The 53,734-nt window shown below is 64.9% G+C and carries 54 protein-coding genes; 34 read left to right on the plus strand and 20 right to left on the minus strand.

Features of this window, described 5'->3' with window-relative positions; translation table 11 throughout:
• Positions 1–53 precede the first annotated feature (53 nt).
• From DOM57_RS17570 to cysZ, 4 genes are all read left to right on the plus strand, one after another.
• A complete protein-coding gene (locus DOM57_RS17570; protein ID WP_110650486.1) occupies positions 54–653 on the plus strand; it encodes a ZapG family protein in 600 nt (199 codons plus the stop codon).
• A 94-nt stretch (positions 654–747) separates the two neighbouring features.
• Positions 748–2,979: a DNA helicase II gene (gene uvrD / locus DOM57_RS17575; protein ID WP_110650487.1), complete on the plus strand. Its 2,232-nt coding sequence runs from the start codon at positions 748–750 to the stop codon at positions 2,977–2,979.
• Between the two features lie 125 nt (positions 2,980–3,104).
• Positions 3,105–3,839: a phosphate signaling complex protein PhoU gene (gene phoU / locus DOM57_RS17580; RefSeq protein WP_110650488.1), complete on the plus strand. Its 735-nt coding sequence runs from the start codon at positions 3,105–3,107 to the stop codon at positions 3,837–3,839.
• An 86-nt stretch (positions 3,840–3,925) separates the two neighbouring features.
• Positions 3,926–4,654 carry a sulfate transporter CysZ gene (gene cysZ, locus DOM57_RS17585; RefSeq protein ID WP_110650489.1) on the plus strand — a complete coding sequence of 243 codons (729 nt, stop codon included), beginning with the start codon at positions 3,926–3,928 and terminating at the stop codon, positions 4,652–4,654.
• Here cysZ and DOM57_RS21860 read toward each other — a convergent pair.
• Complete coding sequence (locus DOM57_RS21860; RefSeq protein WP_162619582.1) at positions 4,605–4,973, minus strand: hypothetical protein; 369 nt, start codon at positions 4,971–4,973, stop codon at positions 4,605–4,607. The two genes, cysZ and DOM57_RS21860, sit on opposite strands and share 50 nt — an antisense overlap.
• Between DOM57_RS21860 and DOM57_RS17590 the strand changes: the two genes are divergently transcribed.
• A complete protein-coding gene (locus DOM57_RS17590) occupies positions 4,972–5,583 on the plus strand; it encodes a superoxide dismutase (protein ID WP_110650490.1) in 612 nt (203 codons plus the stop codon). The genes DOM57_RS21860 and DOM57_RS17590 overlap by 2 nt on opposite strands.
• A 140-nt stretch (positions 5,584–5,723) precedes the next feature.
• Positions 5,724–6,782, plus strand: coding sequence for a siderophore-interacting protein (locus DOM57_RS17595; RefSeq protein WP_162619583.1), 1,059 nt, complete (start codon positions 5,724–5,726; stop codon positions 6,780–6,782).
• A 75-nt stretch (positions 6,783–6,857) separates the two neighbouring features.
• Here DOM57_RS17595 and phoR read toward each other — a convergent pair whose 3' ends face one another.
• The 4 genes from phoR to DOM57_RS17615 form a co-directional block, all read right to left on the minus strand.
• Complete coding sequence (phoR, locus tag DOM57_RS17600) at positions 6,858–8,180, minus strand: phosphate regulon sensor histidine kinase PhoR (RefSeq protein ID WP_110650492.1); 1,323 nt, start codon at positions 8,178–8,180, stop codon at positions 6,858–6,860.
• A gap of 8 nt (positions 8,181–8,188) precedes the next feature.
• The gene (gene phoB / locus DOM57_RS17605) at positions 8,189–8,878 is read right to left on the minus strand and encodes a phosphate regulon transcriptional regulator PhoB (protein WP_110650493.1); all 690 of its coding nucleotides are present in this window, start codon (positions 8,876–8,878) and stop codon (positions 8,189–8,191) included.
• Between the two features lie 139 nt (positions 8,879–9,017).
• Positions 9,018–9,893 (minus strand): 4-hydroxybenzoate octaprenyltransferase, encoded by an 876-nt coding sequence (gene ubiA, locus DOM57_RS17610; RefSeq protein ID WP_110650494.1) that lies wholly within the window; start codon positions 9,891–9,893, stop codon positions 9,018–9,020.
• A 224-nt stretch (positions 9,894–10,117) separates the two neighbouring features.
• Entirely contained in the window at positions 10,118–10,687 is a 570-nt protein-coding gene (locus tag DOM57_RS17615) for a chorismate--pyruvate lyase family protein (RefSeq protein WP_239496305.1), read from the minus strand.
• Between the two features lie 100 nt (positions 10,688–10,787).
• Here DOM57_RS17615 and DOM57_RS17620 point away from each other — a divergent pair, with 100 nt between their 5' ends.
• From DOM57_RS17620 to DOM57_RS17630, 3 genes are all read left to right on the plus strand, one after another.
• Positions 10,788–11,990: an NAD(P)/FAD-dependent oxidoreductase gene (locus DOM57_RS17620; protein WP_110650495.1), complete on the plus strand. Its 1,203-nt coding sequence runs from the start codon at positions 10,788–10,790 to the stop codon at positions 11,988–11,990.
• 155 nt (positions 11,991–12,145) lie between these two features.
• Positions 12,146–12,421 (plus strand): HU family DNA-binding protein, encoded by a 276-nt coding sequence (locus tag DOM57_RS17625; protein WP_110650496.1) that lies wholly within the window; start codon positions 12,146–12,148, stop codon positions 12,419–12,421.
• A gap of 108 nt (positions 12,422–12,529) precedes the next feature.
• Positions 12,530–12,886 carry a hypothetical protein gene (locus DOM57_RS17630; protein ID WP_110650497.1) on the plus strand — a complete coding sequence of 119 codons (357 nt, stop codon included), beginning with the start codon at positions 12,530–12,532 and terminating at the stop codon, positions 12,884–12,886.
• Between the two features lie 117 nt (positions 12,887–13,003).
• Here the strand turns inward: DOM57_RS17630 and DOM57_RS17635 are convergent, their stop codons facing one another.
• From DOM57_RS17635 to trpB, 4 genes are all read right to left on the minus strand, one after another.
• Positions 13,004–13,588 (minus strand): YceI family protein, encoded by a 585-nt coding sequence (locus DOM57_RS17635; RefSeq protein WP_110650498.1) that lies wholly within the window; start codon positions 13,586–13,588, stop codon positions 13,004–13,006.
• Between the two features lie 108 nt (positions 13,589–13,696).
• Positions 13,697–14,410 carry a pirin family protein gene (locus tag DOM57_RS17640; RefSeq protein ID WP_110650499.1) on the minus strand — a complete coding sequence of 238 codons (714 nt, stop codon included), beginning with the start codon at positions 14,408–14,410 and terminating at the stop codon, positions 13,697–13,699.
• A gap of 188 nt (positions 14,411–14,598) precedes the next feature.
• Positions 14,599–15,417: a tryptophan synthase subunit alpha gene (gene trpA, locus DOM57_RS17645; protein WP_110650500.1), complete on the minus strand. Its 819-nt coding sequence runs from the start codon at positions 15,415–15,417 to the stop codon at positions 14,599–14,601.
• Complete coding sequence (trpB, locus tag DOM57_RS17650; RefSeq protein WP_110650501.1) at positions 15,414–16,634, minus strand: tryptophan synthase subunit beta; 1,221 nt, start codon at positions 16,632–16,634, stop codon at positions 15,414–15,416. The genes trpA and trpB overlap by 4 nt, the downstream gene beginning before the upstream one ends.
• Positions 16,635–16,845: 211 nt before the next feature.
• Here trpB and DOM57_RS17655 point away from each other — a divergent pair, with 211 nt between their 5' ends.
• Complete coding sequence (locus DOM57_RS17655; protein WP_110650502.1) at positions 16,846–17,790, plus strand: LysR family transcriptional regulator; 945 nt, start codon at positions 16,846–16,848, stop codon at positions 17,788–17,790.
• Here DOM57_RS17655 and nanR read toward each other — a convergent pair.
• Positions 17,784–18,521, minus strand: a complete 738-nt coding sequence (gene nanR, locus DOM57_RS17660; RefSeq protein WP_110650503.1) for a transcriptional regulator NanR — start codon at positions 18,519–18,521, stop codon at positions 17,784–17,786. The genes DOM57_RS17655 and nanR overlap by 7 nt on opposite strands.
• 86 nt (positions 18,522–18,607) lie before the next feature.
• A complete protein-coding gene (locus tag DOM57_RS17665; protein WP_110650504.1) occupies positions 18,608–19,669 on the minus strand; it encodes a Gfo/Idh/MocA family protein in 1,062 nt (353 codons plus the stop codon).
• 196 nt (positions 19,670–19,865) lie between these two features.
• On the opposite strand from DOM57_RS17665, the gene DOM57_RS17670 reads away from it, so the two are divergent.
• From DOM57_RS17670 to DOM57_RS17690, 5 genes are all read left to right on the plus strand, one after another.
• Positions 19,866–20,597 (plus strand): D-apionate lactonase family protein, encoded by a 732-nt coding sequence (locus DOM57_RS17670; RefSeq protein ID WP_162619584.1) that lies wholly within the window; start codon positions 19,866–19,868, stop codon positions 20,595–20,597.
• Complete coding sequence (locus DOM57_RS17675; RefSeq protein WP_110650506.1) at positions 20,587–21,834, plus strand: D-apionate lactonase family protein; 1,248 nt, start codon at positions 20,587–20,589, stop codon at positions 21,832–21,834. Before DOM57_RS17670 ends, DOM57_RS17675 begins: the two co-directional genes overlap by 11 nt.
• A gap of 172 nt (positions 21,835–22,006) precedes the next feature.
• Positions 22,007–23,359 (plus strand): MFS transporter, encoded by a 1,353-nt coding sequence (locus DOM57_RS17680; protein ID WP_110650507.1) that lies wholly within the window; start codon positions 22,007–22,009, stop codon positions 23,357–23,359.
• A gap of 34 nt (positions 23,360–23,393) precedes the next feature.
• On the plus strand, positions 23,394–24,194 hold the full coding sequence (locus DOM57_RS17685) for a sugar phosphate isomerase/epimerase family protein (protein WP_110650508.1): 801 nt from the start codon (positions 23,394–23,396) through the stop codon (positions 24,192–24,194).
• Positions 24,191–25,075, plus strand: a complete 885-nt coding sequence (locus DOM57_RS17690; protein ID WP_110650509.1) for a phosphogluconate dehydrogenase C-terminal domain-containing protein — start codon at positions 24,191–24,193, stop codon at positions 25,073–25,075. Before DOM57_RS17685 ends, DOM57_RS17690 begins: the two co-directional genes overlap by 4 nt.
• A 9-nt stretch (positions 25,076–25,084) precedes the next feature.
• On the opposite strand, the gene DOM57_RS17695 is transcribed toward DOM57_RS17690, so the two are convergent.
• Both DOM57_RS17695 and DOM57_RS17700 read right to left on the minus strand, forming a co-directional pair.
• Positions 25,085–25,978: an oxygenase MpaB family protein gene (locus DOM57_RS17695; RefSeq protein WP_204353020.1), complete on the minus strand. Its 894-nt coding sequence runs from the start codon at positions 25,976–25,978 to the stop codon at positions 25,085–25,087.
• Between the two features lie 6 nt (positions 25,979–25,984).
• Entirely contained in the window at positions 25,985–27,055 is a 1,071-nt protein-coding gene (locus tag DOM57_RS17700) for an Lnb N-terminal periplasmic domain-containing protein (RefSeq protein WP_110650510.1), read from the minus strand.
• A 218-nt stretch (positions 27,056–27,273) separates the two neighbouring features.
• On the opposite strand from DOM57_RS17700, the gene yccS reads away from it, so the two are divergent.
• The gene (yccS, locus tag DOM57_RS17705) at positions 27,274–29,520 is read left to right on the plus strand and encodes a YccS family putative transporter (protein ID WP_110650535.1); all 2,247 of its coding nucleotides are present in this window, start codon (positions 27,274–27,276) and stop codon (positions 29,518–29,520) included.
• A 24-nt stretch (positions 29,521–29,544) separates the two neighbouring features.
• Here the strand turns inward: yccS and recG are convergent, their stop codons facing one another.
• Both recG and DOM57_RS17715 read right to left on the minus strand, forming a co-directional pair.
• Positions 29,545–31,623 carry an ATP-dependent DNA helicase RecG gene (gene recG / locus DOM57_RS17710; protein ID WP_110650511.1) on the minus strand — a complete coding sequence of 693 codons (2,079 nt, stop codon included), beginning with the start codon at positions 31,621–31,623 and terminating at the stop codon, positions 29,545–29,547.
• Positions 31,620–32,540 carry a hydrogen peroxide-inducible genes activator gene (locus DOM57_RS17715; protein WP_110650512.1) on the minus strand — a complete coding sequence of 307 codons (921 nt, stop codon included), beginning with the start codon at positions 32,538–32,540 and terminating at the stop codon, positions 31,620–31,622. Before DOM57_RS17715 ends, recG begins: the two co-directional genes overlap by 4 nt.
• Before the next feature lie 113 nt (positions 32,541–32,653).
• On the opposite strand from DOM57_RS17715, the gene DOM57_RS17720 reads away from it, so the two are divergent.
• The 17 genes from DOM57_RS17720 (at position 32,654) to DOM57_RS17800 (ending at position 46,623) form a co-directional block, all read left to right on the plus strand.
• On the plus strand, positions 32,654–33,532 hold the full coding sequence (locus DOM57_RS17720; RefSeq protein ID WP_110650513.1) for an SDR family oxidoreductase: 879 nt from the start codon (positions 32,654–32,656) through the stop codon (positions 33,530–33,532).
• Between the two features lie 500 nt (positions 33,533–34,032).
• A complete protein-coding gene (phnC, locus tag DOM57_RS17725; RefSeq protein ID WP_110650514.1) occupies positions 34,033–34,857 on the plus strand; it encodes a phosphonate ABC transporter ATP-binding protein in 825 nt (274 codons plus the stop codon).
• A gap of 54 nt (positions 34,858–34,911) precedes the next feature.
• A complete protein-coding gene (gene phnD, locus DOM57_RS17730) occupies positions 34,912–35,943 on the plus strand; it encodes a phosphonate ABC transporter substrate-binding protein (RefSeq protein ID WP_110650515.1) in 1,032 nt (343 codons plus the stop codon).
• Between the two features lie 58 nt (positions 35,944–36,001).
• Positions 36,002–36,796, plus strand: a complete 795-nt coding sequence (gene phnE, locus DOM57_RS17735) for a phosphonate ABC transporter, permease protein PhnE (RefSeq protein ID WP_110650516.1) — start codon at positions 36,002–36,004, stop codon at positions 36,794–36,796.
• A gap of 234 nt (positions 36,797–37,030) precedes the next feature.
• A complete protein-coding gene (gene phnF, locus DOM57_RS17740) occupies positions 37,031–37,789 on the plus strand; it encodes a phosphonate metabolism transcriptional regulator PhnF (RefSeq protein ID WP_162619585.1) in 759 nt (252 codons plus the stop codon).
• Positions 37,786–38,226: a phosphonate C-P lyase system protein PhnG gene (phnG, locus tag DOM57_RS17745; RefSeq protein ID WP_110650518.1), complete on the plus strand. Its 441-nt coding sequence runs from the start codon at positions 37,786–37,788 to the stop codon at positions 38,224–38,226. Before phnF ends, phnG begins: the two co-directional genes overlap by 4 nt.
• 29 nt (positions 38,227–38,255) lie before the next feature.
• Positions 38,256–38,900 (plus strand): phosphonate C-P lyase system protein PhnH, encoded by a 645-nt coding sequence (gene phnH, locus DOM57_RS17750; protein WP_239496306.1) that lies wholly within the window; start codon positions 38,256–38,258, stop codon positions 38,898–38,900.
• On the plus strand, positions 38,900–40,081 hold the full coding sequence (locus DOM57_RS17755; protein ID WP_110650520.1) for a carbon-phosphorus lyase complex subunit: 1,182 nt from the start codon (positions 38,900–38,902) through the stop codon (positions 40,079–40,081). Before phnH ends, DOM57_RS17755 begins: the two co-directional genes overlap by 1 nt.
• Positions 40,082–40,145: 64 nt before the next feature.
• Positions 40,146–40,979 (plus strand): alpha-D-ribose 1-methylphosphonate 5-phosphate C-P-lyase PhnJ, encoded by an 834-nt coding sequence (locus tag DOM57_RS17760; protein ID WP_110650521.1) that lies wholly within the window; start codon positions 40,146–40,148, stop codon positions 40,977–40,979.
• Complete coding sequence (locus DOM57_RS17765; protein ID WP_275425985.1) at positions 40,976–41,908, plus strand: phosphonate C-P lyase system protein PhnK; 933 nt, start codon at positions 40,976–40,978, stop codon at positions 41,906–41,908. The genes DOM57_RS17760 and DOM57_RS17765 overlap by 4 nt, the downstream gene beginning before the upstream one ends.
• Before the next feature lie 13 nt (positions 41,909–41,921).
• On the plus strand, positions 41,922–42,665 hold the full coding sequence (gene phnL / locus DOM57_RS17770; protein ID WP_110650522.1) for a phosphonate C-P lyase system protein PhnL: 744 nt from the start codon (positions 41,922–41,924) through the stop codon (positions 42,663–42,665).
• Complete coding sequence (locus DOM57_RS17775; RefSeq protein ID WP_110650523.1) at positions 42,662–43,810, plus strand: alpha-D-ribose 1-methylphosphonate 5-triphosphate diphosphatase; 1,149 nt, start codon at positions 42,662–42,664, stop codon at positions 43,808–43,810. The genes phnL and DOM57_RS17775 overlap by 4 nt, the downstream gene beginning before the upstream one ends.
• A gap of 10 nt (positions 43,811–43,820) precedes the next feature.
• The gene (gene phnN / locus DOM57_RS17780; protein ID WP_110650524.1) at positions 43,821–44,360 is read left to right on the plus strand and encodes a ribose 1,5-bisphosphokinase; all 540 of its coding nucleotides are present in this window, start codon (positions 43,821–43,823) and stop codon (positions 44,358–44,360) included.
• Positions 44,357–45,112: a phosphonate metabolism protein PhnP gene (gene phnP / locus DOM57_RS17785; RefSeq protein WP_110650525.1), complete on the plus strand. Its 756-nt coding sequence runs from the start codon at positions 44,357–44,359 to the stop codon at positions 45,110–45,112. Before phnN ends, phnP begins: the two co-directional genes overlap by 4 nt.
• A gap of 10 nt (positions 45,113–45,122) precedes the next feature.
• Positions 45,123–45,782 (plus strand): DapH/DapD/GlmU-related protein, encoded by a 660-nt coding sequence (locus tag DOM57_RS17790; protein ID WP_110650526.1) that lies wholly within the window; start codon positions 45,123–45,125, stop codon positions 45,780–45,782.
• Between the two features lie 143 nt (positions 45,783–45,925).
• Positions 45,926–46,225, plus strand: a complete 300-nt coding sequence (locus tag DOM57_RS17795; RefSeq protein WP_239496307.1) for a type II toxin-antitoxin system Phd/YefM family antitoxin — start codon at positions 45,926–45,928, stop codon at positions 46,223–46,225.
• A complete protein-coding gene (locus DOM57_RS17800; RefSeq protein WP_110650527.1) occupies positions 46,222–46,623 on the plus strand; it encodes a type II toxin-antitoxin system VapC family toxin in 402 nt (133 codons plus the stop codon). Before DOM57_RS17795 ends, DOM57_RS17800 begins: the two co-directional genes overlap by 4 nt.
• A gap of 32 nt (positions 46,624–46,655) precedes the next feature.
• On the opposite strand, the gene thpR is transcribed toward DOM57_RS17800, so the two are convergent.
• The 4 genes from thpR to DOM57_RS21865 form a co-directional block, all read right to left on the minus strand.
• Positions 46,656–47,180, minus strand: a complete 525-nt coding sequence (gene thpR / locus DOM57_RS17805) for an RNA 2',3'-cyclic phosphodiesterase (protein WP_162619586.1) — start codon at positions 47,178–47,180, stop codon at positions 46,656–46,658.
• 69 nt (positions 47,181–47,249) lie between these two features.
• The gene (locus DOM57_RS17810; protein ID WP_110650529.1) at positions 47,250–50,435 is read right to left on the minus strand and encodes an efflux RND transporter permease subunit; all 3,186 of its coding nucleotides are present in this window, start codon (positions 50,433–50,435) and stop codon (positions 47,250–47,252) included.
• 66 nt (positions 50,436–50,501) lie between these two features.
• A complete protein-coding gene (locus tag DOM57_RS17815) occupies positions 50,502–51,668 on the minus strand; it encodes an efflux RND transporter periplasmic adaptor subunit (RefSeq protein WP_110650530.1) in 1,167 nt (388 codons plus the stop codon).
• A 134-nt stretch (positions 51,669–51,802) separates the two neighbouring features.
• Positions 51,803–52,015 (minus strand): hypothetical protein, encoded by a 213-nt coding sequence (locus DOM57_RS21865; protein ID WP_162619587.1) that lies wholly within the window; start codon positions 52,013–52,015, stop codon positions 51,803–51,805.
• On the opposite strand from DOM57_RS21865, the gene DOM57_RS17820 reads away from it, so the two are divergent.
• Positions 52,005–52,970, plus strand: coding sequence for an AraC family transcriptional regulator (locus DOM57_RS17820; protein ID WP_110650531.1), 966 nt, complete (start codon positions 52,005–52,007; stop codon positions 52,968–52,970). The two genes, DOM57_RS21865 and DOM57_RS17820, sit on opposite strands and share 11 nt — an antisense overlap.
• A gap of 196 nt (positions 52,971–53,166) precedes the next feature.
• Here the strand turns inward: DOM57_RS17820 and DOM57_RS17825 are convergent, their stop codons facing one another.
• Positions 53,167–53,556 carry a RidA family protein gene (locus tag DOM57_RS17825; protein WP_110650532.1) on the minus strand — a complete coding sequence of 130 codons (390 nt, stop codon included), beginning with the start codon at positions 53,554–53,556 and terminating at the stop codon, positions 53,167–53,169.
• Positions 53,557–53,734: the final 178 nt, after the last annotated feature.

A 53,734-nucleotide genomic window follows, 5' to 3' on the forward strand; every position in this document is an offset into this window, starting at 1 on the left:
CTGAATAGTTACGATTTAATTTACTTTTCATTAATTTAAGAGGCGGCTGATTTATGGAGAGCATTGGCGTAGGGCCCTGGATCGCCATCGTGGTGGCGGTGGGCGCCGTCGGCGTACTGGTCGGTTACTGGCTGGGCACCCGGTTGGGCGGGCACAACACCGAACCGATGCGCGAACTCACGCGTGAGCACAAAGCCTACAAGGACGAAGTGCGCGAGCATTTCCAGCAGGTTTCCGCGACCATGACGCGCATGGTCGAGGATTATCGCGAGATGTATCAGCATGTCGCCAAGGGCGCCGAGAAGCTCGCCGACATGCACCACGAAACCGTGATCGAGCCGCCGCCCAAGCCGGAAGCGATCACCCAGGATGCGCGCGCTTCCAGCGACGAATCCCCCCGGAGCGCTGACCCGGCGAAGCCGGCGGCCAAGACGCCGGATAGCGCCGCCGCATCGTCCAAGAGCGATGAGCCGCGTACGACTGGCGAGGCTTCCCGGGCGCAGCAGACCGACACCGCCGACGAGGCACAGACGACGGCCCCGACGCCCGACTCGACCCGTCAGGCTGCCGGTTCTCAAGCGACATCCGCCAAGCAGCGTCCGCAGGATGCCGCCATCCGCGCTGCCGCCGAGGACGCGGCGACCAGACGATGACCAAGCGGTAACCAGGAACGCCGATCGAAGCGGGGGTTGCCGGCTATGGTAGACTGCGACGTCACCTTTACTCAGCAGGCCCCGCTCGATCTCCATGGATGACGTTTCGGCACTAATCGACTCTCTCAACGCCGCCCAGCGGGAAGCCGTTGCCGCGCCTCCCGGCAACATGCTGGTACTGGCCGGCGCCGGTTCGGGCAAGACCCGGGTGCTGGTGCATCGCATCGCCTGGCTGATGCAGGCCGAGGGCGTCTCCCCCTATGCCATTCTGGCGGTGACCTTCACCAACAAGGCCGCCCGCGAGATGCGCACGCGCCTCGAGGCGCTGCAGGGTGTCTCCCTGCGCAACATGTGGGTGGGCACCTTTCATTCCATCGCCCACCGCCTGCTGCGTACCCACTGGCACGATGCCCGCCTGCCGCAGCATTTCCAGATCATCGACAGCGACGATCAGCTGCGCCTGATCAAGCGCCTGCTGCGCGATCACAACGTCGACGACGAACGCTATCCGCCCAAGCAGGTGCAGTACTTCATCGGCGGCTGCAAGGAAGAGGGCCTGCGTCCGCAGCAGGTGCCGGCCCACGGCGACGCCTACCTGGCCAGGATGGTCGAGCTCTACGAGCTCTATCAGCTGACCTGCGAGCGCGGCGGGCTGGTCGATTTCGGCGAGCTGCTGCTGCGCAGCCTGGAGCTGCTGCGCGATACCCCGGCACTGCTCAAGCACTATCGCGAGCGCTTCGGCCATATCCTGGTCGACGAGTTCCAGGATACCAATACGCTGCAGTACGCCTGGCTCAAGCTGCTGGCGGGCGCTGATGGCAATGGAAGGAGCGATGACAATCGCGCCTGCATGACGGTGGTCGGCGACGACGACCAGTCGATCTACGGCTGGCGTGGCGCCCGGGTCGAGAACATCCGCCGCTTCGAGAGCGAGTTCCCGAACACCCGGACCGTGCGGCTGGAGCAGAACTATCGCTCCACCAGCGCCATTCTGGATGCCGCCAACGCGCTGATCAGCCATAACAGCGGACGCATGGGTAAGGAGCTGTGGACCGCGGGCGAGGCCGGCGACAAGATTTCGGTCTATGCCGGCTTCAACGATCTCGACGAGGCGCGCTTCATCGTCGACACCATCGGCGAGCAGGTGCGCAACGGTTTTGCCCGGCGCGAGATGGCGATTCTCTACCGCTCCAACGCCCAGTCGCGGGTGATCGAGGAGGCGCTGATCCGCAGCGGCGTGCCCTATCGCATCTATGGCGGCCAGCGCTTCTACGAGCGTCTCGAGATCAAGAATGCCCTGGCCTATCTGCGCCTGCTGCTCAATCGCGAGGACGACGCTTCGCTGGAGCGGGTGATCAACGTGCCGGCGCGTGGAATCGGTACGCGCACGGTGGAGATCCTGCGCGCGCGGGCGCGCGACGCCAGCGTGTCGCTGTGGCAGGCACTGCACGACAGCATCAGCGACGGCACGCTCAAGGGCCGCGCGGGCAACGCCGTCAACGCCTTCGCCGAGCTGATCGAGCGGCTCGACAACGACACCGCCGGCATGGCGCTGCACGAGATCGTCGATCATGTGATCCAGACCTCCGGACTGGTCGAGCATCACCGCAGCGAAAAGGGCGAGAAGGGCCAGGCGCGGGTCGAGAACCTCGAGGAGCTGGTCAACGCCGCGCGGGCTTTCCAGCAGGGCGAGCCGTTCGATCTGCAGGAAGCCGGCGAAGGCGCGGCGGCGCTGGAGCCGTTCCTCGCGGAAGCGGCGCTCAACGCCGGCGATCACGAAGCCGACGAGTTCGAGGACTGCGTGCAGATGATGACGCTGCACTCGGCCAAGGGGCTGGAGTTTCCGGTGGTGTTCATCGCCGGTGCCGAGGAAGGGCTGTTCCCGCACAAGATGTCGCTGGAAGAGCCCGGTCGCCTCGAGGAGGAGCGCCGGCTGTGTTACGTCGGCATGACCCGCGCGATGCGCAAGCTCTACCTGACCTACGCCGAGATCCGCCGCCTGCACGGTCGCGAGACGCTGGCGCGGCCGTCGCGTTTCCTGCGCGAGATACCCGAGGAGCTGCTCGAGGAGGTGCGCCTGCGCGGCCAGGTCTCGCGACCGCTCACTTCGCGTCCGGAAGTCGGCCTGTCGCACCAGCAGGGCGTGGCGGCGAGCGGCGACCTGCCGTCGTTGTCGCTGGGCCAGCGGGTCAGTCACCCGATGTTCGGCGAAGGCGTGATTCTCGACGCCGAGGGCGAAGGCGCGCGGGCGCGCGTCCATGTCAGTTTCGAAGGCGAAGGCGACAAGTGGCTGGTGTTGGGTTTCGCCAAATTGACGCCGCTCTGACGCCACGCTAGAGCGGCTCACGATACCGTCATCGAATTGACATACTTTTGTGCCAAGATGATGCGATAGGTCGTAATACGTCCAGTATCCGTCGCGCTGCCGTTTCGCCACCCCTGGAGTCATGCATGGATATCACCAGCGATACCCACAGCCAGCACATCTCTCAGCAGTTCAATCAGGATCTCGAGACGCTCAAGACCCAGCTGATGGCCATGGGCGGGCTGGTCGAGAAGCAGCTGCAGGAAGCCGTGACGGCGCTGCTCGAGGGCGACAGCCAGCTGGCGACCCGGGTGCGAGACAACGACACCAGTGTCAACGACATGCAGCTCAAGATCGACGAGGAGTGCACGCGAATCCTGGCGCGTCGCCAGCCGGCGGCCTCCGATCTGCGCCTGGTCATCGCGGTCATCCGCGCCACCAACGATCTCGAGCGCATGGGCGACGAGGCCAACAAGATCGCGCGTAACGCCATCGACCTGATCGACGCCGGACGGATACCCCAGGGCAGCATCGAGATTCGCCACATCAGCGAGCACGTACGCAACATGCTGCGCGATGCGCTGACCGCCTTTGCGCGTTTCGATACCGAACTGGCGCTCAAGGTGGTTCACGAGGATGCCTCGGTGGACAGCGAATACACCACCGCCATGCGCTCGCTGGCGACCTTCATGATGGAGGATTCGCGCTCGATCGGTAGCGTACTGAACGTGATGACCGTGCTGCGGGCGCTGGAGCGCATCGGCGATCACGCCGACAACCTGGCCGAACACGTCATCTATCTGGTCAAGGGGCGCGACATTCGCCATACCCCGATCGACGATCTCGACCAGGAAGCGCTGGGCAAGTCCGGCAAGCGTTGAGTTTGGGTCCGTGTTCGCACACGACGCCGGCCAGACTATGGTAGCTTGTTGATCACGCAACGCATTGTCTGGTTGACGGAAACTGCATGATCTACTCCCTTCAAGCGATTGGCCGCGGCACGCGGTTGGTTCTCGAGCCCGGATTGCGACGTTTCGTCATCGGGCCGATCGTGGTCAACCTGCTGCTCTACGGCGGCACCATCTTCTATCTGATCGAGAACTTCGGCGGCTGGCTCGATTACGGCATGCGCCAGATACCCGACTGGCTCACCTGGCTGGAGTGGCTGATCTGGCCGCTGCTGGTGATTGCGCTGGTGCTGATCGTGTTCTTCACCTTCACCCTGGTCTCGAATTTGATCGCGGCACCGTTCTACGGTTTTCTCGCCGAGAAGGTCGAGACCCGGCTCACCGGGCGGCCACCCAGCGATGAGCGTGGCCTGATCAAGGCCGGCATCGATGCACTGGGCCGGGAACTGGTCAAGCTGGGCTACCTGCTGCCGCGCATGGCGGTGCTGTTCCTGCTCGGTTTCGTGCCGGGACTGAATCTGGTCACGCCGTTTCTGTGGGCGGCATTCTCCGCCTGGATGATGGCGATCCAGTATCTCGACTATCCGATGGACAACAACCAGGTCGGCTTCACCGACATGCGCCGCCGCCTGCGCGCGCGCTGGTGGCCGACGCTGACCTATGGCGCCTGCATGTCGGTGGCAACCTGGGTGCCGCTACTCAATCTGGTATTGTTGCCCGGCGGGGTCGCCGGCGCGGTCATGCTGTGGGATCGCTATTACCGATCCCTGCCCGTCGTCGCTCGTTGAGGATCATCCATGCGTAGCGATCACCACGGATTTCTGGTCTGGTGGTTGGCAGCCAGGGGTTGAAAGCCAAGCCGTAACACGCCATATAATGAAAATAATGACGACGAGGTTTATCGAAGCCGCCGGATGCAACGAAAGCCTTCGAACCGGAATGCAAGTCTTCGAAAAACCTCTTCGATTTCAGGGCGATGAGTTGTACCGGCAACGCCATGCAGGGTTGAGGCCCGCTTGACACAGCAACGCGTTGATCACTATTTTTAATCACCTGCGAGGCGCCCACATCGGGTAACGCCTCCCCACGAAAGGGAGTTTTGATCATGGCTCATAGCTTACCGTCGCTACCGTACGCCTACGACGCGCTGGAACCCAAAATCGATGCAATGACGATGGAGATTCACCACACGCGTCACCATCAGACTTACGTCAACAACCTCAACGCCGCGCTGGAAGGGACCGGTCTCGAGGACGTGCCGGTCGACAAGCTGATGGCCGATATCGAAAAAGTCCCGCAGGACAAGCGCCAGGCCGTCATCAACAACGGCGGCGGTCATGCCAACCACTCACTGTTCTGGACCGTGCTGTCCAAGGACGGCGGCGGTGCGCCGACCGGCAAGGTGGCCGAGGCGATCGACAGCGAGCTGGGTGGCTACGAGAACTTCAAGGAGGAGTTCAAGAAAGCCGCCGCCGGCCGTTTCGGCAGTGGCTGGGCCTGGCTGGTGGTGACTCCCGAGAAGAAGCTCAAGATCACCAGCACGCTGAACCAGGATAGCCCGCTGATGGATGGCCTGACGCCGATCCTCGGCCTGGACGTGTGGGAACACGCCTACTACCTGAAGTATCAGAACAAGCGTCCGGATTACATCGCGGCCTTCTTCGACGTGATCAACTGGGACGAAGTCAACCGTCGCTACGCCGAAGCCACCGCCTAAACGGCAACCGCGGCTTCGGGATGCCTCCGCCCCTCGGCGGGGGCATCTTGCGTTACCTTCCCTCCACCGGCTTTTCTGTTAGGCTGGCGCTCTCGGCGACTCGCCGTTCTCCGGTCCATCCCGCAAGACGATTCGACATCATGACTGCACTTCGCTGCGACGCCACATTGACGTTCACCGATGCAAATAATTTTCAATCGCGCCTGAAAGCGTTTCTGGATGAGTACGATGTGGCCTATCGATGCGACGACCGCCAAGTCGCCGTCGAATTGCCGGGCGGCGAAGCACGCTTTTCGGTCGTCCGGGCCGGCTTGCATCTCGAGGCCGAGGCCGGCGCCCGTGACGGTCTCGAGACGTTGCGTAGCATCATCGAGCACTACGTGGCGCTGTTCGCCGGAGACAATGCGCTGCCGCTGCATTGGCATGGCGACGTCGTCGCGGCGCCGACCTTCGCCAATTTTCGCGAGATGCGGGTGACGCAGGTCGAGGATCTCACGCCGAGCATGCGCCGGCTGACGCTTGCCGGCGAAGACCTGGCCCGCTTCGACCATGCCGAGGAGTGGCACGTGAGGCTGCACTTCCCGCCCGAGGGCATCGCGCGGCCCCAATGGCCGCGTCCCACGGCGGAAGGCGGCATCCAGTGGCCGCCGGAAGATCAGCGTGCCGAGATCCGCTACTACACCATTCGCCGGCTGGACGTCGCCAAGGGCGAAGTCGAGATCGACTTCCTGCTGCATGCCGCACCCGGCCCGGGTGGCGATTTCGCCCGCCGCGCCAGACCCGGCGACGTCTGCGGCATGGCGGGCCCCTACGGACGCGGCGTGGCCGAGGCCTCCCACTATCTGCTGGCCGGCGATGAAACCGCGCTGCCGGCCATCTCGCGGCTGCTGGAGACGCTGCCGGCCAGTGCCCGGGTCGAGGCCTGGCTGGAGGTGGAATCACCGCTCGACGAGCTGGCACTGCCGCTACCCGATCACTGCCATGTCAGTTGGCGCCACCGCTGCCGCGGCCGTGCGCCCAGCGAGCAACTGGCCACGGCGATCGTCGAGGCGATGCCGGACGAACGCGACGACCTGTTCGTGTGGTTCGCCGGCGAAGCGGAGGTCAGCCAGCGCCTGCGCAAACGGCTCAAGCAGGAGTTCGGGCTGAGGAAGGGACAGCATCTGGTGACGGGCTACTGGAAGCGTGAAGCTCACTGAGTCCGCTCCAGTGTGATGCCGAACCGATATTGCATCTTGAATCGGTTGCGTACCGTCGCAGTGCAGCCGCTGCCTTCACGATGCCGATGCCGCGACCAGGCGCGAGGCGGGGAAGACGCAGCGAAAGCGAGCGCCCTTGCCTGGGCGGCTGACGATATCGAGGCGGGCATCGTGGCGCAGCAGCACGTGCTTGACGATCGCCAGGCCCAGGCCGGTTCCGCCGGTGGCGGCGCTACGGCCCTTGTCGATGCGATAGAAGCGTTCGGTGAGGCGTGGGATGTGTACCGGGTCGAAGCCCTCGCCATTGTCCTCGACCTCGACCGCGGCACCGTCGTGCCATGGCTTCCAGCGCAGAATGATGGTGCTGCCTTCCGGCGTGTAGCGCACGGCGTTGAATACCAGATTGGAGACCGCGCTGCGCAGCTCCTGGGCATTGCCGAGCAGCCGGCGTGGCTCGCCCACTTGCAGTTCGAGAGTCTGGCGACCGCCGCTGAGCCCGCGGGCGTCCTCGATGATGCTGGTGAGCAGGGCCGCGACATCGAGTGTGCCGCGATCGTCATCGGGGCTGTCGATCTCCAGACGCGACAGCAGCAGCAGATCCTCGACCAGATTCTGCATGCGCGTGGTTTGGCTCTGCATCTGGTTGAAGCCGCGCTGCCAGCGAGCCGGCAGCTGGTCGGCATGGTCGGCATAGGTTTCCAGATAGCCGGCCAGTACCGTCAGCGGTGTGCGCAGCTCATGCGAGACGTTGGCGACGAAGTCGCGGCGCATCATTTCCAGCTGATGCAGGCGCGTGACGTCGCGCACCATCAGCAGCCGCTCATCGTCGCCAAATAGCGTGATATGAAACTGCAGCGTGCGGTTGTCGTGGATCGGCGACGGCATCAGCAGCGGTTCGCGGTAGTCGCGGCCATTGAAGTAGTCGATGAAGCGCGGGTCGCGTATCAGGTTGGTGACCGGTTGGCCGCGATCGTGATCGGGTTTCAGGCCGAGCATTTGGGAGGCGGCACTGTTCCACCACTCCAGATCGCCGTGGGGATCGAGCATCACTACGCTGTCGCGCATCGCCTCGCAGGAATCCTGGATGCGGCGGAGGATGTCGCGCAGCCGTTGCTGTAGCTGACTCTGCGCCTTCTGATAGGTATACAGCCGGTCGAACAGATCGCCCCATACGCCGGTGCCGGGCGGGGGTTCCTCGCGCGGATGGCGCAACAGCCAGACATAGAGCAGACGCACGTGGCGCAGATGCAAAAAGACGTAGAGTCCGAGCCCGGCGGCCAAGCCCCAACCCAGGCCGGCGGCCAGATTGCCACCCAGTTCGCCGAACAACAGGCCCAGCGCACCGAGCCCGAAGAGCATGTAGCCGAGGCGCCACAGTTCGTTGATCCAGTAGCGCACGCCGTGACTTACTCCCTGGTCGAAAAGCGGTAGCCGGTGCCGCGTACGGTCTGGATCAGGTGCTGATGCGCCTCACCCAGGGACTTGCGCAGCCGGCGGATATGCACGTCGACGGTGCGTTCCTCCACGTACACATTGCCGCCCCAGACCTGATCGAGCAACTGGCTGCGCGTATAGGCGCGTTCCTGGTGCGTCATGAAGAACTGCAGCAAACGGTATTCGGTGGGACCGATTTCCAGCGCGCCGCCGTTCGAGGTCACCCGATGGCTGGTGGGGTCGAGTCGCAGGCCGTCGACTTCGACCGCCTCTTCGATGCCGGGCGGCGTGGCGCGGCGTAGCACGGCCTTGAGCCGTGCCACCAGCTCACGCGGCGAGAACGGCTTGGTGATGTAATCATCGGCGCCGGCTTCCAGACCTTGGACCTTGTTGTCCTCCTCGCCCTTGGCGGTGAGCAGGATGATCGGCATCTCGGCGGTGGCTTCCTCGCGCTTCAGACGGCGGGCCAGCTCGATGCCGCTGGTGCCGGGCATCATCCAGTCGAGCAGGATCAGGTCGGGCTTGTGATCCAGCGCCATGGCGTGAGCGGTCTGGGCGTCTTCCGCTTCGATGACACGGTAGTCGGCCATCTCCAGCGCCACGGCGATCATCTCGCGGATGGCGTCTTCGTCGTCAACGATGAGTACGGTCTTGGAGCTCATGCACATGCCTCGAGTGAGCCGCCGGTTGGCTTCCCGCATGGCGCGAATAGCGCAATGGGGTGCCTCCGGCCGTGACAGAACGGTGACGATTACATCGTGAAAAGATGACAATCATATGACAGGCGTGCCAGCGAACCGCCTAAACGACCGGCCAGAGGGTCAGCACCAGGCCGGTAAACAGCAGTAGCCCCGACCAGAAATTGTTGAGAAAGGCGCGGAAGCAGAGTTCGCGCTCGCGCTCACGGATCAACCACTGCTGGTAGACGAAGGTTGCCGCCATCGCCGCCAGGCCGAGCCAGAAGAAGCCGCCCAGCCCCATCCGGCCGCCGACCCAGGCAAGCAGCGCCAGGGTGGCGAGCTGCAGCAGGCCGATGATCGTTTTGTCCCAGCGTCCGAATAGCCGGGCGGTGGACTTGACTCCGATCTTGATGTCGTCGTCGCGGTCGACCATGGCGTATTGGGTATCGTAGGCGACCGTCCAGGCGACGTTGGCGATCAGCAGCAGCCAGGCCTCCAGCGGCACCTGGCGCGCGACCGCCATGAACGCCATCGGAATGCCCCACGAGAACGCCATGCCCAGCACCACCTGGGGCAGATGCGTGTAGCGCTTCATGAACGGATAGATCGCCGCCAGCGCCGCTCCGGCGAAGGAGAGCAGCACGGTAGGCAGATTGGTGAAGCAGACCAGCACGAAGGCCAGGATCACCAGGCCGACGAACAGGATCTTGGCCTCGCGCTCGCTGATGCGCCCGGTGGCCAGTGGGCGTTCGCGGGTACGTTTGACGTGGCCGTCGAAGTGGCGATCGGCATAGTCGTTGACCACGCAGCCGGCGGCGCGCATCAGATAGACCCCGAGCACGAAGATGATCAGGATACGCCGCTCGGGCAGGCCTCCGGCCGCCAGCCACAATGCCCACAGCGTCGGCCACATCAACAGCCAGGTGCCGATCGGCTTGTCCAGCCGGGTCAGTCGCAGAAAATCGGGCAGGCGGGCGAGGCCGCGAGGGCTGGGCATGGCATTCTCCGAAACGGCAGGGCCTGAGAACCTGTCTACGATCTGCTGCGCGTCGGCCAAACATTGTTGAAAACACTTTCGGAATGCTCATTTAGCCCCATGTAAACTCTGCTTCCTCAAGTGTTTTCGCCTCGTTTGGCTCTAGCTCGCGAGATCGTAAACAGATCCTGAAATCAGTCACTGACTGTACTGCAGACTGATTTTGCTGCAAATAACAGGGACAGTTAAGGAAGCGCTGAATAAAGTGGCAACCCCAGATCCTCGGCCATCTCGCGCCGGAAGCACTCCTGCACCAGCAAGCGGACGTCGCCGTGGCGAAAACGCGAACGACGCAGCCAGAGTCCGTCGGCAGCCGGCGAGACCCGGGCCAGCTCGATCGGGCCGCGTTCGAGATCGGGCTGGGCGAACAGCCAACTGCCCAGGGAGCGCTCGCCCAGCGTGCGCAGTCGTCGGCAGCCGGCGCGATCCAGCGGCGCGATCGAACGCGCGGCGACCCAGGCGCGGTCCCCGCTCATCAGCATCACTTCGCGAATCCAGGCGACGCGGCCGGGCGCCAGGCCCAACGCCCGCGCCTCGTCATGGCGTGGCGCCTCGACGCCCTGGTGCAGCAGCTTGACCCGGAACGGTCGCCGCGAGGCGGCGATCAGGCGCGCGGTCAGCGAATCGGTCGAAGCGATCCAGCGCCACCAGGCAGCTTCCATGCGCGGGCGCTGCACGGCGGCGGGTGTCCAGCGCATCCAGCGCCAGGACTGCTCGGAGGGTGAAAAGGGATGACAATGGCAGGCTGGGGGCACGCGAGACTCCAAAACCGAACAACGCCGTCGCGCCGCGGGGAACGATGGATGGCACGCCCTAGTGTACCATGGGTGCCTGTCTTGACCGACCGATCCCGCTATGAACGCTCGAACCCGCACACCCGAATCACTAACGATCATCGGCACCGGCATGGCCGGCCTGGGACTGGCCCGTGCGGTGCGAAGCCGCGACGCCGAATGCCCGATCACGTTGATCACCGCCGACAGCGGCGACGACTATGCCAAGCCGCTGCTCTCCAGCGCCTTCGCCAAGCGGCAGACGCCGGATGCGCTGGTGATGCGCGATGCGGTGGGCGTTGCCGAAGCGCTGCGGGCCCAGGTTCGCATACACACCCCGGTGGAGGCGATCGACACGCTCAACCGCCGGCTCAGGATCGGCGCCGAGCAGTTGCCTTATGACCAGCTGGTGCTGGCGACCGGCGCGGCCCCGTGGCAGCCGTTCGCCATCGATTCTCTCCTGCGGGACCGGGTATTCCAGATCAACGATCTCGACGATTACCGCCGTTTTCGGGCCACGCTGGATCGTCATCCCGGGCAACAGGCCCGCATCGCCATCATCGGCGCCGGCCTGGTGGGTTGCGAGTTCGCCAACGATCTGCACAGCGGCGGCCACCGGATCGCGCTCATTGCCCCGGAGGCAACACCGTTGCCGCGGCTGTTGCCGCCCCCGCTGGGACAGGCGCTGGCCGAGGCCTTCGACGGCGCCGGCATTCGCGGTTACTTCGAGCGCAGCGTGGCAGCGCTCGGCGACAACGACGGAGAGGTGGTTATCACCCTCGACGACGGTGATCGGCTCGAGGCCGATCTGGTATTGATCGCCACGGGGCTGCAGCCGCGCACGGCGCTGGCGGAAGCGGCAGGGCTGGCGGTGTCGCCGGCCGGCATTCTCACCGACCGTTATCTTGCCACCAGCGAGGCGAATATCCACGCGCTCGGGGACGTTGCCTGTGTCGACGGGCTCAATGCTCCGGGCAACGGCCTGAGTGCGATGTACGTGCAGCCGCTGCAGGCGAGCGCCAAGGCGCTGGCGGCCACGCTCACCGGCACGCCGACTCCGGTGCGTTACGGCGCCTGGCCGGTCATGGTCAAGACACCGCTGTTGCCGGTCGCCGCACTGCCGCCGCGTCAGACGCCGGCACGCTGGCGCATCGAGGGAGAAGCGGGTGATTTCAGCGCTTTCGCCGAGGACGAAACGGGGCGCCTGCTCGGATTTGCACTGACTGGGCGCTGCGTTCGGCGTAAAGTCGAACTGGCGCGAGCGGCCCCCCCATTGCTAGGCTAGCCACGGTGGCTGCCGGGCGCATGAGTCATGAATCGTTACATAAGGCTGGACAAACCGCGCCCCGGACGGCCTATTATGCGCTCGGAGGGCATCTTCCCTCATCGAGAACAACAATGCGTGTCAGGTGACGCCATTGCCAAACCAGGAGGGGCTTTATGCGTAAGCCAGAACTCGCTGCGGCGATTGCCGAGCGTGCGGATCTTTCGAAGGACAAGGCCAGTCAGGTGCTCAATGTCATCATCGACGAGATCACCGAGACAGTTTCCAAGGGTAACGATGTGACATTGATCGGCTTCGGCTCGTTCACGGTTCGTGAGCGTGCCGCGCGTACGGGCAAGAACCCGCAGACCGGCAAGCCACTGGATATTCCCGCCAGCAAGACCGTGGCCTTCAAGCCCGGCAAGGCACTCAAGGACGCCGTCAGCAAGTAAAGGCAGCTTTGGTTCCTGTCACTCATTCGATAGTGAGTGAAACCATCGCCGATCCGCCCGCCGGCGGGTCGGCATTCTCCGATTCCGATAGGGTTCGCGCAAAATAGCATGAAGCTCAAGTTGATGCTGTGGTGGCTCGGCGTGATGCTCAAGCGAGCCCGCTCCCGCAAGGCGGCGTTCCGCGAAGCGCTCGAACGCCTGCAGCGTTTCGATTGGGGCGTGGCAACAGAAGATCTGTCGATCGCACGCCACTACCGCATGACCCCGCAGACGATCGAAAGCCACAAAGGCTTACCGCTGGATCTGGCCCTCGAACTGCGCTTTCGCGACGCCGATAGCGCCGTGCAGTTCCTGCGCAAGCCGTCCCAGCGCGCCTTCCGTGAAGGCCTGTTCGACGGCCGCTTGCGGTTGGTCGGCGACTCCCGCGATCTGGAGCGACTGCAAGGTTTGCTCAAGCATTTGTAAACCTCCTCCCAAGCGGTACCGAAAGAGATGACGAAAACCGCCCATCGAAACCGGAACGGTCTCGATGGGCGGTTCTGCATGGTCGAGCCGAGAGCCGGCCCGGCTCGGATGGCGTCGTTATTCTGCCGCTTCGGCCTCGCTCGAAATCTCGATACGGACATCGTCACCGACGTTGGGGACATACTGGTCCAGGCCGAAATCGCTGCGCTGAATGACCGTTTCGGCATCGAAGCCGATGGCCGGTACCTTGGCCATGGGATGCGTGCCCGCCTTGTTCAGGGTGGCGTGCAGTACCACGGGCTTGGTAATGCCCTTGATGGTCAGGTCGCCATGGACGTCATACTGCTGATCGCCTGTCGCTTCGATCCGCGTGCTCTTGAAGGTGGCCTCGGGGAATTTCTCGACATCGAAGTAGGACGCCTCGAGGAACTCCTCGGTCAGCGCCGGGACGCGGGTATCCACCGTTTTCACCGGGATACTGACCTCGACGCTGGATTGTTCCACGTTCTGGTCATCGAACTGGATGGTGCCCTTCACGTCGCTAAAGCTTGCGGTCGGGTTGGAAAACCCGAAGTGGTTCCAGGACACCACCACACTGGTATGGGCGGGGTCCATCTGATAGGTCGTGGTATCGGCCATGGCGTTGGCACTCAGGGTGCCGGTGAGCAGGGCCAGGGTCAAAGCCGCCTTTTTCAACATCATCGATCGCTTCCTCAAGGGTTGTCTTGATATCACGTACGGGTTTGCTTGCAACAGTCGTGGCCGCCCCGCTGCCGGGGCAGCCACGATAGACATGACGGTCCTTACCGCCTATTGAATAGTGACCGTCGGCAGATCGAACACCAGCACTTCCGCGTCCTCGCCTTTTTCCAGCGTCACGCCGGGCTCGTTGTCGAGCATCAGCGCATCGCCGCCTTCGAGCGCCTGGCCATTGACCGTGAGCTTGCCGCGCACCACATGCACGTAGGATTGACGGCCGGAGGCCAGCGGCAGCTCGGCGCGTTCATCGCCGTCGATCAGCGACGCATAGATGAAGGCGTCCTGCTGCAACTGGAGCGAGCCGTCGCGGCCGTCCGGCGACAGGATCAGACACAGGCGGCCGCGTTTGTCCGCTTCGCTGAAGTCCTTCTCGTCATAGCGTGGCGTGAGATTGGCTTCCCGCGGGAACAGCCAGATCTGCAGGAAGTGCACCGGCTCGCTCGCCGAGTGGTTGAACTCGCTGTGCTGGACGCCGCTGCCCGTGGTCATGATCTGCACCCGGCCCGGCCCGATCGACGACCCGTTGCCGAGGGTGTCTCGGTGTGCCAGTTCGCCGCTCAGCACGTAGGAGAAGATCTCCATGTCGCGATGACCGTGCTGGCCGAAGCCCTGACCGGGGGCGACGCGATCCTCGTTGATCACCCGCAGTACGCTGAAGTGCACGTGCTTGGGGTCGTGGTAACCGGCAAACGAGAACGAGTGATAGCTCTTGAGCCAGCCGTGATCAGCGTAGCCGCGTTCCCCGCCGGGGCGAATCGTCAACATGGCATGTCTCCTTTCGGTGGCGCCGGGAAACCAACATCGGGTTGGTGGCGCGATGGAGATAGCTTATGCATCGAAATAATCGCATACCATCGCCTTTTTACGCATGAATCAATGCATAAAAACGAAAGGTCGAGAAAGCCCCAAGCGTCACGGCGCAGTCGTTTGTCGGTCTCCTCGAGATATCTCGGTCAACGCACTATCGTGATAGCTTCGGCCAGTTCACGCGTCAGCGCCAATGCTGCCTCGGTGCCCTGCGTAGCGAGCGTTTCGACCAGCGCGCTGCCGACGACCACCGCATCCGCCGTTCTGGCTACCGCTGCCGCCGTTTGTCCATCGCGAATCCCGAAGCCGACGGCGATGGGCAGGGTCGTGTGGCGCTTGAGTTCGCCGACTGCGGTCTCCAGTCGATCTTCCATGGCCATATGTCGGCCGCCGGTGATGCCGTTGTAGGCGATGCGGTAGACGAAGCCGTCGCCCTGGGCGAGAAGTCCTGGCAGCCGTTCGGCGGGAGTCGTCGGCGCCACCAGCGGAATACGCGCCAGGCCCAGATCCCGCGCCTTGGCCGTCAGGGCGGCACCATGTTCTGGTGGCAGGTCGACCAGAATCAGGCCGTCCACGCCGGCATCGGCGGCCGCTTGCAGAAAGCGGGATTCGCCGAAGCGTTGGATTGGGTTGAGGTAGCCCATCAGCACGATTGGCGTATCGTCATCTACCTGGCGAAAATCGCGCACCATCTCCAGTGTGCGAATCAGGGTATGGCCGTTCGCCAGCGCCCGCTGACCGGCACGCTGGATCGCCACGCCGTCGGCCATCGGATCGCTGAACGGCATGCCCAGTTCGATGATGTCGGCACCCGCCGCTGGCAGGCGTTCGAGCAGGCGGCGGCTGGTGTCGGCATCGGGATCGCCGGCCATGACATAGGTCACCAGCGCGGCGCGATCGACTTCGCGCAACGTCGCGAAGCAGCGCGCCAGGCGGGTATTCGAAAGCGCTGAAGCCGTATTCATTGCGGATTCTCCCCGAGATGGCGAGTGATGGTTTCCATGTCCTTGTCGCCGCGACCGCTCAGGCAGACCACGACGATCTGGTCCGGGCCCTGCGTCGCCGCCAGGCGCCCGGCGTGGTACAGCGCGTGCGCCGATTCCAGCGCCGGCAGAATGCCCTCCAGGCGGCAACAGAGACCGACGGCTTCCAGCGCCTCGTCGTCGGTCACCGCCACGTAGCTCGCCCGGCCGCTATCGTGCAGCCAGGCGTGCTCGGGGCCGATGCCGGGATAGTCGAGCCCGGCCGAGATCGAGTGGGCGTCACGGATCTGGCCGTCGTCGTCCTGCAGCAGATAGGTGCGATTGCCGTGCAGGATGCCGGGCGCACCGCCGTTGAGACTGGCAGCGTGGCGACCGCTCTCCAGTCCTTCTCCGGCCGCTTCGACGCCGACCATGGCGACCGTCTCGTCATCGAGGAAGGCGTGAAACAGCCCCATGGCGTTGGAGCCGCCACCGACGCAGGCGATGAGCGTGTCCGGCAGGCGGCCCTGCGTCGCCAGCAGTTGCTCGCGGGTCTCGCGGCCGATCACCGCCTGGAAATCCCGCACCATGCGCGGGTAGGGCGCCGGCCCGGCCACCGTGCCGATGATGTAGAAGGTGTCGTCGACGTTGGCGACCCAGTCGCGCAGGGCCTCGTTCATGGCGTCCTTGAGCGTCGCCGTACCGGCATGGACGGGCACGATCTCGGCGCCCAGCAGGCGCATGCGCTGCACGTTGGGCTGCTGGCGCTCGATATCGGTGGCGCCCATGTAGATCACGCAGGTCATGCCGAGACGTGCCGCCACCGTGGCCACCGCGACGCCGTGCATGCCGGCGCCGGTCTCGGCGATCAGCCGCCGGCGCCCCATGCGTTGCGCCAGCAGCGCCTGGCCCAGGGCGTTGTTGATCTTGTGCGCGCCGGTGTGATTGAGATCCTCGCGCTTGAGATAGATTCGGGCGCCGCCGAAGTGTTCGCTCAGGCGCTCGGCAAAATAGAGCGGCGTGGCACGCCCGACATAGTCGCGTCCGAGTTCGGCCAGTCGGGACTGAAATTCGGGGTCGGCACGGGCCGTGTCATAGGCGGCCTCGATCTCACCGATCAGCGGCATCAGGGTCTCGGCGACGTAGCGCCCGCCATAGCCCTTGATGTCGCCGCCGAAAAAGCCGTCGGCGTCGGGAAATGCGTCTGTGTACGTTGTCATGGCGGTTTCCGGTCGATGCGATGATGACAGCCTAGGCTGGCCGCGCGCCGGAAAAAATCGATAAACTCTCCCTGATCTGTGAGAAAAATTCACATGAAAGAGAAGTGTTAAGAGGAAAGTAGTAAAAAGAAGTAAGAAGTAAGAAGTAAGAAGTAAGAGGTAAGGAGTAAGTAAGAGACGGGAAAGACAGAAAACAGGGAGATTCATCGGTATGCCGACACTGCCTTCGCTCAATGCGTTGCGCGCCTTTGAAGCGGTCGCCCGTCTCGGTAGCGTCACCGCCGCCGCCCGGGAGCTGCACGTCACCCACGGCGCGGTCAGCCGCCAACTGCGTTCATTGGAGTGCCACTTCGACACCGCGCTGTTCGACAAGGCCGGTCGTGGACTGGCATTGACCGCTCATGGTCGCGAACTGCAGCGCACCGTGGGCGAAGCCTTCCTGCGTCTGAACGAAGGCTGCGCGGCGCTCAAGCGGCGTCTCGACGAGGCGCCGTTCACCCTGGCCTGCCCCGGCAGCCTGCTGGCGCGCTGGTTGATCCCGCGCCTCGATCGGCTCAATGCCGACCTGCCCGAGCTGCGCCTGCGGGTGGTTTCCAGCGAGAACGAGCTCGATCCGCGTCGCGAAGATGTGGATGCCACGCTGCGCTTCGCCGCCCCGCCCTGGCCCGATGACATGGTGGTGATTCCGCTGATCCCGGAACGCATCGTCGCCGTGGCGGCGCCGGCGGTCTGGACGACGGCCTCGAAGGGTTCGGCCAGGGCGATGCTCGAACGGCTCACGCTGCTGGATACGGCCTCGCGCCCAGAAGCCTGGCCCGAATGGGCGGCGGCCATGGGCGTCGATGACGAGGCGCTGGCCGCGGCCCGATCGGGGGGACGCACGTTCGAACATCTCTACTATCTGCTGGAAGCGGCATTGGCGGGGTTGGGCGTGGCGATCGCTCCGGAGCTGCTGGTGGCGACGGAGATCGAACAGGGACGGTTGGTCGCGCCCTGGCCGGCGGTGGAGACCGCCGCCTCGCTGGGGCTGTGGCTGGCGCCCGGCGTCGATGGTCGGCGTAGCGAGCGGCTTGCCGAATGGCTGCGACGCGAGCTTGCACTCACCTGGATGGGGAGTGACTCGGTGGAGAGTGAGCAGCCGTCGAACGCTCAGTGACCGTCGCTCTCATCGAGAGAGGCGGCGCGCTGACGGTAGAGCTCGCTGGCGCGGGTGAGATGATCGTGCATCGCCTGCTCCGCGGCGTCGGGATCGTTATCGGCGAGACAGTCGACGATTCGACAGTGCTCGCGGACGGAGACGTCCTCCGCCCCGCGGAAGCTGACGATGCCCAGATGGTAGTCCTTGAGCCAGTGCAGCATGGCGCGCGCCGTCGCCGAAAAGATCGGGTTGCCGGTCATGTCGGCGATGGCGCAATGAAACGCCATGTCACGTTCGATGAAGGCGTCGCCGTGCTGGCTCTGCTGCATTTCGTCGATCAACTTGCGCAGTTCGTCGATATCCTCGGGCATTGCCCGTTCCGCGGCCATGCGGACCATGCCGGCTTCGAAGAACACGCGGGCCTGCTTGAGGTGGTCGATATTCTCGGCATCGTCGTCTAGCAGAAAGCGGGCGGTGGTATCGAACTGGGAGATCATCGAGTGCACGGTGACTTCGCTGACCCTGGCACGCTCACCGTGATTGATGGTGATCCTGCCCATCGAGGCCAGTTGCTGCATGGCTTCACGAATCGCCGGCCGACCCACGCCGTAGAGGGCCATCAGTTCCCGTTCGGGGGGCAACTGATCGCCGGGTTGCAGCTTCTGTGTACGAATCAGCGTCAGCAGGCGTTCCAGGACTTCATCCGATAGCTTGCGTCGGCGGATCGGTCCCGTCGCGGTGTCGTTCATGAAATATCCTATCTTCGAAGGCAAATGGCCGTCGGTCGAGCCAATATCGGGAGCCAAGGATAGCCGCTTCGACGATCGGGATCATCTCAGCGACCCCAGCGTTCGGGAACGACGATCTGATGTGTCGCCGCCGCACGATAGGCCGCGTCGACCAGCGCCAGGGTATTGAAATTGTCATCGCCCCGGGTCTCGACCGAACGCCCCAGTCGCTGCGCCTCGAGCCAGTCGGCCTGAAAGGCGAGAACGCTCTGCTGGATCGGAAACCACGGCGATTCGCTCCACGCGGGCGGCTCGGGCCGAACGTCCCGTACCGCGCATCGACCCTCGGCGTCGTGAATTTCCAGCTTGAAGTCCTGACGCAATCGCAGCGAGCCGCGATCGCCGTCGACCTCGATCAGACTCTGAGGGAAGGGATCGTCGGCAAGCCGGGTAGCGTAGCTGCAGTCTACCACGGCGGTCACGCCATCTTCGTGGCGCAACATCAGCGTGGCGACGTCCTCGCCGTTGATCTCGGGATTGACCCGCGTGGTCTCGCAGCCGAGCCGTTCTACCTCGCCGAAAAGCGCGCGAGCGATATCCAGCACGTGAATGCCCAGGTCCTCGATGATGAAGCGCTCTACCTCGGCCAGATAGGGCTGGGCTCGGTAGACGTCGAAACCGCTGCGGTAGCTGATTCGGCCAAAGAACGGGCGGCCGATTTCACCGCTGCGCAGAGCCTCGATCGTCTGACGAATCGCCCGTTGCCAGCGGAAGTTCTCGTGAATACCGAGGCTTACGCCGCGATCGGCGCATAGCTCGATCAGCCGACGTGCCGTCTCCAGCGAGCCGGCAAAGGGTTTCTGGCAGATGATGGCGGCGCCGTGACGGGCCGCCAGCGGCACCAGCGTTGCATGGGCCTGCGTGGTCGTCGCGATATCCACGAAATCCAGCGTTCCGCTGAGCGCCGCGAACATCGTCTCGGCGTCGGTGAACGTATCTTCGATACCGAACAGCGCCTGAAAGCGGGCCAGCCGCTGCGGATCGCGGTCGCACAGCGCCACGATCTCCACGCCGGCGAGATCCTGCCATGCGCGCATCTGATTCTCGGCGAAGAAGCCGCAGCCGATCAGCGCACCTTGAAGCGTCTTCCCTGGCTGTTCATTGCTCATTCGCATGGCTCCGCTGAACGTGTCGCTTTATGCCGGTATCGAGCAAGCGAATTGCTCGGATGAGTGACAGAGGGTATTTAATCGCTCTGATGTGGTCATGTCATCATACCAAAGGTCGAATGACGCTCCGCGCGAAACCCGCCATCATCGCTTCAGGAAGCCCCAGCGGCGGGCCGACGGGAGCGGGCGAATGACGATGAGCGATCCACTGGCGACAGGCCGTTACGGCACGGCGACCGTCGAACCGGCCTTGCAGCCTATCGCGCTGGGCGAGCTGTCGTTTGCCTGGCAGGCCGGGGCGCTGCGCTGGCTGCGCTATGGAGATGTCGAGCTCGTCCGCGGTATTGCGGCGGTGCTGCGGGATCCGCAGTGGGGTACGTTCACACCGCTCGTCGATGATGAGCGGATGGTGCTTTCCGATAACGTCGCTACGCTGATCCAGGCATTCCATCTGCCGCGGGAGGGCGGCGGCGATCCGCCGCTTCACGGACGGCTGAAGGTCGCGGCCACCCGGCGTCGGATCGCGGTCACGCTGGCACTCGAAGCGTGCGCCGCGTTCACCACCGCGCGCAGCGGCCTGAGCGTGCTGTTGCCGCTGCAGGGCTTTGCCGGCGCGCCGGTCGAGGTCACGCACGCCGATGGCCATTGCGAAGCGGCCAGACTACCTCGCCTGATCAGCCCATCGCAGCCGCTGTTCGATATTCGCCGGCTGCGTCTGGCGCCGGCTCCTGGGCTCGAGGTGCAGCTCGATTTCGAGGGCGACGTTTTCGAGATGGAGGATCAGCGCAACTGGTCGGACGCCTCGTTCAAGATCTACAACCGGCCGCTGGCCTGGCCGACCCCCTACGTGCTGGAAGCGGGGGCCGAGGTCACGCAGACGGTTACGGTCTCTCTGATCGATCCCGAGGAGTCGGGCCATGAGCGATGACTGCCAGACGATCCGGCTCGGCGATCCTCTGGCGCTGACTCTACCCTCGATCGGCTGCGGCGTATGGCTTAATCGTCTTCTCGACCTGGAACCGGACCTCGCACGCCTGGCGTGGCAGCTCGATAGCGTGGCACCACGCCATCTGGACGTGCTGCTCGACCTGCGCGATTCACAGGCGCTGGAGAGACTGCCCGGTGTGATGGCTCTCGCCGCCGAGCGGGGCGTGGCGGTTTGGCTCTACGTGGTCTGCGAGGATCGGGATCCCGCGCGGTCGCTCTCATCGTTGGCCAGGCGGCTGGAGAGCGTGCCAGGCGTCCCGGCGGGCATGCTGGTGACGCCGGCGGCGTATCTGAAGAGTTACCAACCGGATGGCGTCTGGCCATCGGGGGCGTCGCCACGCGAGGCGCTGGCCGCGGCGCGCACGCTCTGGCCGGGGCTGGCGCTGGGCGGCGGCGTGCCGACCTACTTCACCGAACTCAACCGCTGCCGCCCGGACCCGGCGGCGATCGATTTCATTACCCATGCCGTCTCGCCCATCGTGCACGCCGCGGATGATCGCTCGGTGATGGAAACCCTGGAGAGCGTGCCGGATATCGTCGCGTCCTGTCGTGCGCTGGCGCCAGCGGCGACCTATCGCATCACCACCACCGCCATCGGCGCCTGGACCAACCCCTACGGCGAGCGGCTCACGCCCAACGACGGCACGCAACGCGTGACACTCAGCGACAACGATCCTCGACAACGAGGGCAGTTCGCCGCCGCCTGGAGCCTCGGTTTCCTGGCTCGAGCGGCGCTTGCCGGCGTCGATTCGCTCACGCTGTCATCGCTCGGCCCGCCGTTCGATATCGGCGACTCACCGCTGCATCCGGTGGGACACGTGATCACGGGGCTGGCCCGGATGTCTGGCCAGACGCTATGCGAAAGCCCTTTCGAGATTGGTCCTCTCGAGATTGACCCTGTCGAAATTAGCAAGGTCAGAAAGCGCAGCGAAATCAGCGCATTGGCGACGTTGGCCTGGCAGACCGCGTTGCCGGCGATCAATGAAGCCTGGATCACGAATTTGACTGCTGAACCATTGGCGCTGGGCCTGAAGCGCATCGAAATCGTCGACGTCACGCTGCTCGAGTCGGAGCGCGACGGATTTCAGCCGACCCCCGAGTTGCGGCGCCGGCTGGAGGAGGGCTGCAGGATCGCCCTGCCGCCGTTGGCGATTCTCAGCGTCCGCTGGCGGGAGTGACCGCAGGCGGACCGCCGCCGGCCGAAGCGATCGCTTTAGACATGCTTCCAGATCTATCCGTCGTGTTCGAGTCGCCAATGTCACCGGCTCTACGACGTTTGCCGTATTGTCGCAGTGGTATGATGACATGATGATCGCATGACGACGCTAACGAACAGCGAGGGAAGCGATCATGAATCAAACAACAGTATCGGCGGTGGAGTCGTCGGCCATACGTAAGGTCGCGTGGCGCCTCGTGCCTTTCGTGGCACTGATGTTCTTCGTCAACTATCTCGATCGTACGGCGATCTCTTTCGCCGCGCCCAACGGTATGAATGTCGACTTGGCCTTGAGTGCGGCGCAATTCGGTTTCGCTTCGGGAATCTTCTTCCTTGGCTACATTCTGCTGGAAGTGCCCAGCAACCTGGCTTTGCACCGCTTCGGCGCGCGCAAATGGCTGGCCCGCATCATGGTTAGCTGGGGTGTGGTGGCGCTGTTGTTCACCTGGGTGGATAGCGCCGGTGGCCTTTACTTTCTGCGCTTCATGCTTGGTGTGGCCGAGGCGGGTTTCTTCCCCGGAGCCATCCTGTTTCTGAGCCTATGGGTACCGGCTCGCTACCGCAGCCGGATTCTAGCGCTGTTCTATCTGGCCCAGCCCTTGACCACGGTGATCGGTGCGCCGCTGGCGGCGGCATTGATTCAGCATGACGGCGCTTTCTTCGGATTGGCGGGGTGGCGCTTCATGTTCTTCGGTGTGGCGGTGCCGGCTATCGTGCTTGGCGTTATCGCTTGGTTCTATCTGGTCGATCGCCCGGCGGATGCGCGTTGGCTGGCGGCCGAGGAAAAGGCCTGGCTGACCGCCGAACTCGAAGGGGAATCCCGCAAGAAGATTGGCGCCAGTCATGAGAAGAAAGGTCTAAAACAGGCATTCTTTAGCGGTCGAGTATGGGCGCTATGCCTGATCTATTTCGGCTTCATCTACGGGCTCTACGCGCTGGCGTTCTTTCTGCCTACGATTATCGGCGGCTTCGAAGCGCAGTTCGGTACTTCGTTCGACCTGATGCAGAAGGGGCTGATCACGGCCATTCCCTACCTGCCGGCCGCCATCGTGCTCTATTTCTGGTCCCGCGATGCCACGCGCCGTGGGGTTCGCCGCTGGCATATCGCCCTGCCTGCCTTCACCGGTGCTGTCAGTGTGCCGCTAGCGCTTTTCATGGACTCGCCGGCCGCCACGGTGGCGATGATCACTATCACGGCGTGTTCGATCTTCGCCGCGCTACCCAACTTCTGGACGTTGCCTACTCGTTTTCTCGACGGTGCCGCGGCGGCAGCGGGCGTGGCACTGATCAACACCATCGGCAATATCGCGGGTTTTTCGTCCGGCTATCTGACCGGTGCGCTGCATGATCTGACCGGGAGCTACACGCTGCCGATGTTCGTGGTCGGCGGCTTCATGGCGATGGCGGGGGTATTGATGTTGCTGATCAGCCGTCAGCCGCGATCCGATATCTCGGCGGTTCGACAGACGGCGGCGACTCGGCATTGATGCACTTCAACCGACTGATCAGCAGGTGGCCAATATGACACTGGGACTGAGCACCTACGCATTCTTCTGGCGCGGATCGGACCGAGTCGAGGCGCCGATGTCGCTGGAAGCGATGCTCGAGGAGACGGCGGCACTGGGTGGAGACGTCTTCCAGATCTGCGACTATCCGGCGATCGAGACCTTCGACGAGGTGCGCCTGGCACAGCTGCGCGCGCAGGCCGAGCGTCTCGGTATCCGGCTTGAGCTCGGTACCAGGGGGATCGCGGCCGATTATCTCGGGCGCTATCTCGATATCGCCGAGTATCTCGATGTCTCGCTGCTGCGCAGCATGCTCTACGCGGGCGATGATCGACCGACCCTCGAGGGAGCGATTCGGCGGCTGGAATCGATTCTGCCGCGACTTCGCCGACAGTCGGTGACGCTGGCACTGGAAACCTATGAGCAAGTCGCCGTCGCCGAGCTGATGGGCGTGATCGAGCGCTTCGACGATCCGCTCGTCGGCGTCTGTCTCGACCCGGCCAACTGCGTCGCCGCGCTGGAGAGCCCCGAATCGGTGATTGCACGTACCGCCGAGCGAGTCGTCAACCTTCACGTCAAGGACTTCCATTTTACCCGCGCGGCCGGCTGGGTCGGCTTTCAGCTCACCGGCTGCCCGCTGGGAGAAGGACAACTGCCGTTCGACGCCATGATTCAGCAAGTCGACCCGGTGCCCCGCGGTATTTCTCAGGTCATCGAGCACTGGCTGCCCTGGCAGTCGGATGCGGCGACGACCTGCCGTCTGGAGTCCGAATGGACCCGGCATAACCTAGACTTTCTAAGGAGCTACACAGCATGACGCAGACATATCGATCGATCGCGCTAGTCGGCGCCGGCGGCAAAATGGGTATGCGCATTTCCGAGAACCTGCAGCGCAGCGATTTCAACGTGTACTACTGCGAGAACGCCCCGGAGGGCCAGCAGCGCGTGCGCGACGCGGGGAGAAACTTGTCGACCATCGATGACGTCATCGCCGACTGCGATCTGCTGATCCTGGCGGTGCCGGACATCGTGCTCGGCAAGGTCTCCGAGGCGCTGGTACCCAGGATGAAAGCCGGCGCGACGCTGCTGACGCTGGACCCGGCCGCGGCCTACGCCAACCTGCTTCACCAACGGGATGACGTTCGCTACGCGGTGGCGCATCCCTGTCATCCGTCGGTCTTCCTCGAGCGTTACACGCAGGAAGAGCATGCCGATGCTTTCGGTGGCGTCGCCGCGACCCAGTCGGTGGCGGCGGCCTTCGAAAGCGGCAGCGATGGGGAAAGGGCGGCGTTGGAGGCGGTGATCCGGGTGATGTACGCCCCGGTCGACGACGTGCACTGGATCACCGTCACCCAGCTGGCCTATCTCGAGCCGACGCTGGTGGAAACGGTGACCTGCATGCTCGGCACCTTCATGAAGGAGGCGCTGGACGAGACCGTCGCGCGTACCGGCGTGCCGCAGAAAGCCGCCGAGGCGATGCTCTTCGGCCATATCCAGATCGCGCTGGCGGTGGCGTTTCGCAGTACCAATCCGTTTTCGGACGCCTGCATGATCGCCATCGACTACGGACGGGAAAATATTCTGCGCGACGACTGGAAGAAGATCTTCGATCAAGCGGAACTCGACAAGGTGATCGCCCGCATGCTCAAGATCGACCGCGTCCGGCGCGACGAGGTGGCGCCGGAGACAAGTTCATGACATGAGGCTTCACGGCTGATTCGCCTGCTCCCGGGCCTGCATGCGCTCCATGGCGCGCCGATAGGAGCCGTTGCGCACCGACCAGCGCACCACCGGAGCGATGGTGCGAATGCCACTGCGCACGGCGTGACGCTCGAGTTGCGACATCTCCAGGCTCAGCAGCGTCGCCGCCCAGGGCGGTAGCAGATCGATGCCGGCACGCATGAACAGCGCGCCGACCGGGCGGATGACCGGACTCGGCGGCAGCGCATGCAGCAGCACGTCGATGACGTCGCGGGTGCGGGCGTCGCAGACCAGGTATCGCCGCTGACGTTCCAGATAGGCATCGATCGCCGCCCGCTTACGCGGAACGTCGCGTGCGCCCAGCGCCTCGGCCACGCGGGCGGTCTCGTCGAAGTAGCGGTCCTGCGCCTCGAGGCTCAACCGAGGGTTGCGGTAGCGCAGATGCGCGGCCAGGAAGCGGCTCATTTCGGCGACATGAACCCACACCAGCAGTTCAGGGTCGCTGGCCGCGTAGGGCGTGCCGTCGGCGGCGTGGCCGTGGACGCTGTCGTGAACCCGGCGCACCCGCTCGAGGATGCGTTCGGCGTCGTCGCGGGAGCCGAAAGTCGTCACGGCGATGAACTGACTGGTGCGGCGCAGGCGGCCGATCATGTCCTGGCGGAAATTGGAGTGATCCCACACCCCGGCCAACGCCAACGGATGCAGCATCTGCAATAGCAGCGCGCTGATGCCGCCGCACATCATCGAGGTGAAGTCGCCATGGACACGCCAGGCCACCGTGTCCGGCCCGAACAGGCCGGGATCGCCCTTGGGCTGGGTATAGTCGACGCCGCCGAGCGTGCGCCCGGTCAGATGGCTGATGCGATTCTCGATGGCGTCGCGCAGAGAGGTCAGGGGCATGGAGCGTCAGGAGGCATCGGGGTGGAGGATCTCGCCATCCGCGGCGGGCACGCCTTCACGGATGGCGCGGGAAAACGCCTGGCTACCCGCATTGTACGGCACCGCCTGGGCGCGTGGGTTGATATAGCCGCGCTGGCGCAGGAAATCGAGCGGATGGCTGGTGTCCAGGCCGCCCACGTCGTAGACGTATTCCGGCAGGTAGCCGGAGAGGATCAGGCGGATGTCCTTGGGCAGCCCCGGCACGATCTTGTCGACCATGTCGAACACGATGGTGGTGCAGTTGCTGGTCAGGGTGTTGTAGAACGCGGGCTCGCGGCGCAACCGCTCGGCCTCGTCCAGATAGGCCAGGAACAGCTCGCGGCGTGCCGCTGGCGTCAGCCCCACGCGATAGAGATAGACGTCCTCGCCTCTGATATTGCTGCGCAGGCGCAGGATGTCGTTCTCGTCGGCGGCGATCAGGTTGATCTCGAACTGCTTGAAGAAACCGCCGCTGATCGAGAACGCCTCGTTGCGTTCGCGCCGGATCTCCACCGAAAAGGTCAAATGATCGCCATCGTCAAAGCCGAAGCTGACCAGGGTGTGGGCGATCGCCGGGCCCATCCAGTAGGAAACCACCATGTCCACCGAATCGAGCCGCGCCAGATCGTATTCGCGAGTCTCCCAATGCGGCGTGGCGGTGTCGGGCGTTCGCCATTCGAAGTCGCGCACGTTGTGCAGCCGGATGCGGTCGCCGTCACGTTCGTAAGCAAGCTGGCGCGCCACGTCCGGCGCCCAGTTACGGTCGTTGCTGGGTTCGAGGCTCTGCCACCAGCTCACGGCCGCGATCAGTGCCAGCACGAAGACGAAGCGTGTCGCTACCGAGGCACGATGTCGCCACCAGGGCGCAACCAGCGCCGCTAGGCCAAGCAATGTCCAGAAGATAATTGCGGCGATGATCAGCGCCTGCGGGCCGGGCAGCTGGAAATGCAGCGCCAGCACGCCCCAGGCAGTGACCGCCAACAGCGACAAGGCTCGCACGACATGGCCCAGCACGCGAAGCGGCTGGCGCCAGCGAGGTCGAAGCGTGGAAGCAGTCATGGCGATCCTTTGCCCGAAAATCGTCGATGGCCCGATGTTGCCGGAGTCGGGGTGGGGAATAAAGGCGCGGGCGTTGCGGTCGATAACGGCAATGGCGTTATACTAAAGTCTAATGCGCCTGGACCGACGTGGTGGCGACTCGGGGATGTTGGGGTGCTGTCGCCGCCCGCGCCGACGGGCTATCGTGTGATCAGTGTCGCGACCCTGGAGAAACCGAGATTTCCGCTTCGCTTTCCCACTCCCTGCGCCGTCTGTGGACGCTCGACAAGTTCGCCTACAGCTTTCGTGTCTTTGTGGCGTTCAGCGGTGCCATCGCGCTGAGCTGGTATCAGGACCAGATCGCGCTGGCCATACCGCTGTTTCTGGGCATCATCGCCAGTGCGCTCTCCGAGACCGACGACAACTGGGAAGGACGCGTGCGGGCGCTGCTGGTCACGCTGATCTGTTTTGCCGTCGCCTCCCTCTCGGTGGAGTTGCTGTTTCCCTGGCCCTGGCTGTTCGCGCCCGGCCTTGCGCTTTCTGCCTTCACTTTCATCATGCTCGGCGCGGTCGAGCAGCGTTATGCCACCATCGCCTCGGCCACCCTGATCCTGTCGGTCTATTCGATGATCAACATCGAACAGCACGGCGGCACGACGGACGGGGATTTCTGGCACCAACCGCTGCTGCTGGTCGGCGGCGCGGCCTGGTACGGCGCGATCTCGGTGATCTGGTGCGCGCTGTTTTCGCGCCAGCCGGTCAAGCAGAGCATGGCGCAGCTCTACCGGGAGCTGGGTGAGTATCTGATCATCAAGGCGACGCTGTTCGAGCCGCTCAGAGGTGTCGACGTCGAAAGTCGTCGAGTGGCGCTGGCGCGTCAGAACGGGCGTGTAGTCACCGCGCTCAACCAGGCCAAGGAGATGATCTTCCGACGTCTGGAAGGGCAGCGTGGTAGCCGCAAGCTCAATCGCTATCTGCGCCTCTACTTCATCGCTCAGGACATTCACGAGCGGGTCAGCGCCTCGCACTATCCCTACTCGGCGCTGGCGGAAACCTTCTTCCATCATGACGTGCTGTTCCGCTGTCAGCGCCTGCTCGACCAGCAGGGCCGCGCCTGCAAGCGGTTGGCCAAGGCGCTGTTGCTGCGCCAGCCGTTCGAACACGGCCAGAGCGAACAGGCGCTGGAGGATCTACGCGCCTCGATCGTCTACCTGCGTGCTCAGCGCAACCCGGAATGGACGCCGTTGCTGCGCTCGCTGCAGGCGCTGGGGCGCAATCTGGCGACGCTGGAGGACCAGCTTTCCAGCGCCCACAATCCGGATGCGGTCGCCGACCAGAAGGACGCTAGCCTGTTCGATCGCTCACCGCGCAGCTTCAAGGACGCCTGGGAGCGGGTCCGGCTCAATCTGACACCGGGCTCGCCGACCTTTCGCCATGCGCTGCGCCTGTCGACGGCGTTGCTGGTCGGCTACGGCGTGCTGCACCTGGTACATCCGACGCAAGGTTACTGGATCCTGCTGACCACGCTGTTCGTCTGTCGGCCCAACTTCGGCGCCACCCGCCGCTTCCTGTATCAGCGTATCGTCGGCACGGTGCTCGGACTGGTGCTGGGCTGGGCGCTGATCAGCCTGTTTCCCGATCCGCTGGTCCAGTCGCTGATCTCCGTGGTGGCGGGCGTCATCTTCTTCGCCAATCGCGAAAAGCACTACGTCATCGCCACCGCGGCGATCACCACGCTGGTGCTGACCAGTTTCAATCAGGTCGGCGACGGCTTCGACCTGATCCTGCCGCGCCTGATCGATACCCTGATCGGGGCGCTGATCGCGGGCCTGGCGGTGTTCTTCATCCTGCCCGACTGGCAGGGGCGGCGGCTGCATCGCGTCGCCGCGTCGGCACTGGCCAACAGCAGCCGCTACCTGCGCGAGATCGTTCATCAGTACGAGACCGGCAAGCAGGACGATCTGGCCTACCGGCTGGCGCGGCGCAACGCGCATAATGCCGATGCCGCGCTTTCCACCGTGCTCGCCAACATGCTTCAGGAGCCGGGCCACTACCGCAAGAAGGATGCCGACGAGGGGTTCCGTTTCCTGGTCGTCTCGCACACCCTGCTGGGCTATCTCTCCGCCCTGGGTGCCCAGCGCGGCACCCTGACCGCCAGCGAAGCCGATGCCGAGCTCTATGCCGCTGCCCGGCGCATCGCCGATCGCTTCGACGAACTGGCGGACCATCTCGCCACGCGCCAACCGATCGCCGACCTCAAGGCCGAACAGAGCGCGCTGATGGCGATCTTCGAGCAGGAACCGACCAGCGCGCAGGATGACGCCGACGACGAACGGCGCCTGGTCCAGACCCAGCTGCTGCATATCAGCCGTCAGTTGGTGCCGATCAGCGAGGCCGCCGCGCGGTTGGCGGCGCGGCCGGTGGAGGCGCCGGGCGAGGGGAAGGGTAGCGAGGAGGTTGATGGAATAGCCGCCAAGAGCGCTTGAAACATCGGGCGCTGCGGCCAGGCCTCAAACCTGCCCGTAGCGCCCCGCCTCATCCCCCAGCCAACGCTGGATCAGCGGGTCGGCGGCGTCCGGGGCTTCCTCGAGCAGCGCCTGGGCCAGTGCGGTGACGGTGTCGAGCAGGTCGCGGTCGCGTTCGAGATCGGCGATCTTCATCTGCGCCAGGCCGGTCTGGCGAGTGCCGAGCACTTCGCCGGGACCGCGCAGTTCGAGGTCCTTTTCCGCCACCTTGAAGCCGTCGGTGGTGTCGCGCAGGATGCCGAGGCGCTGTCGCGAGTGATTCGACAGCGGCGGGTGATAGAGCAGCACGCAGTAGCTGTCGACGCGTCCGCGCCCGACCCGGCCGCGTAGCTGGTGCAGTTGGGAGAGCCCCAGGCGCTCCGGATTCTCGATGATCATCAGGCTGGCGTTGGGCACGTCGACGCCGACCTCGATCACCGTGGTCGCCACCAGCAGGTCCAGTTCGCCGCGCTTGAACGCGTCCATGACGTCGGCTTTTTCCTGGGCCTTCATGCGCCCGTGGACCAGCCCGACATTGAGTTCGGGTAGCGCTTCCACAAGCGTATCGCGAGTCACTTCCGCTGCCTGGCAGGTGAGCGCTTCCGACTCCTCGATCAGGGTACAGACCCAATAGGCCTGGCGGCCTTCGGCACAGGCGTTGCGGATGCGCTGGATCACCTCCGGGCGGCGCTCGTCGGGCACCGCGACGGTGTGTACCGGCGTGCGCCCCGGAGGGAGTTCGTCGATCACCGACAGGTCGAGGTCGGCGTAAGCACTCATTGCCAGCGTGCGCGGAATCGGCGTGGCGGTCATGATCAGCTGGTGCGGGGTCAGCCCGCCGGCTTCGCCTTTCTGGCGCAGGGCGAGGCGCTGGTGGACGCCGAAGCGGTGCTGCTCGTCGATCACCGCCAGGCCCAGGCGCTGGAAATGCACGTCGTCCTGAAACAACGCATGAGTACCGACGACCACCTGCGCGCGACCATCGGCGATCGCCGCCTTGGTGTCCAGCCGCGCCTTGCCCTTGAGCTTGCCGGCCAGCCAGCCGACCTCGATGCCGAGCGGTTCGAGCCAGGTGCGGAACTGGCGGAAGTGCTGTTCGGCCAGAATCTCGGTGGGTGCCATCACCGCCGCCTGGCAACCGCCGGCGATGGCGGAGAGCACCGCCATCGCCGCGACCACTGTCTTGCCTGAGCCGACATCGCCCTGTACCAGCCGCAGCATCGGCACTTCGCGCTCGAGATCGCGACCGATCTCGTCGAGCACGCGCTGCTGGGCCCGGGTCAGCGAGAAGGGCAGTTGCGTCAGGAAGCGAGCCCGCAGATGGCCGCCGCCGGTGAGCGCGGGGGCACCATCGGTCTGAATGCGCAGGCGTACCTGGCGCAGGCTCAACTGATGCGCCAGCAGCTCTTCCAGCGCCAGGCGGCGTTGCGCGGGATGGCGGCCCTCGCTCAGGCGCTCCTGCGGTGCGTCCGGCGGCGGCTCGTGGAGATAACGCAGCGATTCGACCAGCCCCGGCAGGCGGAAACGTTCGCGCAGCGTCGGCGGCAACCAGTCGGGCAACTCCTCGGGGGCGGCGGTCAGCCGCTTCAGCGCCTGCTGGATCAGCGCGCGCAGACGCGGCTGGGCAAGGCCCTCGGTGGCCGGATAGATCGGCGTCAGATGCTCGTCGACCGGTGCCGAATCGGCCTGGATCAGGCGGTATTCCGGATGATAGATCTCCAGCCCGGTGCTGCCGGCGCGGGCCTCGCCGAAGCAGCGCACCTTGGCGCCCCTGACGAACTGCTGCTGCTGGGCCGGCGAGAAATGGAAAAAACGCAGGCTGAGAATGCCGGAGCCATCCTTGAGCCTGACCAGCAGGCTGCGCCGGCGGCCGCGAACCACCTCGGCGGCGCCGACCTCGCCCTCGACCACTGCCTCGGTGCCGGCGCGCAGGGTGCCGATCGGCGTGATGCGGGTGCGATCCTGATAGCGCAGCGGAAGATGAAACAGCAGGTCGACGACACGTTCGATGCCCAGTCGCGACAGTTTCCCGGCCAGGGCTTCGCCGACGCCGGCGAGCGTGGTGACAGCGGCATCGAGGCTCATGCAGCCTCGACGTCGCTACCTTGGACCCGGTCGATCGCCTCGATCAACGCATCGATCGCCTTGGGACGCGGAAAGCTGGCGCGCCAGGCCAGCGCAACGCTGCGTGTCGGCGCATCGCCCTTGAACGGGCGGCTCTCCAGCAGGCCGCCTTCGTAGTGGTTTGTGCCGATCGCCAGCTTGGGCAGCACCGTGATGCCCAGTCCGGAGGCGACCATATGGCGAATGGTCTCCAGCGAGCCGCCTTCGGCGATCAGCGTGTTGGAAGGGTTGTTGAGCTGCGCGCTGATCGCGGGGCAGGCTTCCAGAATCTGGTCGCGGAAGCAGTGGCCCTCGCCGAGCAACAGCAAACGCTCCTTGAGCAGATCTTCCTTGTCGATCGCCGCCCTTCCGGTCCATGGATGCCCGGCCGGCAACAGCACCTCGAATGGCTCCTTGTAGAGCGTCTTGGTGACCACGTCGGGCTCGTTGAACGGCAGCGCGACGAAGATGGCGTCGAGTTCGCCGCCGCGCAGCTTGCGCCGCAGCACGCCGGTGAGATTCTCTTCGATGTAGAGCGGCATCTGCGGCGCGATGCGTGACAGCGCCGGGACCAGGTGCGGAAAAAGATAAGGGCCGATGGTATAGATGGCGCCGATGCGCAGCGGACTGATCAACTGGTCCTTGCCTTCGCTGGCCATTTCCCGGATCAGCGTGGCCTGTTCCAATACGCGATGTGCCTGCTCGACGATGCGCTCGCCCAGCGGCGTGACCTGGACGGTGGACTTGGAGCGCTCGAACAGGGCGATGCCGAGCTCTTCTTCCAGCTTCTTGACCGCCACCGAGAGCGTCGGCTGTGACACGAAGCAGCGCTCGGCGGCACGCCCGAAATGGCGCTCCTGAGCCAAGGTTACGATATAACGGAGTTCTGTTAGAGTCATGAGGTGGGACCGAAAGGCTCCCTGTCGCACGAAATTGGGTACGTAATACTCGTGGTTATTCGCGTCTTCACGGACGAGTCAACAAGGACGTTTTACCAAGAGGCTAGGGAAAGGTGAAGAAAACAACGTTAATTCTTGGCTGCGGCGATATCGGCACCCAGCTCGGGAAGCAATTGATCGAGGCCGGTCACCGTGTCGTCGGCGCGCGTCGCCATGCCGACGCGCTCGACGGCACCGGGATCGAGCCGGTGGCGCTGGACGTGACCGACGAAGCCGCACTGGCGGCGTTGCCCGATGCCGATATCGTAGTCTATGCGGTGACCGCCGACCGTTTCGAGGAGTCCGCCTACGAGGCGGCCTATCCGCAAGGCCTGAAGGCGATACTTCGGGAGTTCGCCGGGCGCGACAGGACACCGCAACGGCTGTTCTTCGTCTCTTCCACCAGCGTCTATGCCCAGCACGAAGGCGAAGAAGTCGACGAAGCTTCGCCCACCGAGCCCAGCGGCTTCTCCGGTAGCTTGATGCGCGAGGCCGAGCAGATACTGCTCGAGCACGAGCTGCCGGGTACCGTGGTGCGCTTCTCCGGCATCTACGGCCCGGGCCGCGACCGGCTGATTCGCCAGGTCGGCGAAGGCCGTATCGCCGCCGCCAATCCGCCGCTGTACTCCAATCGCATCCACCGCGACGACTGCGCCGGCGTTCTGGCCCATCTGATCCAGATGGCGCTGGAGGGCAAGCCGCTGGAGCCGATCTACCTCGCCAGCGACTGCGATTCCGCGCCGTTGCACGAGGTGATGGCCTGGATCGCCAAGCGTCTCAAGGTGGAAACGCCCGATGTCATTCAGTCGCCGCTGCGCCGTCGCTCGAGCAAGCGTTGCAACAATCGGCGCCTGCTCGACACCGGCTACACCTTTCGCTACCCCTCCTTTCGTGAAGGCTACGCCGACGTGCTCAAGCGGGGGGGTTACCTGCCGGAGGCCGAGAAGGCCTGAGAATTTGACAAACTACTGCGCTCGCCCATGCGGCGTTGAGTCGGAGCGCAGCGGAGACAACAGCCAAAGGCTGGCCCGAAGGGCGAGCGAAGCGAGTCAATCCGCCTCAGAATGCTCATTTACTACTTGTAAACTGCGCTTGTTTGACGCGCGACATCCTTGTCGCTCGCTCTGCGAGCAGCGGAGCTGCCCAAATCGTCAATCCTGACGATTTGTCGGCGGATTTCGCCTTGCCTGACCATCGCTCGTGACGTTTGTCAGCATCCTCGTCTGATTCGCACCGGCAACGGCCGTGCCGAAGATGACGGATCGATGGCAAAGCGATGTCATGAAAATGACGGCTTTGGCTAACTGCCTGATGTCGTGAAGAAAGCGCCCGAGAGCGCTTTCTTTGCGTCGGGGCCCGCGCCCGATCCTGTCATCAATTCTTAATTGTCTAGATAAATAACCGTCATCCGACGTCGCCAGACTGTGTCCAACACTTTCTGGGGACGATTCGTATGACCGCCATCATTCGCGTCGAACGACTCGACAAATCCTTCGGCTTCCACGCCGCGCTGAGACAGGTCGATTTCGCCATCGAGGCCGGCGAGATGGTCACGCTGATCGGTCCCTCCGGTTCCGGCAAGTCGACCCTGCTGCGCCATCTCGTCGGTCTGACCCGCGCCGACCGCCACTCGCACAGCCGCGTCGAGGTGTTGGGCCGCGACGTGCAGCGACAGGGGCGCCTGGTTGGCGCCGGTCGCGATCAGCGTCGGCGCACCGGCTACATCTTCCAGCAGTTCAATCTGGTCGGGCGCCTGAGCGTATTGACCAACGTGCTGATCGGCCGTCTCGGCGCGATGCCGCGCTGGCGCGCCCTCATCGGGCGTTTCATCCAGCACGAGCGCGACCTGGCGCTGCGGGCATTGGAGCGCGTGGGCATCGTCGGCCTGGCACATCAGCGCGCCAACACGCTTTCCGGCGGGCAGATGCAGCGCGTCGCCATTGCCCGCGCGCTGGTGCAGGACGCCGAAGTCATTCTCGCCGACGAGCCGATCGCTTCGCTCGACCCGCGCAGTGCCCGCGAGGTGATGGAGATCCTCCAGCGCATCAATCGCGAGGACGGACGCACCGTGGTCGTCACCTTGCACCAGGTCGAGATCGCGCGCCGCTATTGCCGCCGTGCCATCGCCCTCAAGCAGGGCCGGCTCTATTACGACGGCCCCATCGAGGGGCTGACCGATGCCCGCCTTCAGGCGCTTTACGAGAACGCCGGCCTCGATGAACTCGCCGCGCGGCCCGCCGACACACGAATCGCGCCACCGCTGCACGCGGTCGGGTGAAGCGAGCGACCGAATGACCCATGACACAACCACCGATCCTTCGAGGAATCCGACATGATCGCATCACGTCTTCGCCGTGCGGCCCTGCCGCTGATCGCCGGTCTCGGCCTGCTCGGTAGCGGGTTGACCCAGGCCGACGACGCCCTGCGCTTCGGCATCATCTCCACCGAATCGAGCCAGAACCAGGCTGGCCAGTGGCAACCGTTCCTCGACGACATGTCCCAGGAACTGGGTGTCAAGGTCGAGCCGTTCTTCGCCACCGACTATGCCGCAGTGATCCAGGCGATGCGCTTCGACAAGATCGATCTCGCCTGGTACGGCAACAAGTCGGCGATGGAAGCGGTGGATCGCGCCGGCGGCGAGATCTTCGCCCAGACCGTTGCCGCCAACGGCGCGCCGGGCTACTGGAGCCTGATGATCGTCAACAAGAATAGCCCCTACGATTCGGTCGACGACGTCCTCGCCCACGCCAGCGAGCTGACCTTCGGCAACGGCGATCCCAACTCCACCTCGGGTTACCTGGTGCCGGGCTACTACGTCTTCGCCAAGAATCATGTCGATCCGAACACCGCGTTCAAGCGCACGCTGAACGCCAATCACGAAACCAACGCGCTGACCGTGGCCAACGGCCAGGTCGATGTCGCCACCTTCAACACCGAGAGCATGGAGCGCCTGGAAGTCACCCATCCGGACAAGGCCAAGCAGCTCAAGGTGATCTGGAAGTCGCCGCTGATTCCGTCCGATCCGCTGGTCTGGCGCACCAACCTGCCCCAGCAGACCAAGGACAAGCTGCGCCAGTTCTTCCTCAGCTACGGCGACACGTCGGCGCAGAAGCAGATTCTGGAACCGCTGCAGTGGTCCGGCTTCGCCGCCTCGGACAACGATCAACTGCTGCCGATCCGCCAGCTCGAACTGTTCAAGCAGCGCGCCCAGGTTGCCGCCGACGATTCGCTGGATGCCGCCGACAAGCAGCAGAAGCTGGCCGATTTCGACGCCAAGCTCGAAGCGCTGAACCAGCGCATGGAAGCGCGTGAAGCGGCGCAGAGCCAGCAGGCCGACAACACCACCGCCATGGCGACACCGTAAGCGACATGACGATCCGGGGGCGCGCTGTCGCCCCCATCGATCTACCCGGAGTCCCTGCATGATCCCGACCTCCACTCTCGATTCTCGCGCCCAAGCCGGCAAGCGCAGCTGGCGCCAGTTGCTCGGCTGGGCGATTGCCTTGGCCGTCCTGGCCTGGGCCTGGCAGGGCGCCGAAATGGCGCCAAGCCTGCTCATCGCCAACGCCGGCAACATGGCCACGCTGGCGGCCGACTTCGTGCCGCCGACCTTCGGCAATCTGCAGCACTACATCGATCAGATGCTGGTGACTATCCAGATCGCTATCTGGGGCACGCTGCTGGCGGTGCTGTTCGCGATCCCGTTCGGGCTGCTCTCCTCCGACAACCTGGCGCCGTGGTGGATCAACCAGCCGGTGCGAAGGCTGATGGACGCCTGTCGGGCGATCAACGAGCTGGTGTTCGCGATGCTGTTCGTGGTCGCCGTCGGCCTGGGGCCGTTCGCCGGGACCCTGGCACTGTTCGTCCACACCACCGGCGTGCTCGCCAAGCTGTTCTCGGAAGCGGTGGAAGCCACCGACGCCGGGCCGATGGAGGGCGTTCGCGTCACCGGCGCCGGACGACTGGAAGAGGTCATCTTCGGCCTGATCCCGCAGGTTCTGCCGCTGTGGATCTCGGTCAGCCTCTATCGCTTCGAGTCCAACATCCGCTCGGCCACGGTGCTCGGCATGGTCGGCGGCGGCGGCATTGGCGTCTCGCTGTGGGAGACCATGCGCGGATTTCAGTACACCGAAACCGCCACGATCATGCTGGTGATCATCGTCGCGGTGACGCTGCTGGATATGGCGTCGCAGCGTGTGCGCAAACGCTTCATCTAGGCCGTGACGAAAACTGCCTGCGCTCGCCCATACCGCGTTAAAAATCGGCTCACTGAACGTCAGTTCAGAACGTCCGAAGGACGGCCCAGAGGGTGAACGAAGTGAATCAAATGCTCATTTACACATACGTAAACTCCGCTTTTTCGCCAATTTTTGCCTTGTCTGGGCTTCGCTCGGCGACTTTTCGTAGACGGCCTAAGGGATCTTTCAATCCAGGTTTTAGCGGATCCGATGATGTCTAGACAAATTTCGACGATACCGCGCTACCGCGAGCTGGCCGAAGTGCTGGTGCGCGAAGTGCGCACCGGTTACGCCCCCGGCGATCTGCTGCCGACCGAGGCGCAGCTGGCCAAGCGCTTCGCGGTCAATCGCCACACCGTGCGCCGGGCGCTGGACGAACTGGTCGCCGCCGGCATGGTCACTCGCCATCAGGGGCGCGGTACCCAGGTCGTCGACCGCCGGCTCGACTACGCCGTCAGCGCCGGCAGCAAGGTGACCCAGAACCTGGCCGGGCTGGGCCTGCCGTCGACCACCTGCTGTCTCGATCAGGGACTCGAGCGCCCGCCGGAAGCGATCGCCCAGCGTTTCGGGCTACACGACGAGCAGTCACGACTGCTACGGGTCGATACCGTGCGCCACGTCGACGATGCGCCGCTGATGCGCCTGCGCCACTGGTTCGATCCCGAGCGCGTGCCGGGCTGGCTGGAGCGCTATCGCGGCGGCTCCACCCGTGCGCTGCTCGATCAGCACTACGGCCTGCGCCTGCACCGTCGCCGCGTGCGCATCGACGCCGTCAATGCCGACCGCGACGACACCCGCTGGCTGCAGTGTCGGCTCAACGCGCCGTTGCTGCTGCTGACCAGCGACAACACCGACGCCGCGGGCACGCTGGTCGAGGTCTCGATCGGCCGGTCGCGCGCCGATCGGCTCTCCTACCACATCGATTTCGACAACGACCCCATGGATTTCGACACCGACGAGGCTGCGTCATGAGCGACACATCACGAGGCGCGCGTCAGCGATTGCTGGCGCTCTCCACTCGCGAGCGAATCGAGGCGTGCTGGAGCACGCTCGGTGAACTGCCCCGGCATCGCTGCGTCCGCGGCCCCGAAACCGGCATGGCAATGCTGCGCGGGCGCATGGGCGGCACCGGCCGCGCCTTCCATCTCGGCGAAATGACGCTGACCCGCGCCAGCGTGGCGCTCGACGACGGCACCCTCGGCCACGGCTGGGTGCGCGGACGCGATCACCGTCACGCCGAACTGATCGCGCTCTGCGACGCGCTGGCCCAGCACACCGAGTGGCAGCCGCGGCTGGAGCGGGACGTACTCGCGCCACTGGCCGAGGAACTCACCGCGCGCCAGCGCCGTGACGCCGCCACCGCCGCCGCCACCCGCGTCGACTTCTTCACCCTGGTACGTGGCGAATGAGCACGAGGGGAATGACGATGGAGAGAGGAATGACAGTAAAGCCTGAAATGACGACGGGCCTCGTCTGGTCGGCGCTGGCCGACCCCGCCCACGACAGCCAGCGTCTGTTCCGCCAGATTCTCGCCGCGCTGTCCGAGCCCGGCACGCTGCACGCGATCGCCGTGGCCGAACCGCCGCAGGCGCGGTTGGGTGCAGCGCTGTGGGGTGCGCTGCTGACGCTCTGCGACCTGGAGACCAAAATCTGGATCGCCGCCGATCTCGACTCGCCGCCACTGCGCGAGGCGTTGACGTTCCACACCGGCGCGCGAATCACCAATGACCCGGCAAACGCCGATTTCGCGCTGCTGACGCCCGAATCGTTCGACCCGGATATCCCCTTCGCCCTGGGCAGCGACAGCTATCCGGACCGCAGCACCACGCTGCTGGTCGCCGTCGAGCGGCTGGAAAACATCGAAGGCTGGCGGCTGAGTGGCCCCGGTATCGCCGAATCGCGGATGCTCGATATCGGTGATGGAAGCCGGGCGCTGATGACTCGGCTGGCGGCCAACCGCGCGAGTTTTCCCTGCGGTCTCGATGCCATCTTCGGCTGCGGCGGGCAGCTGGCGGCGATTCCCCGCAGTACCCGTATCGATAGCACCCGGATCGACGGCGCGAACGCCGGGGAGGTGAACTGATGTACGTTGCCGTCAAAGGGGGCGAGCAGGCGATCGCCAACGCCCATCGCTGGCTCGCCGACCGCCGGCGGGGCAATCGCGAGCGTGCCGAGCTGGAAGTCGAGCAGATCGGCGACCAGCTGCGCCTGGCCGTCGACCGGGTGATGAGCGAGGCCTCGCTGTATGACCCCGAACTCGCCGCGCTGGCGTTCAAGCAGGCCAGCGGCGATCTCACCGAAGCCGTGTTCCTGCTGCGCGCCTACCGCACCACGCTGCCGCGCCTGGCGGTCAGCGAGCCGCTCGACACCGCCAACATGCGCATCGAGCGGCGCATCAGCGCCACCTACAAAGACATCCCCGGCGGCCAGATTCTAGGGCCGACCTACGACTACACCCACCGCCTGCTCGATTTCCTGCAACTGGCCGGTGCCGAAGTGCCGCCCGCCGAGAGTCGCGACGACGTGACCGAGGCCGAGCCATGCCCGCAGATTCTCGAACTGCTCAACGACGAAGGACTGGTCGAGCAGGAACTCGACGATGGCAGTGAGCCGGCCGACATCACCCGCGATCCGCCCGACTACCCGATGGATCGTGCCGCCCGGCTGCAGATGCTGGCGCGTGGCGACGAGGGCTACCTGCTGGCATTGGGTTACTCCACCCAGCGCGGCTACGGCCGCAACCATCCCTTCGCCGGCGAGATCCGCCTCGGTCAGGTGGAAGTGGAGATCCACGTCGACGAGTGGGACGAGACGATCTGCGTCGGCGAGATCGCGCTCAGCGAGTGCCAGTTGATCAACCAGTTCGGCGGCAGCCGAGAAGCCGCGCCGCAGTTCACCCGTGGCTACGGCCTGGCCTTCGGCCACAACGAGCGCAAGACCATGGCGATGGCGCTGGTCGACCGCGCGCTGCGCGCCGAGGAGCTGGGCGAGCCGATCGTCGGCCCGGCGCAGCAGGCGGAGTTCGTGCTGGCGCACGCCGACAGCGTCGACGCCTCGGGTTTCGTCTCCCACCTCAAGCTGCCGCACTACGTCGACTTCCAGTCCGAGCTCGATCTGCTCAGGCGCCTGCGCCGCGAGCATGCCCAGAACACCTCTTTTGGACAGTCCGAATCGCACGGCAATCCAGCCACAGAGGAAGAAACGTCAGCGAGGAAGTCGGGACAAGGCAAACACGACCGAGAAGGCGGAGTTCATGGGTTATGAATGAGCATTTTGAGGGCGTGTTTAACGCCGTATCCGACGACGCAGCTAGTTTCGGGAGCCCAATATGAACGGATATAACTTCGCCTATCTCGACGAACAGACGAAAAGGATGATCCGCCGCGCGCTGCTCAAGGCGGTGGCGATCCCCGGTTATCAGGTGCCTTTCGGCGGTCGCGAGATGCCGATGCCCTACGGCTGGGGCACCGGCGGCGTGCAGGTGACGGCGAGCATTCTCGGCGCCGACGACATTCTCAAGGTGATCGACCAGGGCGCCGACGACACCACCAACGCGGTCAGCATCCGACACTTCTTCCAGCGCGTGGCCGGCGTCGAGACCACCACCTCGACGGCGACCGCCGACGTCATCCAGACCCGCCACCGAATTCCCGAGACGCCGCTGCGAAACGGCCAGATCCTGGTGTTCCAGGTGCCGATTCCCGAGCCGCTGCGCTTCATCGAGCCCAGCGAGCAGGAGACACGCATGATGCACGCGCTGGAGGAGTACGGCGTGATGCACGTCAAACTCTACGAGGACATCGCCCGCTACGGCCATATCGCCACCACCTACGCCTATCCGGTCAAGGTCGACGGCCGCTACGTGATGGACCCCTCGCCGATCCCCAAGTTCGACAACCCCAAGCTCGACGGCAATCCGGCGCTGATGCTGTTCGGCGCCGGGCGCGAGAAACGCCTCTACGCGATCCCGCCCTACACCCGCGTCGAGAGTCTCGACTTCGAGGACCACCCGTTCGAGGTCCAGACCTGGGAGCACACCTGCGCGCTGTGCGGCAGCGATCACAGCTATCTCGACGAGGTGATCACCGACGACAAGGGCGGGCGCATGTTCGTCTGCTCCGATACCGACTACTGCCAGACAAGACGCGGAGAGGTGGCATGAAGAAGCCGGCATTGGAGCGTCCGGTGCTGCTGGACGTACAAGACATCACTCGCCTCTACGGCCCCGGCAAGGGCTGCGAGGAGATCGACTTTCGACTGCATGCCGGCGAGGTGCTGGGCATCGTCGGCGAGTCCGGTTCGGGCAAGTCGACGCTGTTGCGGGTGCTCTCCGGCCTCGAGGCGCCGGATGCGGGGCGGGTGATCTACCGTCGTCTCTCTAACGAGCCCGAAGCCGCTCGGCAGGTTAACGAGCCCGAAGCCGCTCGGCAGGTTAACGAGCCCGAAGCCGCTCGACAGGTTAACGAGCCCGAAGCCGCTCGGTCCGGTCAGCACGTGGTCGATGACGATGAGGCCACTTCCGATTTCGATCTTGATCTCTATGCCATCGGCGAGGCGCGGCGCCGGGCGCTGCTGCGTCTCGAATGGGGCCTGGTGCATCAGAACCCCCGCGATGGCCTGCGCATGGGCGTTTCCGCCGGCGCCAACATTGGCGAGCGGCTGATGGCCCAGGGGCAGCGCCATTATGGCCGCTTGAGGGAGACCGGCCAGGAGTGGATGCGCCAGGTCGAGCTCGATCCCGGCCGTATCGACGATGCACCGCGCACCTTCTCCGGCGGCATGCAGCAGCGGCTGCAGATCGCCCGCACCCTGGTCACCCGGCCCCGGCTGGTGTTCATGGACGAGCCCACCGGTGGGCTCGACGTCTCGGTCCAGGCGCGCCTGCTCGACATGCTGCGCACCCTGGTGCGCCAGCTCGGCCTCTCGGTGGTGCTGGTGACCCACGATCTCGCCGTGGCCCGCCTGCTCGCTCACCGCCTGCTGGTGATGCGGCGTGGCCGGGTGGTGGAAACCGGGCTGACCGATCAAATCCTCGACGACCCGCAGCACGCCTATACGCAGTTGCTGGTCTCTTCTGTCCTGACACCTTGAGGGAGGGATCTTGATGCATTCCACGACAAACGCCCAACCCCGCCTCACGGTGGAAGCGTTACAGAAAAGCTTTCTCCTGCACGGCCAGGGCGGCATCGAGATCGACGTGATGCGCGACCTGTCGCTCACGCTGCATGCCGGCGAATGCCTGGTGCTGGCCGGTCGCAGCGGCATCGGCAAGAGCACGCTGCTGAAGATGCTCTACGGTGACTACCGCATCCATCAGGGCCGGATTCGGCTCCACTTCGACGACGGCGAACTCGAACTCGAAAGCCTGCCGGCCTATGCCTGGCACGGCCTGCGCCGCGACGTGATCGGCTACGTCAGCCAGTTTTTGCGCGTCGTGCCGCGAGTCGCCACGGTGGATGTGGTGATGGAGCCGCTGCTGGCACGCGGCGCCGACGAGCACCAATCCCGCCAGCGCGCCGAAACCCTGCTGGCGCGGCTCAACCTGCCCGAGCGGCTGTGGCAACTGCCGCCGGGCACCTTCTCCGGCGGCGAACAGCAACGGGTCAATATCGCCCGTGGCTTCATCGGCGAGCATCCGCTTTTGCTGCTGGACGAACCCACCGCCTCGCTGGATGCCGCCAACCGTGACGTGGTGGTGGCTCTGATCAGTGAAGCCAAGGCACGCGGAAGCGCGCTGCTCGGCATCTTCCACGACGAAGAGGTGCGCAACCGGGTCGCCGACCGCCTGTTGCCGCTGGATGGCAGCCTCGGCGCTTGTGCTGCCGATACTCAGGAGAACTTGTCATGACCGCACGGGAACAGATTCTGACCGGAGCCAGGTTGGTTCTCGACGACGAGGTGATCGACGGCACGCTGGTGATTCGCGACGGCCGGATCGCCGCCGTGGACAGCGGCGCGAGCCAAGTGCCGAGCGCGACCGACTGTGATGGCGACACCCTGCTGCCGGGACTGATCGAGCTGCATACCGACAACATGGAGAAGTACTTCCAGCCGCGGCCCAAGGTGGAGTGGCCGGGGCGCCAGGCGGCGCTGGCCCACGATGCCCAGATGGCGGCCAGCGGCATCACCACGGTGTTCGACGCGGTCTCGGTGGGCGACGTCGACGAGCAGAGCATGCGCCACGGGGCGCTCGACGAGATGTGCCGGGCGCTGTCGCGGATCATGCATGACGGCCTGGCGCGGGTCGATCATCGCCTTCACCTGCGCTGCGAGGTGAGCCATCCGAACACGCTGGCGCGCTTCAACGAGTTGTCGTCGTCGCCGCTGCTGGGGCTGGTGTCGCTGATGGACCACGCCCCCGGCCAGCGCCAGTTCGTCAGCCTCGATGCCTACCGCATCTATTACCAGGGCAAGTACGGTCTCGACGACGCGGCGATGGAAGCCTTCATGGCGACCCAGATCGGCAACAGCGAGCGCTACAGCGCCGGGCATCGGCGCGCCATCGCCGCGACCTGCCGCGAGCGCGGTCTGGCGCTGGCCAGCCACGACGACGCCACGCTCGAGCACGTCGCCGAAAGCTTTGAGTACGGCACCCGGGTGGCGGAGTTCCCCACCACCCGCGAGGCCGCCGAAGCCTCCCACCGCGCCGGCATGGCGGTGATGATGGGCGCGCCCAACGTGGTTCGCGGCGGTTCCCACTCCGGCAATATCGCCGCCGCCGAGCTGGTCGAACTCGGCGTGCTCGACATTCTTTCCTCCGACTACTATCCGGCGGCGCTGCTCGACGCGGTGTTCAAGGTCGCGGCGATGGAGAACGGCTACGCCTTGCCGCATGCCGTCGCCACCGCCAGCCGTCATCCCGCGGCGGCGGTGGGGCTCGACGACCGTGGGCGGCTGGCCGCCGGGCTGCGCGCCGACCTGCTGCGGGTGCGTGTGATCGACGATCATCCGGTGGTGCAGCGGGTGTGGTGCGCCGGCCAGCAAGTTCATTGAGAGGCCTGGAATGACGCGTCTGCTCTACGTGATGGGCGCCAGCGGCGTCGGCAAGGACAGCCTGCTGCGCGAACTGCGCCGCCGTCGCCCCGATGCCCTGGTGGCGCATCGCTATATCACCCGGGCCAGCGGTGATGGGGAGAATTGCATCGAGCTGACGCCGGCCGCGTTCGCCTGGCGGCGAGAACGCGGCCTGTTCTGTCTCGACTGGCAGGCCCACGGCCTGTGTTACGGCGCGGGCATCGAGATCGAGACCTGGCTGGCGGCCGGCCACAACGTGATTCTCAACGGCAGCCGCCGCGCGCTGACCGCCGCCCGGGCCCGCTTCGGCGATGCCCTGGTGCCGCTGTTGGTCGTGGCCGAGCGCGACGTGCTGCGCCGCCGCTTGATCGCCCGGGGTCGCGAGACGACCGACGAGATCGAGGCGCGTCTGGCGCGTATCTGCGAAGACGAGGCATTGGCCGAGGTGCCGCGAATCGACAATAGCGGAGAACTGGCGCGTGGCGTGGATGCGCTCGAGCGCTGGCTCGACCGGGGGCAGGTGCGATGAGGCTGCGCTTTGCCGGTACCGGCGACAGCGCACAGGTTCCCTGCTTCGGTTGCGACTGCCCGGCCTGCCAGCGCGGGCGGTTGTTGCGCTCCCATCGTCGTGAGCCCTGCTGCGGAGAGCTGGTCGTCGACGATTGCCTGGTGCTGATCGATGCCGGGCGCACGGACCTCGCCGAACGCTGCGAACGTCAGCGCCCGGCGGCGATTCTGCTGACGCACTATCACGCCGATCACGTACAGGGCTTGCTGCACTTGCGCTGGGGCTGTGGCGAGCCGATTCCGGTCTACGGTCCCAAGGACCCGCAGGGCTGTGCCGATCTTCACAAGAATCCGGGCATTCTCGACTTCCAGCCCGGTCTCAAACCGTTCCGTCCGCTGGCGCTCGGGCGGCTCACGGCGACACCGCTGCCGCTCAATCACAGCAAGCCGACCCTCGGCTATGCGCTGAGCGATGGCGCCAGCCGGATCGCCTGGCTGACCGACACCGTCGGCCTGCCCGGCGCTACCGAGCGGTTCCTGTGCGAGTGGCGTCCGGATGCGCTGGTGATCGATGCCACCCATCCCGATTCGCACCGTATACCGCGCAATCACAACAACCTCTCCATGGCGCTGGAGATCATCGAGCGACTGTCGCCTTCCCGTGCCTGGTTGACCCATATCAGCCACGAGCTCGATGCCGAGGCGATGCGCGCCCCGCTCGCCTTGCCCGAGGGCGTCGAACTGGCGGCGGACGGGTTGGAAATCCTGTTTTGAGGAGATATTCATGTCACGACAGCCGGATTCGCGGCGTCTGAGCGATAACCCTACCTGTGCCGACAGCGCCCGCGTGCATGCCAGCGAGCTGGGGCCCTGGACCGAGGTCGGCGATCGCTGCGTGTTCAATCATGTCACGCTCGGCGCCTACAGCTATGTCGAGCGCGACTGCGACCTGATGTACACGCACATCGGCAGATTCACCTCGATTGCTGCCAGCGTGCGTATCAATCCCAGCAACCACCCCTGGTGGCGGCCCACGCTGCACCACTTCAGCTACCGGCCCGGCAAGTTCGGCTTCGTCGGCAGCGACCAGGGCATCGACGAGCGGATCTTCGACTGGCGCGCCGAGGATCGTGTCGATATCGGCCACGATGTGTGGATCGGTCACGGCGCGATTGTGCTGCCCGGCGTCACCATCGGCAATGGCGCCATCGTCGGTGCCGGTAGCGTGGTGACCAAGGATGTCGCGCCCTACACCATCGTGGTCGGCAACCCGGCCCGGCCGCTGCGCCCCCGCTTCGACGACCCGGTGATCGCCGCACGCCTGGAAGCGTTGGCATGGTGGCATTGGCCGCATGAACGCCTGGCGCGGATGATGCCGCTGTTTCAGGGCGAGACGAGTGTCTTTCTGGACGTGGCCGAGCGCGAGGAAGGCGCAGGCAGTTAGTGTGGCGAGGGGCTAGGCAAGGTGACCTGAAAGAGGCGGGGCGTTGCAACTGGGCGACTTCATGCGGCTGTCATACGTTTGCCATAGCCTGCGTTGCGTTCGCTGGGATGCTCGAGCAGGCGGGTATTGGGCGGAAACCTGAGATGACCATCCGTCATGGTCATTATGCTAGGCTAGTGACCAGCCTTCATGACCAGGACATCACCATGCATTCCGAGGAAGTCTCAAAATCACAGTTCAAGGCAAAGGCGCTGGAATATTTTCGCCAGGTCGAAGCCTCGGGCGAGGCGGTCGTGGTAACCGACAAGGGGCGTCCCACTATCGAAGTGCGTCGGTATAAGGCAGATCGGCGTTCCCCGCTGGAGCGCCTGCGTGGCAGCGTTATCGAGCTGGCCGATCCCTTCGAGCCGGTAGGCGAAGACGACTGGGAGGCGCTGCGTTGATCGTCCTGGATACTCACGCCCTGCTGTGGTGGGTCAACGGTGATTCCCAGCTCTCGCAAAGCGCCCTTGAGGCCATCGAGCATGAATTGCAGGCAGATGATGGCGAAATTCTGATTTCGGCCATCTCGGCGTGGGAGATTGCGCTTCTGGTCGAGAAGGGGCGTCTCACGTTGACGATGACCACCGACGACTGGCTGGATACCGTCGAGGAGATCGACGGGGTTCGCTTTGTCGCCGTCGATACCGCGACGGCGGTCGAGTCTACCCGTCTTCCCGGAGAGCTCCACAAGGACCCGGCTGATCGAATGATCGTAGCGCTGGCTAGACACACCAACGCCGAGTTGGTCACAGCGGACGAAAAGATCACTGCCTATCGGTACGTCAGGACGATCTGGTAGGCCGGCCTCGCGAGTCGCTCGTGGTGCCAGGGTCAGCCGGCACTGCGGGCCAGGGTGTGATAACGCGGGCCGCCGGCTTCGGGCAGTGATTCGACCAGCGCCAGATGGTCGTAGTGCCACGTGATCGGTGGCGTGAGCGACGCCTGCGCCGCCGGTCGTTCGGCCTGGCGCAGCAGGCTGACATGCGGCGTGAATTCGCGGCTCGGCGGCGTGAAGCCATGATTGGCCAGCGCCCGCCACAGCCGGCTGTTGAGCGCGACGAGTTCTGGGCTCGGCATTCGGCTGCCGGCCCAGACGATGCGCGGCTTGGGGAAGTGACCGAGCCGGTCGAGCCGCCACTGGCCGCCGAGCGGCGGCCAGTTCTGTGCCAACGAAACGAGGGCGTCGAGGCGTGCCTCGCCAACGTTGCCGAGAAAGGCGAGCGTGACATGCATGTTCCCGGCGGGCAGGGGATGCCCACCGCATTCGGACACCAGGGCCTGTGCCTGAGCGGCGAGGGCTCGGCGGCTGGTCTCGTCGGGCCACAAGGCGAAGAAGAGTCGATGATGCTGTGTCACGCGATGCCGTCTCCGCTGTGTCTTCCGTGGCGCGCCGGTAGCCACGCAATGGCTACCGGCACGGGCCCGTCATGAATGACTATCCCCCGGCGAGGTGTCACCTTCACCCTCCAGCGTGGATGCGTGGCCGCGCTTGAGTGGTCCGGCCAGTTTGCGCAGTGCCACATAGAATACCGGCGTCAGCAACAGGCCGAACAGGGTGACGCCGAGCATGCCGGCGAATACGGCAATCCCCAACGCCTGGCGAACCTCGGCGCCGGCGCCGTGACCCAGCGCGAGCGGTATGACCGCGGCGGTGAAGGTGATCGAGGTCATGACGATCGGGCGCAAACGCAGCCGGCAGGCTTCCAGTGCGGCTTCCACCACGCCACGGCCCTGCAGCTCCAGTTCGCGGGCGAATTCGACGATCAGGATGGCGTTCTTGCATGCCAGCCCGATCAGGACCACCAGGCCCACCTGTACGAAGATGTTGGTGTCGCCACCGGCGATCCGGACGCCAACCAGCGCCGAGAGTACGCACATCGGCACGATCAGGATTACCGCCAGCGGCAGCGTCCAGCTCTCGTAGAGTGCCGCCAGCACCAGAAACACCAGCAGTACCGCCAGCGGGAACACCACCAGCGCGGCGTGGCCCTGGGTGGCTTGCTGGTAGCTCAGGTCAGTCCACTCGAAGCCGATGCCTTCGGGGAGCACCCGTTCGCCGATCGCGGTGAGCGCGGCCATCGCCTGGGGCGAGGAGAGTACGCGGGGATCCGCCTCGCCGGCCAGATCCGCCGCCGGATAGCCGTTGAAGCGCAGCACCGGGTCCGGCCCGAAGCTCTGGTGAATGTCCACCATGGAACCGATCGGCACCATCTCGCCCTGGGCGTTGCGGGTGCGCAGACGGGCGATATCCTCGACGCTGTCGCGGTAGGGGGCGTCCGCCTGGGCGATCACCTGCCAGGTACGGCCGAACTGGTTGAAGTCATTGACGTAGGTCGAGCCCAGATAGGTCTGCAGGGTGTCGAACAGATCGGTCACCGCGACGCCCTGCGCCTTGGCCTTGAGTCGGTCGACGTCGGCATCGAGCTGGGGCACGTTGGCCTGGTAGCTGGTGATCGGATAGCTCATCCCCGGCGTCTGTACCACCGCGCCCTGGAAGGCGGTCACCGCATCCTGCAGCGGGCCGTAGCCGAGCCCGGCGCGGTCCTCAATGAACATCTGGTAGCCGGAACCGTTGCCCAGGCCGAGGATCGGCGGCGGCATGAACGAGAAGGCGATGCCATCCTTTAGCCCGGCGATCTTGCCGGCGATCTCGGCATTGATCTCCGCCGCCGTGCGCGTGCGCGCCTCGAAGGGCTCCAGCGTCAAGAACGCCAGCCCGGTATTGGCGGTGTTGGTGAACTGCAGGGCATTGAGGCCCGGGAAGGAGATGGCGTGGGACACGCCGTCGGTCTGCATGGCGATGTCCACCACCTGGCGCAGCAGATCGTCGGTGCGGTTGAGCGACGACCCTTCCGGCAGCTTCACGCCAGCGATCAGGTACATCTTGTCCTGCACCGGAATGAATCCCGGCGGCACGATCTTGAACAGGTAGCCGGTGGCGCCGAGCAGGATCAGGTAGACCACGAACACCGCGCCACGGCGGCGCAGGCTGCGCGAGACCACGCCCTGATACCGCTTCGAACCGGCATTGAAGAAGCGGTTGAACGGGCGAAACAGCCAGCCGAACAGAAAGTCGATCACCCGGGTCAAACGATCCTTCGGCGCGTCGTGGGGCTTGAGCAGCATGGCCGCCAGCGCCGGCGACAGCGTCAGCGAGTTGATGGTCGAAATCACGGTGGAGATGGCGATGGTCACCGCGAACTGGCGATAGAACTGGCCGGTGACGCCGGACAGGAACGCCATCGGCACGAACACCGCGCACAGCACCAGGCCGATGGCGACGATGGGGCCGGAAACCTCGCGCATCGCCTGATGGGCGGCGGCTCTTGGTGCCAAGCCCTGCTCGATGTTGCGCTCGACGTTTTCCACCACCACGATGGCGTCGTCGACCACGATGCCGATCGCCAGCACCAGCCCGAACAGCGTCAGGGTGTTGATCGAATATCCCAGCAGCAACAGCACCGCGAAGGTGCCCACCACCGAGACCGGCACCGCCAGCAGCGGAATCAGCGAGGCGCGCCAGGTCTGCAGGAACAGCGTCACCACCAGCACCACCAGCAGCACGGCTTCGAGCAGCGTCTGGATGACCGAATGGATCGAGTCGTTGACGAACAGGGTGGTGTCGTAGACGGTGCTGTACTCCAGGCCTTGCGGGAACTGGGTCGCCAGTTCGTCCATGGTCCGGATCACCTGGTCGCGGATCTGCAACGCGTTGGCGCCGGGGGACTGGAAAATGCCGATCGCCACGGCGTCCTTGCCGTCCAGCCGCGCGCGCAGGGTGTAGTCGCCCGCGCCGAGTTCGAGGCGCGCCACGTCGCGCAGGCGCAGAATCTCCCCGTCCTCGCCGGCCTTGAGCACGATGTCGCCGAACTCCTGCTCGGTGGTCAGGCGGCCCTTGGCGTTGATCAGGGTGAGAAAATCGCTGTCCGGCATCGGCTCGCCACCGATCTGGCCGGCGGAGACCTGCACGTTCTGCTCGCGCATGGCCTCGACCACGTCGCCGGCGGTCAGGCCGTGGGCGGCGATGCGGTCCGGGTCGAGCCAGGCGCGCATGGCGTAATCGCCGCCACCGAATATCTGCGCCTCGCCGACGCCGGGGATGCGCGCCAGCTGGTCGCGCACGTGCAGGCGGGCATAGTTGCGTAGATAGAGCGTGTCGTAACGGGCGTCCGGCGACACCAGGTGCACCACCATCAGAAAGGTGGGGGACTGTTTCTGCGTGGTCACGCCCTGGCGGCGTACCGCCTCCGGCAGTCGTGCCAGCGCCTGGCTGACCCGGTTCTGTACCCGCACGGTGGCCTGCTCGGGGTCGGTGCCGGGGCGGAACGTGACGGTCATCTGCAACACGCCATCGGAGCCGGCCACGGACTTGAAGTACATCATGTCCTCGACGCCGGTGATCGCCTCTTCCAGTGGCGTGGCCACGGTTTCGGCGATCTCCTTGGGGTTGGCGCCCGGGTAGGTGGTGCGCACCAGTACCGACGGCGGCACCACTTCCGGATACTCGCCGATCGGCAGGTTGGGGATCGAAATCGCCCCCACCGCGAAGATGATGATCGACAGCACGGCGGCAAAGATCGGCCGATCCACGAAAAAGCGCGAGAAATTCATGCAATGGGCTCCTGCGCGGCGGGTACGGTGCCCGCCGCTTTTTCGTCGTCGTTCCCTTGGGAAGGCTCAGCGCCGTGAGGCGATCTCGGCCTCCGGAGCTTGCGTACGCATGGCGACCGGGTGAGGCGTTACCGGCATGCCCGGGGCGAAGATCTTCTGGGTGCCGTTGACGACGATCCTGTCGCCGGCTTCGAGGCCGTCGCGAATCACGATCAGCTCCCCGACTTCGCGGCCGGTCTGGACCTGGCGCATGGTGACGGTGTCGTCGTCGCCGACCACATAGACGAAGCGTCGATCCTGGTTGGCGAGCACCGCCTTGCGGCTCACCAGCACCGCCGCGTCCAGGCTGGCCACGGGCATCTCCACCCGGGCGAACTGCCCCGGTCTGAAGACGTCGTCGGGATTGGGCAGCACCGCCCGATAACGCAAAGTGCCGGTATCCGGGTTGATGCGGTTGTCGACGAAGTCCAACCGGCCCTGGTGAGGGAAGCCCGATTCGCCGGTCAGGCCGATGCGCACCGTAGTCGCTTCCCCCTGGCTCGACAGCAGTCGCGCGCTCGGTACTTCGGCTTCGTTGCTGTCGAAATAGACATAGAGCGGATCGACCGATACCAGCGTCGTCAGCACCGTCTGATCGGCGCTGGCTAGGTTGCCCTTGGTCACCATGGCGCGTCCGGTGCGGCCCGTTACCGGGGCGGTGACGCGGGTGTACTGCAGGTCCAGTTCGGCGCTGGCCAGTGTCGCCTCGGCTTCCGCTTCCTGCGCCCGGGCGTTGAGCGCGGCCGCCTGGCGCTGATCGTGCTGCTCCTGGGAGATCATCTGTTTCTGGATCAGCTGGCGGGATCGACCGGCCTCGATCTCGGCGAGCCGGCGCTGGCTTTGTGCCTGCGCCAACGCCGCCTTCGCCGCCTGCACGCGGGCCTCGTAAGGGCGCGGGTCGATCCGAAACAGCACGTCGCCGGCGTTGACCAGCTCGCCCTCCTCGAAGTCGATCTCGTCGACATAGCCACTCACTCGGGGCCGCAATTCCACGGTCTGTGGCGCGGCGACGCGACCGGTAAAGGTTTCCCGCAATGTCACCGGCTCCACCAGCACCGTGGCCACATCCACTTCCGGCGGCGGCGGCGCGCTGGCGCTTTCCGCCTCGCCGCGCGCGTCGCAGCCGGCGGCGAGAAACGCGGTGACGATCAACACGGCCAGACCGTGGGATGAGCTCGCGCTCGAAACAGGCATTCCGATGCTTTTCCTTTTCATGTGTCGCTCCGCGTTTCGTTGCCACGGCGGGATGGCGGGTATGGAGGAAAACTCTAGAGGCTGGTGCACAGAGGGCGTTATCGGATTTCTCCCGTTTGATTGCCCAATCCAGTTTATTCATGCACGCGGACGACACTGGTCATGGCACTGCGCGGCGGCATTCGCAGCCGGTTGCCGAGTCGCTTGCCCGATCCTTCAAAGTGCTTGCCCAATTCTGCAAGTGTTGGCTTTTTGCAGCCAAAGTCTGGAAACGCGAGCTTATACTCGCCTTTCATCGATGAATGCGTACCGACTTGCCAGCGAGAGAGCGAATTCATGATTGCCACGCAGCCCGTTCCCGAAGATCTGGAAGACCCCCTCGAAGACTTGGCGAATACTCTGGCGCGCCAGATTCAGCTGTGGGCGCCGGACGAAGGCATCACATCCACGGCGATTCCCGGCCTGGAGCTGATGCGTGCCAATGCCGCCAATAGTTGCATGGGATCGACGGTATACGATCCAGCCCTGTGCCTGATCGCCCAGGGCGGCAAGACCGTATGGCTCGGCGATCGGCAGATCGAGTACGGTCCGCTGAGCTGCATGGTGTCGACGGTCCACCTGCCGGTGCTGGGCAAGGTGATCGACGCCTCGCCGGAGAAGCCCTATCTGGGAGTCAAGATCACCGTCGAGCCCCAGGAAGTGACGGATCTGGTCCTGGCGATGGGTGAGTCGTTGAGCGCGGGGATTGACGAGGAGTGCCCCGACGGCGCCTGTGGCCTGAGTCGCGTGCGGGCGGAAAAAGGCATGGTGGAAGCCGTGTTGCGGCTGGTGAGTCTGCTGGAATCGCCCCGGGACTCCGTGATCCTTGCGCCGCTGATTCGGCGCGAGATTCTCTATCGGGCGCTGGTGGGCGAGCTCGGCGTGCACATGCGCAAGTTCGCGGTAGCGGACACCCAGACGCATCGTATGGCCAAGGTCATCGCGGTGCTCAAGGACCGCTTCGCGGAGCCGCTGCGCGTTCGCGATCTCGCCGACATGGTCAACATGAGCGAGTCATCGCTGTTCCATAGCTTCAAGCAGGTGACGCGAATGTCGCCGCTGCAGTTCCAGAAGCGGCTGCGTTTGCACGAGGCGCGGCGGCTGATGCTCTCCGAGGGAATGGAGGCGGCCACCGCCAGCTTCCGGGTGGGGTACGGCAGCCCTTCTCATTTCAGCCGCGAATACAGCCGCATGTTTGGCGTGCCGCCTCGGGCGGACGTGGTCAAGCTGCGCGGAGAATTGCCGCAAACCGCGCGCGCTTGAACGCTCCGCCCAAGCAGCGGCACGGGCCTCGGGCATTGGTCGTACGGACCGGCCTGAGGTGCTGTCTGAAAAGTCGACGAGCGAAGGCCAGGCAAGGCAAAAATCGGCGAAAACGCGGAGTTTACGGGGTGTAAATGAGCATTTTGGGCCGATTTTTAACGCCGCATGGGCGAGCACAGTACTTTTCAGACAGTGCCTAGTCGCCGATCACCATCACCGCTTCGGCTTCCACCTGACTGCCCTTGGGCAGCTGCTTGACGCCGACCGCGGCGCGGGCCGGGAAGGGGGCGGAAAAGAACTCTTCCATCACCTTGTTGACCACCGCGAAGTTGTCGAGATCGACCAGGTAGAGGTTGAGCTTGACGATGTCCTGCAGCGAGCCCGCGGCTTCCTGGCAGACGGCGGCAAGGTTGGTGAAGACCTGGCGCGCCTGGGTTTCGAACTCGTCGGAGACCAGCTCCATGGTGGCCGGGTCGAGCGGAATCTGCCCCGAGAGATAGACGGTGTTGCCCGACTTGATGGCTTGCGAATAGGGGCCGATGGCGGCCGGGGCGTTGTCGGTGTTGATCACGGCTTTGTTGCTCATGGCGTACCCTCCAGCGTTGTATAAATGTCTGCGCGGGCGAATCGCTGCGTTGCGCGGTGCGCGGAATCCTCACCTATACCCATAGGCTCCGGTTGACTCCAAGCCTGCGGCTTCTCGCCCCTTCGGGGCCGTCCTCCGGACGTTCTCTCCGCTTCGCTTCGAGTCTGTGCTCCGTGCG

The sequence above is a fragment of the Salinicola peritrichatus genome (genome assembly GCF_003206715.1).
Classification (GTDB): domain Bacteria; phylum Pseudomonadota; class Gammaproteobacteria; order Pseudomonadales; family Halomonadaceae; genus Salinicola; species Salinicola peritrichatus.

Coding starts and splice junctions, on each gene's coding strand:
- DOM57_RS17570 (WP_110650486.1), top strand. CDS start 54: ATGGAGAGCATTGGCGTAGGGCCCTGGATCGCCATCGTGGTGGCGGTG.
- uvrD (WP_110650487.1), top strand. CDS start 748: ATGGATGACGTTTCGGCACTAATCGACTCTCTCAACGCCGCCCAGCGG.
- phoU (WP_110650488.1), top strand. CDS start 3,105: ATGGATATCACCAGCGATACCCACAGCCAGCACATCTCTCAGCAGTTC.
- cysZ (WP_110650489.1), top strand. CDS start 3,926: ATGATCTACTCCCTTCAAGCGATTGGCCGCGGCACGCGGTTGGTTCTC.
- DOM57_RS17590 (WP_110650490.1), top strand. CDS start 4,972: ATGGCTCATAGCTTACCGTCGCTACCGTACGCCTACGACGCGCTGGAA.
- DOM57_RS21860 (WP_162619582.1), bottom strand. CDS start 4,973: ATGATCAAAACTCCCTTTCGTGGGGAGGCGTTACCCGATGTGGGCGCC.
- DOM57_RS17595 (WP_162619583.1), top strand. CDS start 5,724: ATGACTGCACTTCGCTGCGACGCCACATTGACGTTCACCGATGCAAAT.
- phoB (WP_110650493.1), bottom strand. CDS start 8,878: ATGAGCTCCAAGACCGTACTCATCGTTGACGACGAAGACGCCATCCGC.
- ubiA (WP_110650494.1), bottom strand. CDS start 9,893: ATGCCCAGCCCTCGCGGCCTCGCCCGCCTGCCCGATTTTCTGCGACTG.
- DOM57_RS17620 (WP_110650495.1), top strand. CDS start 10,788: ATGAACGCTCGAACCCGCACACCCGAATCACTAACGATCATCGGCACC.
- DOM57_RS17625 (WP_110650496.1), top strand. CDS start 12,146: ATGCGTAAGCCAGAACTCGCTGCGGCGATTGCCGAGCGTGCGGATCTT.
- DOM57_RS17630 (WP_110650497.1), top strand. CDS start 12,530: ATGAAGCTCAAGTTGATGCTGTGGTGGCTCGGCGTGATGCTCAAGCGA.
- DOM57_RS17635 (WP_110650498.1), bottom strand. CDS start 13,588: ATGATGTTGAAAAAGGCGGCTTTGACCCTGGCCCTGCTCACCGGCACC.
- DOM57_RS17640 (WP_110650499.1), bottom strand. CDS start 14,410: ATGTTGACGATTCGCCCCGGCGGGGAACGCGGCTACGCTGATCACGGC.
- trpA (WP_110650500.1), bottom strand. CDS start 15,417: ATGAATACGGCTTCAGCGCTTTCGAATACCCGCCTGGCGCGCTGCTTC.
- trpB (WP_110650501.1), bottom strand. CDS start 16,634: ATGACAACGTACACAGACGCATTTCCCGACGCCGACGGCTTTTTCGGC.
- DOM57_RS17655 (WP_110650502.1), top strand. CDS start 16,846: ATGCCGACACTGCCTTCGCTCAATGCGTTGCGCGCCTTTGAAGCGGTC.
- nanR (WP_110650503.1), bottom strand. CDS start 18,521: ATGAACGACACCGCGACGGGACCGATCCGCCGACGCAAGCTATCGGAT.
- DOM57_RS17665 (WP_110650504.1), bottom strand. CDS start 19,669: ATGAGCAATGAACAGCCAGGGAAGACGCTTCAAGGTGCGCTGATCGGC.
- DOM57_RS17670 (WP_162619584.1), top strand. CDS start 19,866: ATGAGCGATCCACTGGCGACAGGCCGTTACGGCACGGCGACCGTCGAA.
- DOM57_RS17675 (WP_110650506.1), top strand. CDS start 20,587: ATGAGCGATGACTGCCAGACGATCCGGCTCGGCGATCCTCTGGCGCTG.
- DOM57_RS17680 (WP_110650507.1), top strand. CDS start 22,007: ATGAATCAAACAACAGTATCGGCGGTGGAGTCGTCGGCCATACGTAAG.
- DOM57_RS17685 (WP_110650508.1), top strand. CDS start 23,394: ATGACACTGGGACTGAGCACCTACGCATTCTTCTGGCGCGGATCGGAC.
- DOM57_RS17690 (WP_110650509.1), top strand. CDS start 24,191: ATGACGCAGACATATCGATCGATCGCGCTAGTCGGCGCCGGCGGCAAA.
- DOM57_RS17695 (WP_204353020.1), bottom strand. CDS start 25,978: ATGCCCCTGACCTCTCTGCGCGACGCCATCGAGAATCGCATCAGCCAT.
- DOM57_RS17700 (WP_110650510.1), bottom strand. CDS start 27,055: ATGACTGCTTCCACGCTTCGACCTCGCTGGCGCCAGCCGCTTCGCGTG.
- recG (WP_110650511.1), bottom strand. CDS start 31,623: ATGAGCCTCGATGCCGCTGTCACCACGCTCGCCGGCGTCGGCGAAGCC.
- DOM57_RS17715 (WP_110650512.1), bottom strand. CDS start 32,540: ATGACTCTAACAGAACTCCGTTATATCGTAACCTTGGCTCAGGAGCGC.
- phnC (WP_110650514.1), top strand. CDS start 34,033: ATGACCGCCATCATTCGCGTCGAACGACTCGACAAATCCTTCGGCTTC.
- phnD (WP_110650515.1), top strand. CDS start 34,912: ATGATCGCATCACGTCTTCGCCGTGCGGCCCTGCCGCTGATCGCCGGT.
- phnE (WP_110650516.1), top strand. CDS start 36,002: ATGATCCCGACCTCCACTCTCGATTCTCGCGCCCAAGCCGGCAAGCGC.
- phnF (WP_162619585.1), top strand. CDS start 37,031: ATGTCTAGACAAATTTCGACGATACCGCGCTACCGCGAGCTGGCCGAA.
- phnG (WP_110650518.1), top strand. CDS start 37,786: ATGAGCGACACATCACGAGGCGCGCGTCAGCGATTGCTGGCGCTCTCC.
- phnH (WP_239496306.1), top strand. CDS start 38,256: ATGACAGTAAAGCCTGAAATGACGACGGGCCTCGTCTGGTCGGCGCTG.
- DOM57_RS17755 (WP_110650520.1), top strand. CDS start 38,900: ATGTACGTTGCCGTCAAAGGGGGCGAGCAGGCGATCGCCAACGCCCAT.
- DOM57_RS17760 (WP_110650521.1), top strand. CDS start 40,146: ATGAACGGATATAACTTCGCCTATCTCGACGAACAGACGAAAAGGATG.
- DOM57_RS17765 (WP_275425985.1), top strand. CDS start 40,976: ATGAAGAAGCCGGCATTGGAGCGTCCGGTGCTGCTGGACGTACAAGAC.
- phnL (WP_110650522.1), top strand. CDS start 41,922: ATGCATTCCACGACAAACGCCCAACCCCGCCTCACGGTGGAAGCGTTA.
- DOM57_RS17775 (WP_110650523.1), top strand. CDS start 42,662: ATGACCGCACGGGAACAGATTCTGACCGGAGCCAGGTTGGTTCTCGAC.
- phnN (WP_110650524.1), top strand. CDS start 43,821: ATGACGCGTCTGCTCTACGTGATGGGCGCCAGCGGCGTCGGCAAGGAC.
- phnP (WP_110650525.1), top strand. CDS start 44,357: ATGAGGCTGCGCTTTGCCGGTACCGGCGACAGCGCACAGGTTCCCTGC.
- DOM57_RS17790 (WP_110650526.1), top strand. CDS start 45,123: ATGTCACGACAGCCGGATTCGCGGCGTCTGAGCGATAACCCTACCTGT.
- DOM57_RS17795 (WP_239496307.1), top strand. CDS start 45,926: ATGACCATCCGTCATGGTCATTATGCTAGGCTAGTGACCAGCCTTCAT.
- DOM57_RS17810 (WP_110650529.1), bottom strand. CDS start 50,435: ATGAATTTCTCGCGCTTTTTCGTGGATCGGCCGATCTTTGCCGCCGTG.
- DOM57_RS17815 (WP_110650530.1), bottom strand. CDS start 51,668: ATGCCTGTTTCGAGCGCGAGCTCATCCCACGGTCTGGCCGTGTTGATC.
- DOM57_RS17820 (WP_110650531.1), top strand. CDS start 52,005: ATGATTGCCACGCAGCCCGTTCCCGAAGATCTGGAAGACCCCCTCGAA.
- DOM57_RS17825 (WP_110650532.1), bottom strand. CDS start 53,556: ATGAGCAACAAAGCCGTGATCAACACCGACAACGCCCCGGCCGCCATC.